Annotated in this window: 51 protein-coding genes and 4 pseudogenes (1 of these 55 cut by a window edge); 30 read left to right on the top strand and 25 right to left on the bottom strand. The window is 59.7% G+C overall.

Features of this window, described 5'->3' with window-relative positions; genetic code table 11:
• The first annotated feature begins 106 nt into the window (after positions 1-106).
• The 3 genes from AAE029_RS18095 to AAE029_RS18105 all read left to right on the top strand — a co-directional run bounded on the left by AAE029_RS18095 (position 107) and on the right by AAE029_RS18105 (position 2,893).
• Positions 107-1,663 (top strand): Ppx/GppA phosphatase family protein, encoded by a 1,557-nt coding sequence (locus AAE029_RS18095; RefSeq protein WP_371074260.1) that lies wholly within the window; start codon positions 107-109, stop codon positions 1,661-1,663.
• Positions 1,660-2,379 (top strand): RlmE family RNA methyltransferase, encoded by a 720-nt coding sequence (locus AAE029_RS18100; RefSeq protein ID WP_371074261.1) that lies wholly within the window; start codon positions 1,660-1,662, stop codon positions 2,377-2,379. The genes AAE029_RS18095 and AAE029_RS18100 overlap by 4 nt, the downstream gene beginning before the upstream one ends.
• 130 nt (positions 2,380-2,509) lie before the next feature.
• Entirely contained in the window at positions 2,510-2,893 is a 384-nt protein-coding gene (locus AAE029_RS18105) for a VOC family protein (protein ID WP_371074262.1), read from the top strand.
• A gap of 21 nt (positions 2,894-2,914) precedes the next feature.
• On the opposite strand, the gene AAE029_RS18110 is transcribed toward AAE029_RS18105, so the two are convergent.
• Positions 2,915-4,360 carry a DHA2 family efflux MFS transporter permease subunit gene (locus tag AAE029_RS18110; RefSeq protein ID WP_371074263.1) on the bottom strand — a complete coding sequence of 482 codons (1,446 nt, stop codon included), beginning with the start codon at positions 4,358-4,360 and terminating at the stop codon, positions 2,915-2,917.
• A 315-nt stretch (positions 4,361-4,675) separates the two neighbouring features.
• Here AAE029_RS18110 and AAE029_RS18115 point away from each other — a divergent pair, with 315 nt between their 5' ends.
• From AAE029_RS18115 to AAE029_RS18135, 5 genes are all read left to right on the top strand, one after another.
• Entirely contained in the window at positions 4,676-5,596 is a 921-nt protein-coding gene (locus AAE029_RS18115) for an MBL fold metallo-hydrolase (RefSeq protein ID WP_371074455.1), read from the top strand.
• A gap of 175 nt (positions 5,597-5,771) precedes the next feature.
• Positions 5,772-7,277: an IMP dehydrogenase gene (gene guaB / locus AAE029_RS18120; protein ID WP_371074264.1), complete on the top strand. Its 1,506-nt coding sequence runs from the start codon at positions 5,772-5,774 to the stop codon at positions 7,275-7,277.
• Between the two features lie 3 nt (positions 7,278-7,280).
• Positions 7,281-7,859 (top strand): hypothetical protein, encoded by a 579-nt coding sequence (locus AAE029_RS18125; protein ID WP_371074265.1) that lies wholly within the window; start codon positions 7,281-7,283, stop codon positions 7,857-7,859.
• A gap of 85 nt (positions 7,860-7,944) precedes the next feature.
• Positions 7,945-8,361 carry an MAPEG family protein gene (locus AAE029_RS18130; protein ID WP_371074266.1) on the top strand — a complete coding sequence of 139 codons (417 nt, stop codon included), beginning with the start codon at positions 7,945-7,947 and terminating at the stop codon, positions 8,359-8,361.
• 104 nt (positions 8,362-8,465) lie between these two features.
• Entirely contained in the window at positions 8,466-9,341 is an 876-nt protein-coding gene (locus AAE029_RS18135; protein WP_371074267.1) for a dienelactone hydrolase family protein, read from the top strand.
• Between the two features lie 46 nt (positions 9,342-9,387).
• Here the strand turns inward: AAE029_RS18135 and AAE029_RS18140 are convergent, their stop codons facing one another.
• Positions 9,388-10,293 (bottom strand): LysR substrate-binding domain-containing protein, encoded by a 906-nt coding sequence (locus AAE029_RS18140; protein ID WP_371074268.1) that lies wholly within the window; start codon positions 10,291-10,293, stop codon positions 9,388-9,390.
• A 335-nt stretch (positions 10,294-10,628) separates the two neighbouring features.
• Between AAE029_RS18140 and AAE029_RS18145 the strand changes: the two genes are divergently transcribed.
• Positions 10,629-11,270, top strand: a complete 642-nt coding sequence (locus AAE029_RS18145) for a TetR/AcrR family transcriptional regulator (protein ID WP_371074269.1) — start codon at positions 10,629-10,631, stop codon at positions 11,268-11,270.
• A gap of 117 nt (positions 11,271-11,387) precedes the next feature.
• On the opposite strand, the gene AAE029_RS18150 is transcribed toward AAE029_RS18145, so the two are convergent.
• Complete coding sequence (locus AAE029_RS18150; protein ID WP_371074270.1) at positions 11,388-12,341, bottom strand: LysR substrate-binding domain-containing protein; 954 nt, start codon at positions 12,339-12,341, stop codon at positions 11,388-11,390.
• Between the two features lie 203 nt (positions 12,342-12,544).
• Here AAE029_RS18150 and AAE029_RS18155 point away from each other — a divergent pair, with 203 nt between their 5' ends.
• On the top strand, positions 12,545-12,850 hold the full coding sequence (locus tag AAE029_RS18155) for a DUF1127 domain-containing protein (RefSeq protein ID WP_371074271.1): 306 nt from the start codon (positions 12,545-12,547) through the stop codon (positions 12,848-12,850).
• A gap of 404 nt (positions 12,851-13,254) precedes the next feature.
• On the opposite strand, the pseudogene AAE029_RS18160 reads toward AAE029_RS18155, so the two are convergent.
• The 3 genes and pseudogenes from AAE029_RS18160 to AAE029_RS18170 form a co-directional block, all read right to left on the bottom strand.
• A pseudogene (locus tag AAE029_RS18160) lies at positions 13,255-13,697 on the bottom strand (DoxX family protein).
• A gap of 62 nt (positions 13,698-13,759) precedes the next feature.
• Positions 13,760-14,224, bottom strand: coding sequence for a tetratricopeptide repeat protein (locus AAE029_RS18165; RefSeq protein WP_371074456.1), 465 nt, complete (start codon positions 14,222-14,224; stop codon positions 13,760-13,762).
• A 29-nt stretch (positions 14,225-14,253) separates the two neighbouring features.
• Entirely contained in the window at positions 14,254-15,228 is a 975-nt protein-coding gene (locus tag AAE029_RS18170; protein WP_371074272.1) for an MBL fold metallo-hydrolase, read from the bottom strand.
• A 265-nt stretch (positions 15,229-15,493) separates the two neighbouring features.
• On the opposite strand from AAE029_RS18170, the pseudogene AAE029_RS18175 reads away from it, so the two are divergent.
• Positions 15,494-15,963 (top strand): annotated as a pseudogene (locus AAE029_RS18175) (anti-sigma factor); the annotation flags it as partial.
• Between the two features lie 285 nt (positions 15,964-16,248).
• Here the strand turns inward: AAE029_RS18175 and AAE029_RS18180 are convergent.
• From AAE029_RS18180 to AAE029_RS18205, 6 genes are all read right to left on the bottom strand, one after another.
• The gene (locus AAE029_RS18180; RefSeq protein ID WP_371074273.1) at positions 16,249-17,118 is read right to left on the bottom strand and encodes a DUF937 domain-containing protein; all 870 of its coding nucleotides are present in this window, start codon (positions 17,116-17,118) and stop codon (positions 16,249-16,251) included.
• A 212-nt stretch (positions 17,119-17,330) separates the two neighbouring features.
• Positions 17,331-18,704, bottom strand: coding sequence for a glutamate--cysteine ligase (locus tag AAE029_RS18185; RefSeq protein WP_371074274.1), 1,374 nt, complete (start codon positions 18,702-18,704; stop codon positions 17,331-17,333).
• 140 nt (positions 18,705-18,844) lie between these two features.
• Positions 18,845-19,588: a 16S rRNA (uracil(1498)-N(3))-methyltransferase gene (locus AAE029_RS18190; RefSeq protein WP_371074275.1), complete on the bottom strand. Its 744-nt coding sequence runs from the start codon at positions 19,586-19,588 to the stop codon at positions 18,845-18,847.
• Between the two features lie 172 nt (positions 19,589-19,760).
• Positions 19,761-21,269 (bottom strand): inorganic phosphate transporter, encoded by a 1,509-nt coding sequence (locus tag AAE029_RS18195; protein ID WP_371074276.1) that lies wholly within the window; start codon positions 21,267-21,269, stop codon positions 19,761-19,763.
• Positions 21,270-21,545: 276 nt separating this feature from the next.
• A complete protein-coding gene (locus AAE029_RS18200) occupies positions 21,546-22,058 on the bottom strand; it encodes an NUDIX hydrolase (protein ID WP_371074277.1) in 513 nt (170 codons plus the stop codon).
• A gap of 461 nt (positions 22,059-22,519) precedes the next feature.
• Positions 22,520-23,416 (bottom strand): LysR family transcriptional regulator, encoded by an 897-nt coding sequence (locus AAE029_RS18205; protein ID WP_371074278.1) that lies wholly within the window; start codon positions 23,414-23,416, stop codon positions 22,520-22,522.
• Between the two features lie 131 nt (positions 23,417-23,547).
• Between AAE029_RS18205 and AAE029_RS18210 the strand changes: the two genes are divergently transcribed.
• From AAE029_RS18210 to AAE029_RS18225, 4 genes are read left to right on the top strand one after another with little or no spacing between them, the layout of a single operon-like run.
• Positions 23,548-24,987 (top strand): FAD-linked oxidase C-terminal domain-containing protein, encoded by a 1,440-nt coding sequence (locus tag AAE029_RS18210; protein ID WP_371074279.1) that lies wholly within the window; start codon positions 23,548-23,550, stop codon positions 24,985-24,987.
• Positions 24,984-26,189, top strand: a complete 1,206-nt coding sequence (locus tag AAE029_RS18215; RefSeq protein WP_371074280.1) for an FAD-binding protein — start codon at positions 24,984-24,986, stop codon at positions 26,187-26,189. Before AAE029_RS18210 ends, AAE029_RS18215 begins: the two co-directional genes overlap by 4 nt.
• Positions 26,190-26,192: 3 nt before the next feature.
• Positions 26,193-27,500 carry a glycolate oxidase subunit GlcF gene (glcF, locus tag AAE029_RS18220; protein WP_371074281.1) on the top strand — a complete coding sequence of 436 codons (1,308 nt, stop codon included), beginning with the start codon at positions 26,193-26,195 and terminating at the stop codon, positions 27,498-27,500.
• A gap of 43 nt (positions 27,501-27,543) precedes the next feature.
• Complete coding sequence (locus AAE029_RS18225) at positions 27,544-27,987, top strand: hypothetical protein (RefSeq protein WP_371074457.1); 444 nt, start codon at positions 27,544-27,546, stop codon at positions 27,985-27,987.
• A 14-nt stretch (positions 27,988-28,001) separates the two neighbouring features.
• Here AAE029_RS18225 and AAE029_RS18230 read toward each other — a convergent pair whose 3' ends face one another.
• From AAE029_RS18230 to AAE029_RS18240, 3 genes are all read right to left on the bottom strand, one after another.
• Positions 28,002-28,676, bottom strand: a complete 675-nt coding sequence (locus tag AAE029_RS18230; RefSeq protein ID WP_371074282.1) for an outer membrane protein — start codon at positions 28,674-28,676, stop codon at positions 28,002-28,004.
• A gap of 157 nt (positions 28,677-28,833) precedes the next feature.
• Positions 28,834-29,532, bottom strand: coding sequence for a L,D-transpeptidase family protein (locus tag AAE029_RS18235; protein WP_371074283.1), 699 nt, complete (start codon positions 29,530-29,532; stop codon positions 28,834-28,836).
• Positions 29,533-29,756: 224 nt separating this feature from the next.
• Complete coding sequence (locus AAE029_RS18240) at positions 29,757-30,500, bottom strand: L,D-transpeptidase (protein ID WP_371074284.1); 744 nt, start codon at positions 30,498-30,500, stop codon at positions 29,757-29,759.
• A gap of 211 nt (positions 30,501-30,711) precedes the next feature.
• Here AAE029_RS18240 and AAE029_RS18245 point away from each other — a divergent pair, with 211 nt between their 5' ends.
• On the top strand, positions 30,712-31,341 hold the full coding sequence (locus AAE029_RS18245; RefSeq protein ID WP_371074285.1) for a DNA-3-methyladenine glycosylase I: 630 nt from the start codon (positions 30,712-30,714) through the stop codon (positions 31,339-31,341).
• Positions 31,338-31,841 (top strand): hypothetical protein, encoded by a 504-nt coding sequence (locus tag AAE029_RS18250; RefSeq protein WP_371074286.1) that lies wholly within the window; start codon positions 31,338-31,340, stop codon positions 31,839-31,841. The genes AAE029_RS18245 and AAE029_RS18250 overlap by 4 nt, the downstream gene beginning before the upstream one ends.
• Before the next feature lie 18 nt (positions 31,842-31,859).
• Here the strand turns inward: AAE029_RS18250 and AAE029_RS18255 are convergent, their stop codons facing one another.
• Positions 31,860-32,564, bottom strand: coding sequence for an HAD family hydrolase (locus AAE029_RS18255; RefSeq protein WP_371074287.1), 705 nt, complete (start codon positions 32,562-32,564; stop codon positions 31,860-31,862).
• A gap of 138 nt (positions 32,565-32,702) precedes the next feature.
• Here AAE029_RS18255 and AAE029_RS18260 point away from each other — a divergent pair.
• Positions 32,703-32,987: pseudogene (locus tag AAE029_RS18260) on the top strand (aldo/keto reductase); the annotation flags it as partial.
• 47 nt (positions 32,988-33,034) lie between these two features.
• Here the strand turns inward: AAE029_RS18260 and AAE029_RS18265 are convergent.
• Positions 33,035-34,060 (bottom strand): NAD(P)-dependent alcohol dehydrogenase, encoded by a 1,026-nt coding sequence (locus AAE029_RS18265; protein ID WP_371074288.1) that lies wholly within the window; start codon positions 34,058-34,060, stop codon positions 33,035-33,037.
• A 112-nt stretch (positions 34,061-34,172) separates the two neighbouring features.
• On the opposite strand from AAE029_RS18265, the gene AAE029_RS18270 reads away from it, so the two are divergent.
• Entirely contained in the window at positions 34,173-35,075 is a 903-nt protein-coding gene (locus tag AAE029_RS18270; protein WP_371074289.1) for a LysR family transcriptional regulator, read from the top strand.
• Positions 35,076-35,126: 51 nt separating this feature from the next.
• Here AAE029_RS18270 and AAE029_RS18275 read toward each other — a convergent pair whose 3' ends face one another.
• The 3 genes from AAE029_RS18275 to AAE029_RS18285 all read right to left on the bottom strand — a co-directional run bounded on the left by AAE029_RS18275 (position 35,127) and on the right by AAE029_RS18285 (position 36,794).
• Positions 35,127-35,507, bottom strand: a complete 381-nt coding sequence (locus tag AAE029_RS18275; RefSeq protein ID WP_371074290.1) for a DUF305 domain-containing protein — start codon at positions 35,505-35,507, stop codon at positions 35,127-35,129.
• An 80-nt stretch (positions 35,508-35,587) separates the two neighbouring features.
• The gene (locus AAE029_RS18280) at positions 35,588-36,058 is read right to left on the bottom strand and encodes a hypothetical protein (protein ID WP_371074291.1); all 471 of its coding nucleotides are present in this window, start codon (positions 36,056-36,058) and stop codon (positions 35,588-35,590) included.
• Positions 36,039-36,794: a hypothetical protein gene (locus AAE029_RS18285; protein ID WP_371074292.1), complete on the bottom strand. Its 756-nt coding sequence runs from the start codon at positions 36,792-36,794 to the stop codon at positions 36,039-36,041. The genes AAE029_RS18280 and AAE029_RS18285 overlap by 20 nt, the downstream gene beginning before the upstream one ends.
• A 217-nt stretch (positions 36,795-37,011) precedes the next feature.
• Here AAE029_RS18285 and hisS point away from each other — a divergent pair, with 217 nt between their 5' ends.
• The 4 genes from hisS (at position 37,012) to AAE029_RS18305 (ending at position 42,659) form a co-directional block, all read left to right on the top strand.
• Entirely contained in the window at positions 37,012-38,559 is a 1,548-nt protein-coding gene (hisS, locus tag AAE029_RS18290) for a histidine--tRNA ligase (RefSeq protein ID WP_371074293.1), read from the top strand.
• Between the two features lie 154 nt (positions 38,560-38,713).
• Positions 38,714-39,829, top strand: coding sequence for an ATP phosphoribosyltransferase regulatory subunit (locus AAE029_RS18295; RefSeq protein ID WP_371074294.1), 1,116 nt, complete (start codon positions 38,714-38,716; stop codon positions 39,827-39,829).
• On the top strand, positions 39,826-40,533 hold the full coding sequence (hisG, locus tag AAE029_RS18300; protein ID WP_371074295.1) for an ATP phosphoribosyltransferase: 708 nt from the start codon (positions 39,826-39,828) through the stop codon (positions 40,531-40,533). Before AAE029_RS18295 ends, hisG begins: the two co-directional genes overlap by 4 nt.
• Positions 40,534-40,715: 182 nt before the next feature.
• On the top strand, positions 40,716-42,659 hold the full coding sequence (locus AAE029_RS18305; protein WP_371074296.1) for a GTP-binding protein: 1,944 nt from the start codon (positions 40,716-40,718) through the stop codon (positions 42,657-42,659).
• Positions 42,660-42,905: 246 nt separating this feature from the next.
• Here AAE029_RS18305 and AAE029_RS18310 read toward each other — a convergent pair whose 3' ends face one another.
• Positions 42,906-43,349 carry a DoxX family protein gene (locus AAE029_RS18310; RefSeq protein ID WP_371074297.1) on the bottom strand — a complete coding sequence of 148 codons (444 nt, stop codon included), beginning with the start codon at positions 43,347-43,349 and terminating at the stop codon, positions 42,906-42,908.
• A gap of 217 nt (positions 43,350-43,566) precedes the next feature.
• On the opposite strand from AAE029_RS18310, the gene AAE029_RS18315 reads away from it, so the two are divergent.
• A complete protein-coding gene (locus tag AAE029_RS18315; RefSeq protein WP_371074298.1) occupies positions 43,567-44,274 on the top strand; it encodes a glutathione binding-like protein in 708 nt (235 codons plus the stop codon).
• Between the two features lie 144 nt (positions 44,275-44,418).
• Here AAE029_RS18315 and AAE029_RS18320 read toward each other — a convergent pair whose 3' ends face one another.
• The 3 genes from AAE029_RS18320 to groES all read right to left on the bottom strand — a co-directional run bounded on the left by AAE029_RS18320 (position 44,419) and on the right by groES (position 47,581).
• Entirely contained in the window at positions 44,419-44,868 is a 450-nt protein-coding gene (locus tag AAE029_RS18320) for a hypothetical protein (protein ID WP_371074299.1), read from the bottom strand.
• A 705-nt stretch (positions 44,869-45,573) separates the two neighbouring features.
• Positions 45,574-47,211 carry a chaperonin GroEL gene (groL, locus tag AAE029_RS18325; protein ID WP_371074300.1) on the bottom strand — a complete coding sequence of 546 codons (1,638 nt, stop codon included), beginning with the start codon at positions 47,209-47,211 and terminating at the stop codon, positions 45,574-45,576.
• Positions 47,212-47,284: 73 nt separating this feature from the next.
• Positions 47,285-47,581, bottom strand: coding sequence for a co-chaperone GroES (gene groES, locus AAE029_RS18330; RefSeq protein ID WP_097135412.1), 297 nt, complete (start codon positions 47,579-47,581; stop codon positions 47,285-47,287).
• Positions 47,582-48,017: 436 nt separating this feature from the next.
• Here groES and AAE029_RS18335 point away from each other — a divergent pair, with 436 nt between their 5' ends.
• The 6 genes and pseudogenes from AAE029_RS18335 to AAE029_RS18360 all read left to right on the top strand — a co-directional run bounded on the left by AAE029_RS18335 (position 48,018) and on the right by AAE029_RS18360 (position 55,703).
• Positions 48,018-48,866, top strand: coding sequence for a TIGR01459 family HAD-type hydrolase (locus AAE029_RS18335; protein ID WP_371074301.1), 849 nt, complete (start codon positions 48,018-48,020; stop codon positions 48,864-48,866).
• Between the two features lie 20 nt (positions 48,867-48,886).
• Positions 48,887-49,876, top strand: coding sequence for a bifunctional riboflavin kinase/FAD synthetase (locus AAE029_RS18340; protein WP_371074302.1), 990 nt, complete (start codon positions 48,887-48,889; stop codon positions 49,874-49,876).
• A gap of 237 nt (positions 49,877-50,113) precedes the next feature.
• A complete protein-coding gene (locus tag AAE029_RS18345; RefSeq protein ID WP_371074303.1) occupies positions 50,114-50,311 on the top strand; it encodes a DUF3311 domain-containing protein in 198 nt (65 codons plus the stop codon).
• A pseudogene (mctP, locus tag AAE029_RS18350) lies at positions 50,301-51,775 on the top strand (monocarboxylate uptake permease MctP). The gene AAE029_RS18345 and the pseudogene mctP overlap by 11 nt, the downstream one beginning before the upstream one ends.
• 277 nt (positions 51,776-52,052) lie before the next feature.
• On the top strand, positions 52,053-54,941 hold the full coding sequence (gene ileS, locus AAE029_RS18355; protein WP_371074304.1) for an isoleucine--tRNA ligase: 2,889 nt from the start codon (positions 52,053-52,055) through the stop codon (positions 54,939-54,941).
• A gap of 132 nt (positions 54,942-55,073) precedes the next feature.
• A complete protein-coding gene (locus tag AAE029_RS18360; protein WP_371074305.1) occupies positions 55,074-55,703 on the top strand; it encodes a hypothetical protein in 630 nt (209 codons plus the stop codon).
• A gap of 327 nt (positions 55,704-56,030) precedes the next feature.
• On the opposite strand, the gene gcvA is transcribed toward AAE029_RS18360, so the two are convergent.
• Positions 56,031-56,366: the final stretch of a transcriptional regulator GcvA gene (gcvA, locus tag AAE029_RS18365; RefSeq protein ID WP_371074306.1), read on the bottom strand. The gene runs 567 nt beyond the window's last position; 336 of the gene's 903 nt are visible here — the last part of the coding sequence; its start codon lies beyond the right edge, outside the window; the stop codon is at positions 56,031-56,033.

Consider the following 56,366-nt stretch of genomic DNA (forward strand, 5'->3'; position numbering starts at 1 on the left):
AGAATTTGGCGAAAACCGCTCCGGCTGATATTCTCGCGCCAACGAAAATCAAGCGAGCGCCAGCTGCATCCCGTTTGGGTTTTGCGCGGTGCGATGGAAAAGACAAGTGGAAGACCCCGAAAGCGGCGAAAAGCCGTCATTTGGCGGGGCGTCGGCGGCGGAGCGCAGGGACAGGAAGAAGTCCCGGCGTCGGAAAGGCAAGCGTGGCGGATCGCTCCGTGGCGCGGCCGGTTCTGCCCGCGAAAGCCAGACCGGCGAGCCCGGCGAGGCTGCGCTCCCAGCAGAGAACGAGCCCGGATCCCAGGGCCGCAAGCGTAAGCGTCGTCGTCATAACGGCGCTTCGCACGAGGAATCATTGCATGCGGGCCAGGCTCCGGCCGCGCGTCCGCCTCGCGAACATGATGCCGGCGCGGCAAGCGCCTTTCCCAACAGCCGAAAGAATCGACGCAAGCACCGCGGCAAGCGTGGCCTGCAGGGTCGTCCGCTTGCGCAGGCGAAGTCGCCGAATGTAACCACTCCGTCGCCTACGATTTCGAGCAGGGCGCAGCAAAGTCAGGCGGTCAGGGAGCGCAGTGCGAACTCCTCCGCCGGGCGCGGCAATGGGGCCGCGGCGTCAGCCGGCGAGAGAGAGCAGAATAATGATTTCTATGCCGCGCTCGACCTCGGTACGAACAATTGCCGCCTGCTGATCGCGCAGCCGACGCGCCCGGGCCAGTTTCGCGTGGTCGATGCCTTTTCGCGTATCGTCCGCCTGGGCGAGGGGCTTGGCGTCAGTGGCCGGCTCTCCGCTGATGCGATGGATCGAGCTGTCGATGCTCTGCGCGTCTGTGCGGCCAAGCTCAAAAGTCGCGAGATCCGCCGCATGCGGCTGATTGCGACGGAGGCCTGCCGCGCGGCGGAGAACGGCGAGGAATTCCTGTCCCGTGTCGTCACTGAGACCGGCCTCGAGCTCGAGATCATCGATCGGGAGACGGAGGCGCGTCTTGCCGTTTCGGGATGCTCGTCGCTGGTCGGCCGCGAAACGCGATCGGTCGTCCTTTTCGATATCGGCGGCGGCTCTTCGGAAATCGCCGTTATCCGCATCGGTGAAAACCGCTCCAGTCGTCTGGCCAATCATATCACTCACTGGACATCGCTTCCCGTCGGCGTCGTTACCCTCTCCGAGCGCTATGGCGGCCACCATGTTACGCCGGCGGTGTTCGCTGCCATGGTGGCTGAAGTTGAAAAGATGCTCGATAGTTTCGACTGCCCGCCGGTCCATAAGGAGGGTAGCGCCGGCCAGTCTGGCGATTTCCATCTGATCGGCACTTCGGGCACGGTCACGACCCTTGCCGGAGTGCATCTCGACCTGCCGCGTTATGACCGGCGCAAGGTCGATGGCATCTGGCTTTCGGATGACGAGGTCTCCGCCATGCAGGCGAAGCTGCTTTCGTGGAATTTTGCCGACCGGGCGGCCAATCCCTGCATCGGGCCGGATCGCGCCGATCTCGTGCTTGCCGGTTGCGCCATCCTGGAGGCTATCCGCCGCCGCTGGCCGAGCCCGCGCATGCGCGTTGCCGACCGAGGTCTGAGAGAGGGCCTTCTTACCGACATGATGGCTGCCGACGGCGTCTGGCGGCGTGGCCAGCGCCGCAGCAAGCCGGGCAAGGAAAGGGACCAATGACCAAGCCACCGATCGGCGGAAACCGCACCGGCCGCAAGCTTGGTCAGCGGGTAAAGAAGACCAAACTCAAGGCCTCGTCAAAGCGCTGGTTGGAGCGCCATATCAACGATCCCTATGTGCAGCGGGCGCAACTCGAGGGTTATCGCGCGCGCGCCGCCTTCAAGCTGCTGGAGATAGACGAGAAGCATCACATTCTGAAGGGTGCCCGCCGCATCATCGATCTCGGTGCGGCCCCCGGGAGCTGGTCGCAGATCGCCGCGAAAGTGACCGATTCGACGGATGACAACGTTCGCGTTGCCGCCATCGATTTCCTGGAGATGGCGCCTTTGCCGGGCGTAAAAGTTCTTCAGCTTGACTTTCTCGATCCTGAGGCGCCACAAAAGCTGATGGAGGCGGTCGGCGGCACGCCGGACCTCGTCCTTTCGGACATGGCGGCGCCGACCACCGGCCACCAGCGGACCGATCATCTGCGCACCATGCATCTCTGCGAGGTCGCGGCGCATTTCGCGGTCGACGTGCTGGCCGAAGGCGGCCATTTCCTCGCTAAGACTTTTCAGGGCGGGACGGAGCGCGATCTGCTCACCATGCTGAAGCAGAATTTCCGTCAGGTCATCCATGTGAAGCCCGCCTCGTCACGAGCAGAATCGGTGGAGATGTTCCTGCTGGCAAAGGGCTTCAAGGGCCGCAATCGGGACGTTGATTCAGTGGACGCTTGATCCCGGTGCCGATTTTGCACGATGATGGCTCTAAATAAAAAGCGAGAGCGGGATGTTGCCCGAAAACCGCGCACACTTTTTGGCATCCCGATCTTGCGTCCGCGGTCATTGAAATCAGTAGGAGCAGGCCATGCTTCTCTACGTCACTCTCGGAACCAACGATATCGATCGGGCACAAAGCTTCTATGACGCGGTGCTGCCTGTTCTCGGTTACAGGCGCCAGCGTTCCTCGCAGGAGGAAATTGGCTATTCGGCGGAGAGTGACAGCCGCTGCCGCCTCTGGATCGTGACACCGTTCAACCGGCGCAGGGCCACAGGCGGCAACGGATCAATGGTCGCGCTGGTCGCCGAAAGCCGCGCGGACGTCGATCGGTTTCATGCCGCAGCGCTTGCGGCTGGCGGCAACGACGAAGGTAAGCCGGGCCTTCGTTCCTATCATGCGCATTTTTATGCAGCCTATATTCGGGACCCCGACGGCAACAAGCTTTCGGCTGTCTGCGAACGGTCGGAGTGATCTTCCGATAGAGCCGGACGTTTATTTGGTCGCGTGCTGCTTCGCCTTGACGGTGGCGGGTTCAGCGGTTGCGGGCGCTTTTGCCGCATATCTTGCCCTATGGCCCGAGACGTTGGCGCCGGCATTGGCCTCCATCCGGATGAAGGGAATGGTCGCAACGAGAGTAAGCCCGGCAATGATATAGAAGGCGAGGTGGAAATCGAAGATCTGAAGCTTCTCACCATGGAAGAACATGGAGGTTTCCAGGATCGCCGCCGCGAGCGCCACGCCGAGCGCAAGACTGATCTGCTGCATGACCGAGCTTATCGACGTCGCCTGGCTAGCCTGAGCGTCGTCGATATCGGCAAAGGCGAGCGCATTCACGCCCGTAAACATGAACGAGCGCGAGAACCCGCCGATCAGCAATACCGTTATGATCACGAGGTGGGATGATTGGGGCGTGAACAGACCGGTTATCACCGTGACGATGGTTGTCACGACCGCGGCCGAAAGAAGCGTCGTCCGGAAGCCCAGTGCAGCGAAGACCCGCCGCGCCATGAACTTGGTCGTGATTGCGCCGACCGCGCCCGCAAAGGTGATCAGGCCGGACTGGAACGGCGTCAGTCCGAAGCCGAGCTGCAGCATCAGCGGCGTCAGGAAAGGCATGGCGCCGACGCAGATTCGGAACAGGTTGCCGCCCGTTGTCGAAGCGCGGAACGTCGGATTGCGGAAAAGGGTGAGATTGAGAATCGGTGCCGGATGCCGCCGCGCATGGCCGACATAAAGAATGCCGCAAAGAACGCCAATCGCAGTCGCGACGATGCCGATGATGGGGGGAAGGGCGGGAAGGCTGACGACCGAAAGACCGAAAACGACGCCTGCGGCGGAAAAGGACGTCAGCAGGAATCCCGTGAAGTCGAGCGGCGGCGGCGATATTGCCTCCACCTCCGGCAGGAAGATCGTCGCCAGCCATATGCCGATGACGCCGACCGGCACGTTGATGAGAAAGATCCAGTGCCAGCTGAAATAGGTGGTGATGAAACCGCCGAGCGGCGGGCCGGCAAGTGGACCGACAAGGGCGGGGATCGTCAGAAGCGCCATGGCGGAGACCAGCTCGCTGCGCTGCGTCGTTCTCAAAAGCACCAGGCGCCCGACGGGTGTCATCATGGCACCGCCCATGCCCTGGAGGAAGCGGGCGAACACGAACTCGATGAGATTGGACGAGAAGGCACAGAAGATCGAACCGACGATGAAGACGGAGATCGCAAGCCGGAAAACGCGCTTGGCGCCATATCGATCCGCCATCCAGCCGCTGACCGGGATGAAGACCGCCAGCGCCACCATGTAAGACGTCAGTGCAAGCTTCAGCGTGATAGGTCCGACATTCAGGTCCGTGGCGATCGCCGGCAGCGCAGTCGAGATCACGGTGGAGTCCATCTGTTCCATGAAAAGGGCAACAGCAAGGATCAAGGGAACAATGCGGTTCATACGCGCGCGCCTTGGGTGGTGCTAGGGGAAGGGGCCATTTGTGCGGACATTTGCTCTGTAGTCCTCTGTTCAGCCTGTGCCAATCCCCGATTCTCCTCTGTGACTTTCGCCCGGTCACGTCTTCGTGAATGCGGCGTCCTCAACAGTGTACTGCACCAGATTTGACATATGCTAAACGCATGGAAATGCTGAATGCATGAAAGCAAATATGCTGTTCGGGAATGAATTTAAAGGGAGGGAGTAGTGATCAATTCACTTATCATCAACCGGCGTAGTTTGTTCATTGCAGCCGGTGCGAGCCTGTTGTCGGCCCCGATGATCATGACGCGCGCCGAAGCCGCTACCACAGGAGCGAATGAAAACATGAGTGCTGCCCCGCTGCCGCAGATCAATCAGTTCAAAGTCGGTTCCTTCAAGTTCACCGTCGTCAAGGACGGCGCGAGCGTTCTGGAGAAACCCTATGAGACCTTCGGTACGAACCAGACGCCGGAAACCGTGCAGGAACTGCTTGCCCGGAATTTCCTGCCGACCGACAAGCTCGTGAACACCTATTGCCCCGTGGTCGTCGATACCGGCTCGGATGTCGTCCTTTTCGACACAGGCTTCGGCGCGCCGATGCGTGCCAAAGGCGCCGGCATGCTGCTGGATGGCCTCAAGGCGGCGGGCTACACGCCGGACCGGATTACGGTGGTGGCATTGACGCATATGCATGGGGACCATATTGGCGGCCTCATGGAAAACGGTGCTCCGGCTTTCCCGAATGCGCGCTATGCGGCAGGCCGGGTGGAATATGACTTCTGGACGAACACCGCCCGCGTGGGAACACCGGCGGAAGGCGGCCATAAGCTGGTCCTCTCCAATGTCGTTCCGTTCGCCGACAAGATGACCTTCCTCGAGGAAGGAGATGAGGTCGTTTCGGGTATGACGGTGATCCTGGCTCCCGGCCACACGCCGGGACATCTGGTCTATCGGCTCGAGTCCGACGGCAAGACGTTCTTCATCACCGGCGATACCGCCAACCACTATATCCTGTCGCTCGAGCGCCCCGACTGGGAAGTGCGTTTTGACATGGACAAGGCCCAGGCGGCGGCCTCGCGCCGCAAGATCTTCGACATGATCACCGCCGAAAAGAACGCCTTCCTTGGCTATCACATGCCCTTTCCGGCAGTGGGTTTCGTGGAGAAGGCGGATGGCGGCTACCGCTTCGTGCCGAAGACCTATCAGTTCGATCTCTGAGCAGGACGCATGGCAGATATATCGAACCCGGCGCGATCGCCGGGTTTTTTTCTATTCCCTTCCTGTCATAGACGTGTTACGAGCCCTCGCCAACTTCCAAGCAACCCTTGCAAGATCGCCGGACTGACGATTCGTTCCGGAGTGTTCCTGCTTTTCCAAGACGAGGAAATTGGCCATGGCACGCATTATTGAAACGGCAACCGGGGCTGACGCCCTTACCTTCGACGATGTGCTCCTGCAGCCGGGACACTCCGAGGTCATGCCCGGCCAGACGAATATCGCCACTCGCATCGCCCAGGACATAGACCTTAACCTGCCGATTCTCTCGGCGGCGATGGACACGGTGACGGAAAGCCGTCTTGCCATCGCGATGGCCCAGGCCGGCGGCATCGGCGTCATTCACCGCAATCTGACGCCGGTCCAGCAGGCCGAGGAAGTCCGCCAAGTCAAAAAGTTCGAAAGCGGCATGGTGGTCAATCCGGTGACGATCGGCCCCAACGCGACACTCGCGGAAGCGCTGAGCCTGATGAAGGCGCATGGCATTTCCGGCATTCCGGTGGTCGAGAACGGCGGCGCAGGCGGACATACATCCGGCAAGCTCGTCGGTATCCTGACCAATCGCGACGTGCGCTTCGCCTCCAATCCCGATCAGAAGATCCACGAGCTGATGACGCGCGATAATCTCGTGACCGTCAAGGAGAGCGTCGACCAACAGGAAGCCAAGCGCCTCCTCCACAAGCACCGCATCGAGAAGCTGCTGGTCATCGATGGCGATGGTCGCTGCGTTGGCCTCATCACCGTCAAGGACATCGAAAAGTCGCAGCTCAACCCCAACGCTTCGAAGGATGCGCAGGGCCGGCTTCGCGTTGCTGCCGCAATCAGCGTCGGCGACGATGGCTATGAGCGCGCCGAACGTCTGATCGCAGCCGGCGTCGACCTGCTGGTGGTCGATACGGCGCACGGCCATTCGCAGCGCGTGCTCGAGGCTGTAACTCGTGTCAAGAAGCTCTCCAATTCCGTTCGCGTCATGGCCGGCAATGTCGCGACTTATGACGGCACGAAGGCGCTGATCGATGCTGGCGCCGATGCGGTCAAGGTCGGCATTGGTCCTGGTTCGATCTGCACGACGCGCATTGTGGCGGGCGTCGGTGTGCCGCAGCTTGCTGCCCTTATGTCGGCTGTGGATGCGGCGCGCGACGCCAATATCCCTGTCATTGCCGACGGCGGAATCAAGTTCTCGGGCGATCTTGCCAAGGCGATCGCCGCCGGTGCCTCCGCCTGCATGATCGGATCGCTGCTTGCCGGCACTGACGAGAGCCCGGGCGAGGTCTATCTCTATCAGGGCCGCTCCTTCAAGGCCTATCGCGGCATGGGTTCCGTCGGTGCGATGGCCCGTGGATCGGCCGACCGTTATTTCCAGGCGGAAGTGCGCGACACGCTGAAGCTGGTGCCGGAAGGCATCGAAGGCCAGGTGCCTTACAAGGGATCTGTCTCCGGCGTCCTGCATCAGCTTGCGGGCGGCCTCAAGGCGGCCATGGGTTATGTTGGCGGCAAGGATCTCAAGGAATTCCAGGAGCGTGCCACCTTCGTGCGCATCTCCGGCGCGGGCCTGCGCGAAAGCCACGCCCATGACGTGACGATTACCCGTGAAAGCCCGAACTATCCCGGCGCCGGTGCCTGATCGATGGCAGCGGGCGGGAAGCCCTCGACGGCAGTGATCGCGATTCTCGCGGTCCTCTGCCTGATACTGTTCGCATGGACTTATCTCGGCTTCGTTCTTCCGTTCCGCGCCGCAGCCGCTGGACGCGACATGCTCGACGCCCGCCTGGCCGGTTACAGAAGCGGCGAGGTCTATGAGATGCTGCACTATTTGCGCGGCCATCCCGATGCCGCCGCCATTCAGCATTCGCTCTATCTCGGTCCGGGACTGATCTTTCCGGCAGCGGTGGCAGCCCTGCTTTTCCTGCTCATGCAACGGGTGGAGCCCGGCGGCTTCTTTTTCGGGCGGCCGATTCCGCCGGGCGCCGTTGCCGTCATCTTTCTATTGCCGGTGCTTTACGGGCTGGTGGACTACGCGGAAAACGTGGCGGGACTGCTGCTTTACCCGCCGGCCACCGCGTCCATCGGAACTATCGCGTTCCTCTCGAGTATGCTCCCCATCCTTGTGCGGCTGAAGTTCTTGCTGCTGGTCATCATCGTCATCATGCTGGCCCGTTTCGCAATGTTTCGTCATCTCTCCCGTGGTGGCTCCGACGAGACCTGAAGTGCTTGCGTCCCGGCAACTCACTGGCGGCTCCTGATATTTTCCTCTACTGCTCCCGATCATTACCGCAGCAAGGGAGTGCCCTATGACAGGTTATGAGATGTTCTGGCCAATGATCGCCCATGTGGCGCTGGTCTTCATGCTCTATGGCCTGCTTGGCATCCGTCGTGCCGCCGTCGTGAAGGCGGGCAAGATTGCCCAATCCGCCTTTCGCGAGAACCGTGACGAGCCCACTGAAAGCCTTGTGGTCCGTCACTCTCTTGCCAATCAGACCGAACTGCCGGTTTTCTTCCACATCTGCTGCATTCTTCTCTACATCACCGAGGCCGACAATCTTGCGGCTGTCGTTCTTGCCTGGCTCTTCGTCATCTCGCGCTATCTTCATGCCTATGTGCATGTGACGAACAATCAGCTTCGGTATCGCAGTCCGCTCTTTGCCGCCGGCTATGTTCTTCTCGGCATGATGTGGGCTTGGCTTGTCCTGTGGATGGCAACCAGCTGATCGCTTTCTGGTTGTCGGTAACGCACTTGTGTTCCTGCGTTACTGCCCGCTGACCTATTCTGTGATTCCGATCTTGATTGGCAGGACGGACAGGGAGGTTCGCCATGGATAAGCCCGTAATTACGCAGGCTATGATCAATGCCTATGACGAATACACGCATTTGACGCTGGACCGGCGCAGCTTCATGGACAAACTGACGAAACTTGCAGGCTCGGCGAGTGCTGCCGCTGTCATTGTCCCGATGCTTGCTGCCAACAAGGCGGCAGCCCAGATGGTTGCTGAGGACGACAACAGGCTCACTGCGCAGGATGTCACCTATCCGGGCAGCAGCGGCGAGATGAAAGGCTATCTCGTTCAGCCGAAAGATGCCTCCGGCAAGCTCGGCGGCGTCATCGTGATCCATGAAAATCGCGGTCTCAATCCGCATATCCGCGACGTCGCTCGCCGCATGGCGCTCGAAGGGTTTGTCGCGCTCGCGCCTGACTTCCTCTCGCCGCAGGGCGGCACGCCGGAGAACGACGATCAGGCGCGCGACATGTTCGCCAAGCTCGATCCAGCCGTTACCGTGGCCAATGCGGAAGCGAGTGTTGTCTATCTCTCGAAGGTAGAAGCCACAAACGGCAATGTCGGCGCCATCGGCTTCTGCTGGGGCGGCGGCCTGGTCAACAGCCTCGCAACCAAGTCGCCGGAACTGAAAGCGGCCGTGGCCTATTATGGCGCGCAGCCGCCGGCCTCGGATGTGCCGAACATCAAGGCGGCGTTGATGCTGCACTATGCCGGCCTGGATGACCGCATCAATGCGGGGATCGATGCGTACAAGAAGGCCCTGCAGGATAACGGCAAGAGTTTCGAGATCTTCGTCTATGAGGGCGCCAACCACGCCTTCAATAACGATACCTCCGCGGCACGCTACGACAAGAAAGCTGCCGATCTCGCCTGGCAGCGGACGGTCGAGTTCCTGAAGAAAAATCTCGCCTGATATCAGGCCAAAGCAATAGTCTGAAGCCTGTCGCTTGAATCTCTTTTCATGCCACAGGCTTTGACTCATGCGGTGCGACGGCGATGATCGCCTTTGCCAACGCATCCATATCCTTGCTGCGGTGATGGCTACGCCGCCATGCGAGCCCGATTTGGCGCGACGGCTGCGGTTCGGCGAAAGGCAGGATCCGGATGGCATTCCGGCTGGTTTCAGTGGGAATGGCCATTTCCGGGATCAGAGTCATCCCCATGTCGTGGGAGACCATCTGTAAAAGCGTCGCCATCGACGTTGCGCCGAAATTGACAAGGCTGCGCTTGCCCGCACTGCAGACGGCAAGCGCCTGATCGCGCAGGCAGTGTCCCTCCTCGAGGAGAAGCAGCCGATCGACATTGACCTCGTTTTCCGTCAGCGGCGACATCAGCACCTCATCACCGTTCTCGGCGACTGCCATAAAGAAGCGGTCGGTCATAAGCGGACGGGTCTCAATGCCTTCTGCTTCGAGCGGCAGCGCGGCGATGACGGCATCGAGCCTGCCATCGGAGAGATCGGCAATCAGCCGATCGGTCACGGCTTCCCTCAGTTCGATTTCCACGGACGGATAATGAACCCTGAGGTATGGGATGAATTGCGGCACGAGATAGGGCGCGACCGTGGGGATAATCCCGATCCGCACAAGCCCTTCGAGGGGGCCGCCATCCTTGCGTGCCGCCTGTTCCAGCCGGTCGACCTCTTGCAGGATAGCGCGGATATGCGTGAGCACCTTCTCGCCCGTCCGTGTCAGGATCGTCTGCGCACGGGCGCGCTCGACGAGTTTGGCGCCGAGATAGTCCTCCATCTCCATGATCTGCGCGGAAAGGGCGGGCTGGCTGATGTGAACGAGTTCGGCGGCGCGACCGAAATGGCGGGTTGTGGCGAGCGCTTCGAAATAGCGCATCTGGCGGAGCGTAAGCATGATAAGTTTTTCCAATCGGACAGCAAGAAATATACGGTTGGAAATTATCGCCGGTCAATGGAAAAGGCTGCGTACCATTCAGATCGCGATCACCTATAGTCCCTTCCAAGGCAGCCTTCGGTTACGAACCGGATAAGATCAGCGCTGCTGCCGAATAGTTCGAGCGCAAGGTTTCGGCAATTTGGAATCCTACGGCCCCCGATTGCTTGTCGTGCCAGTCCGTTAAAATGCCACATGTTGTCTTTACGCGGGATGAACTCGCTCATGTCATATCGGGTCCGTTCCGGTTTGAAACATGTCCGGTTCGCTCAGCATTAAAGACAATTGGGAACACTATGGGCGCCGATAGTTTGAGCCGCATCAAGCTTCGTAGAGAGCCGAAGCAGGAACGCAGCATTCAGCGGCTCGACACGATCCTGTCGACCGCCGCGAAATTGATTGCCAGCAAAGGCGTCGGCGGCATGAAGATGACGGAGCTCGCGATGGCGGCGGGTGTGCCGATCGGTTCGGTCTATCAATACTTCCCTGAAAAGGCTGCCATCATCAAAGCCCTCTTTGATCGCCATGCCTCCGCCATCCAGTCCAAAACCGCACAGACATTCGCCGCCGTCGAATCGCTCGAGGAAGCGCTCGATCTGACATGCGCGATGATCGACTGGTATTATGAAGCCTATCGCGGCGATCCGACCTACCTCGGCGTCTGGATGGGCACCGAAACGGACCAGGATCTGCTGCGCCTCAATATCCAGCATAGCAATCGGGTCGCTGAGATATTCCAGCACGCCATCAAGCATCTCTGGCCGGAACGGGGCACCGTGGATCTGGAAGCCAGGACGCACCTCTTCAGCCATTTGATCGGAGCCTCGATCCGGCTGGCTGTCCTGAGTGACGACGATCTTGCCCGGCGTATGCTGGCGGAATGGAAGAGAGTCATCCGCAAGACCCTGTTCGCTCCCGTCATTCTGCCGGTGGCGTAAGCGGCGTCCTACGCCCGGAGCGCCGCGTGCCTATGAGAGCGCAAAGGACGGTTGCTCTTTAATTCCAGAGCATTCTGCATCCAAGTGGAGCCCACCTGGACACAGATTGCTTTAGGCTTACCAGCCCGGCAGCATATGTCCGGCCCGCAACCGAGGGTAATAGCGTGGATAGGTCTTCACATCCGCGTCGAGATCGTCGTCAACCGCTGCCGGCGTGATGTTGTCCAGACATGCGGTAATATGCGCGGTGATTGCGTTCATCAGCGATATCGAGACGCCGGGACGTTTCATGATGCCGATCTGAACCGGGGGCAGGGCCGGGAACCCGTCGGCCTGAGTGAGCACTTTCATTCCTGTGCGCAGGGCCGATTCGGGCATGACGGAGACGGCCATGCCCGCCAGGACCGCAGCCGCCACCACGGTGCACGACCAACTGGTGAACAGGATCTGATACTCTCTTCCGACGGCGTCGAGCGCCGAACAGGCGAGCTGCCGCCACTGGCAATCCCTTCGGCCGACCGCAAGCGGAACCGGGGCATCGTCCCTGAGCGGATGGTTCGCGGAGCTTACCCAGCACAGCGGCTCCGTCCGCACCACGTCGGACATGCGCTCACGCGGATTGTGCGTCACAAGCGCGATGTCGAGCTCGCCGCGCTGTATGCGTTCGGCCAGATCCACCGAAGGCTCGCAGACGATATAGAGCTCGACGTTCGGATGCGTCTTGGCGAAGCGACCGATGATCTCCGGCATGTAGCGGTCGGCATAGTCGTCCGGCGTGCCGATGCGCAACGTGCCTTCCAGCCGGTTGTCATCGAAAGCGGCGATTGCCTCGTTGTTGAGGCGGATGATGCGGCGCGCGTAGTTCAGGAGCTTTTCACCCTCGACCGTCAGCCGGTTGCCGCGTCCATCCTTGATGAAAAGCTGTTTGCCGATGCGCTCTTCCAGCCGTCGCATCTGCATGGAGACCGCCGATTGCGTCTTGAACACACGGTCGGCCGCCTTGGTGAAGCTGCCGGAATCAACGATGGCGATAAAGGTCTGCAACTGGTCAATATCGAGAGGCGTCGACATGGATCACCTATGAAAAGTGTTGATGATAATCATTAGAAACATTCGTTGGACTGATCAATAGGGCTTTGGCATCCTCCCAATGTAAATCAGCACAATCAACCGGACAGAACACTTTCTGTCCACTCCGGTTCGGCCTTGCTCCTCTCCAGAAGACCTCCTGGGAGGAGAGGGGCTGTTGCGCGCCTGAACGAAAGGAAACGCCAATGCGCACGACAGAACGGATTATCGAACTCGATCTCGCTCGCTCCGCGCCGACGCTGACAATGCGTCTCGTGCAGGGCCTGATGAAGGTTGCATCCGTCTGGCGCGTGTTCCGCAACCGCTCGGAACTCAATCGGCTGCACGAGCTTGACGATAATCAACTGAAGGACATCGGGCTGACGCGTACGGATCTCGTTTCCGCACTGCTTGAGTCGACGTTTTTCGAAGACCCGTCGTCCTATCTGACGAAGTCGGCGCGTGACCGCTCGCGCCTTGTCCACTTCCATTCGATCAAACGTGATCGATGACCACTTTTCCCCGCAGGGTGATAGCCAATAGCCCTGCCGCTTGCCCGACGACCGGCCCTGCCGTCGCCGGGCTTTTTTATGCGTTTCGATCAAAAGCCGGAATGGGATGTTCCCCGAAAACCGGGCACATTTTTCGGCATCATTTGAGCTAGGCCGTGATGCTGGCGATCTTGGCGAAACCGAGAAAGTGTGCGGCGAGTTTGTCGTATCGCGTTGTTATGCGACGCCACTGGTTCAGCCTGGTGAAGAAGCCCTCGAGCGACAGTCTTCCGACGTCAGTCAGGCTGATAGGTCGCAGCTGCCGGGCAGGGACGATCCATCCAAAAGCTCCGCCGCACGCTGCCTTCTTCCGAGCCGCCTCCTCGATGCTTTGTGGGCCTCGATAATTTCATGAAGGTTGCTGCTTAAAGCAGCACGGTGAGCCAGCCAGGCAAGGCTTTCGAACGGCTGGAGATCAAGCGGCCGATCGACAGCGAACCAGCACTTGAACTGGCGAGAACGATCATGCCGCCGGCGATTGCCAGATCCTTCTCGAAATGCAGCAATTCGTTCTGGTTGGAAAGGTTGGTGTGGAAAAACAGGGCGGTCGCCAGGCAGAAGAGAGCCAGGGCGATGGCGCCGAGCCGGGCAAATAGGCCTGCCGCAATCGACAGGGCAGCGCCGAGCTGAAGCGCGATGACGGCGAGCGTCACCGGCGCAGGCAGTCCGAGTTTTGCAAACTCGCCATGGCTACAGAAAGGTCGGCCGCGAGCGACAGGCCCTCATGCAGAAAGACCAGAGACAGCAGCACCCTGCCGAGGAGAAGAGCGAGATCGGCGGGGTGCGGTCGGCCCGCTATCTTGTCCATCATATCCTCCTTTTGGTAGGGAGCGGGCGTTCTCGTCGCCCGCTCCCTTGCACCGCCTGTCCTCAGTTGCCGGTCCTGGCGGCGATCGCCTTCTGCAGGTCTTGCAGCTCCTCACAGCCAGCAGGGCAAAGCTGCTTCAGTGTGGCCACCTGCTCCTCGGCCTTGGCCATATCGCCGGTTTCGACATAGAGTTCGCCAAGATATTCACGCGCCGCCTTGTGATCGGGTTGCAGTTCCAGCGCCTTGGTGTAGTAGGTCAGTGACGTGCGGTAGTCGCCGGTCTTGCGTAGCGTGAAGCCCATCAGATTATAGACGTCCGCCTGCTGGTTATCCTCGGCGAGATCGCGGAGTTCGGCCAGCGCGCCGGCATAGTCCTTGGCGTCGATCTTCGCTCGAACCGAAGTCAGGTCTGGTGCATCGGTCGATTCCATATTGTCGACGGCAAAGGCCGGCAGCGTGGAGATCGCGGTAAAGCCGGCGGATGCAGCGCAAAGACCGATGAAGCCTAGAATGGCGTATTTCTTGATTGTGATCATGATCGTCTCCTTGGAAGTTCTCAGGCCTGGCTTGTCGGAGTGAAGGCATAGGCATTCCCGTCCTTGACGAAGGTACCCGAGCCGGGGAAGGGGAAGTGCGAGCCGCAGATCGCGATATTGTCGGCGATGACACGGTCGATCAGGCGCCGGCGCGTGCCGACGGCCATCGGCCCGTCCTGGTCGTAGCTGCCTTGCCATTCGGGATGCGGTGCGAGCAACGCCGGCACATACATGATGTCGGCGGAGACGAGCAGCTGCTTGCTGCCTGACGTGACCAGATAGGTCGAATGGCCAGGTGTATGGCCGGGCGCGGCGAGAAGCTGCATGCCAGGGGCGACTTCCGCGCCATCGTCGACCATCCTCCAGTTCTTCCATTTCGGAAAGACTTCGGCGATGCGCTTGCCGGCCGCCTTTCGGCCTTCCGCGAGCTTGTCAACACGGCCGGGCGCGGTCCACCAGTTATATTCATCCGCATTGACGATGAGCTCGGCATCCGGAAAAACAGGGTTGTTGGTGCCCTTTTCCGTCAGCCCCCAGACATGGTCGGGATGGAAATGCGAGATCATGATTGTATTGATCTTCTTGTAGTCAATGCCGGCGGCGGCCATGTTGGCTGGCAGATGCGTCGCGTTTTCCTGCCATTGGCCGACGCCGGAGCCGGCATCCATCATGATCAGGCGGTTGCCGAGCTTCAGCACGACGACGGTCAGCGGGATCGGCATGAACTCGGCGGTGAGGCCGGCCTTCGATAGCGCCTCCTTGGTATCCTCGATCGAGGCATTCTTGATGAAGGCCGGATCGTGCGGCTTCTTCCAGATGCCGTCGTAGATTGCGGTGACCTCGATATCGCCGACCTTGTATCTGTAGAAGCCGACCGTCGGTTCCAGCGGCGTTGCCGCGAGCGCCGGCATGACGAATTCGAGCTTCGATGACAGGCCGAATGCGGCAGCAGCGGTGGCCGAACCCAGAACCGCGCGGCGTGACATGGTGAACATGAATATGCCTCCTCTTATTGATGGCATTTCCTGAAAGCGAGGGCGCCGTTTGGCTGATTGCCCCCACTGACGAACTAGATCGAAGGCGGATAGCGCTTATTCCCAAGGTCATGCGTCATTTTTCTAAGGAATTGGAATAGATCGCTTATTTCGGTTGACTTGTTGCCGCGGACTTGGCGACGCAAGTAAATCTGCTGCGTTCCGGAATGAAAGGCGACGCCGATCGGTCTGGATGGAAGGAGGCCGTATTCCGCATTTCAATGAGCCGGTCTCATGTCCGCTCGCGGCAAGCCTATTCCTGTTTGCGATACGCCGTCGCAGACGCTCGTTCTGCAGGACGAGATACTGGCGAGCCACATCCGCTCGATGATGGCCAATCACCTGACCGACGTGCTGACCTCCGACCAGCATACGGTCAAGCCGTGGTTCAACTGCAAGATCGATTTCTCTCCGCCGGTGGCGGATCTCGCGAAGGATGATTTCCCGCTGGTGGGCGGGCGTGTCGACTATCTCGGCGGACGCGCAGTCGCAGCGCTTGTCTATCGCCGCAACGGCCATATCATCAACCTCTTCATCTGGCCGTCGAGCTCGGCGGCGCAGACAGCGGCAGTGCACGACGGTTACAACATGGAGCAATGGTCCAATGACGGGCTGGTCTTCTGGGCGATCTCGGACGTCGCGCCCAGCGAGCTCGTCAGGTTTAAGGAAGTCTTTCGCGGCGCGGCAAATGGCTGACGGGACCGCTGCCGCAAAAGAAAGGGCTGGCGCGAGCGTTCGTGGGCCGGCCTTCGGTTTTTCAGCGGGGAAGGCTCAAGGTGAGAACTTCTTCCGAGACTTCGAAGTTCGAATAGCCGTCCTGGACGTCATCCAGCGAGGCGAAGCGTATCCGGCCTCGGTGATTAGTGATTGGGTTGCAGATGCTGGATTACGTCCGCATTTGCTGTCTACGTCTGCATTCCTCATCTAAAGCCTGTCGCATAAACGTAGGTTCACGCGACAGGCTTTGGTCGTCACTACAGTCTAGCTAGAAGCAGGTGGCTGGGGTGGCTGCTTTGTGGCGCTCTTCAGATAGCTGTCGAGGATCGCCTCCATGCTTTTCTGGTAGCTCCTCTGCACTTCTAGGCCACTGTCGAACATCGAGTTTAGCATGGCGGTATAGTTTGCCATGTCCAGGCCGGCCTGCGGCTTGAGCGGCTCCTTCGGCGCGGGCTGGGCCGCAAAATTCCCCATCATGTCCTGAAAGGCCTTCACGAAAGGATTGTCCATGAATGGATTTGTGGCGGAGGCCTGCGTCTGCTCGGGCTTTTGCGAACCGAACATGAGCTGCATTGCCTGCGTGAAGGGATTATCGAAGATGCTCGGCTCGGGTGCGGCCTTCGGCTTTGGCGCAAAACCGGTGCTCTCGAGCCATTTCTGGATTGTTTCGCCCATTGCCGTATTGACGAAGGGATTGACCGGAGTTGTCATCTGCCCCGTCGTCTGTTTGAAGAGCCCGCCCATCAGCGTGTCGGCAATGACCGGCAGCATCCTCTTGTAGGTTTCCTGAGCGATCCCAGTTATCTGAGCGGCTTGTGCGGCGACCGCCTTCGAGACTTCCTTAGAGCCGAAAAGCTGCGCCAGGATGGCATTGCCGTCGGCGATGCCTTCCGGCGTGAAAGCCTTGCCCATGTCCTCGAAATATTTGGCGTAGTTACCGGAGGCAACGGATTGCATCAGGCCCATGAAATCATAAGGGTTGCTCGTGCTGCGCTTCAGGCCCGACGAGAACGCCGGCATGAGCGCGGCCATGGCCTTGGTCGCCTGCTCCTGGGCGAGGTTGAACTGCTTCGCCATGGCATCCATGGCAGCGCCGTTCTGCGCCTGCATCATCATGTCGAAAAGTGGCAGCATCAAAGTCCCTTTCCCCAGAGCATCGGACGTTTCACTGGACCCGCAAAGGACGCTCTAACACTTTGAATGGGCGCACAATCCTGTTCGTGATTTCGGATTATACGCTAGAATCGCAAGGCGATGAATCCATTGCCACTATAGCTGGAAATAGGAATGCGCAAACCGGTTTTTGCCGCTAACGACGGCACGGACACTGCCGTCGTTCGAGGAATTCAATACTGATATTCTTCGAAGACGGGCTCGACCGAGCCGTTCCATCTGCCGTGATAGAGCATCAGCAGATCGTCGGCGAGCGTCGCCTTCTTGGCGAGCACTTCCTCGAGCGGCGCGAGAAAGACTGTTTCGTCCTGCCCTTCACCATTCAGCCTTGCCCGAGCCTTCAAGCCACGGCGGGAAATATCGACCACCTCCCGAGCGATATTGTGGAGGCTCTGTCCCTTGAATTCGGCCTTCAGCCCTCGGGCGGGCACGGCATCGCGCAATGCGTTGACCTCGGCGAAGGTCCAGGCTTTCGTCAGATCGTCGGCCGCTTCCAGTGCCGCATCGTCGTAAAGCAGGCCGACCCAGAAGGCCGGCAAGGCGCAGATGCGCCGCCACGGCCCGCCATCGGCGCCGCGCATTTCGAGGAAGCGCTTCAGCCGAACATCGGGAAAGAGCGTCGAGAGATGGTTGGTCCAGTCGCCCATGGTCGGTTCCCAGGCGGCGATCTCTCCCTTCAGCGCGCCGTTCAAGAACTGGCGGAAGGTGATATGCGTACAGTCGTGGTAGCGGTTGTCGCGAACGATGAAGTACATCGGCACGTCAAGCGCCCACTGGGTGTAGTCGGCAAAACTGAAATCGTTCCTGAAAGTGAAATCGAGCAATCCTGCGCGCCGGTTGTCCGTATCGCGCCAGATATCGCCGCGCCAGGAGACGAGGCCGTTCGGCTTGCCTTCGGTGAAGGGCGACGAGGCGAAGAGAGCGGTCGCCAGCGACTGCAGCTTCATCGAAACCCGCATCTTGCGGCGCATGTCTTCTTCGGAGGAGAAATCGAGGTTTACCTGAATCGTACAGGTCCGGTACATCATGTCCAGACCCTTGCTGCCGACCTTAGGCATGTAGCGCGTCATGATGTCATAGCGCGATTTCGGCATGTGCGGCGTTTCGGCATAGCTCCACTTCGGACTGCCTCCGATACCGAGGAAACGGATGCCGAGAGGCTCTGCGATTTCTCGCAGTGTCGCCAGATGCTGGTTCGATTCTTTGCAGGTCTCATGGATCGTTTCGAGCGGTGCGCCGGAAAGTTCGAATTGACCGCCGGGCTCGATCGAGATCGCTCCCATGCCACTGGGTTCGGCAAGGCCGATGATATTGCCGGCATCGACGATCGGATCCCAGCCGAGTTTCGCGCGCATGCCCTCGAGCAGCGCCGAAATGCTGGCCTCACCGAAATAGGGCACCGGACTGTTATCGGCGCGGAAGAAGGGAAATTTCTCATGCTCCGTCCCGATGCGGAACCGCTCCTTCGGTTTGGCGCCGGCAACGAGATATTCCGTCAGTTCGTTGACCGAAGAGAGCGGCGTCTGGTCGGTGGTGTCGCGTGCCATGCATCTACCTGTATTCGGGAAGGGGCCTGCAGGAACAGGCCGATTGGAAGCGTGATTAGGACCGGAATGATGTCCGGTGCAAGTGAAATTCTTTCAACGACACTTCAAAAAAATAACAGCTATTCTAACGTGCCTGTTCCTCAGAGCGAATTCCAGTCGCCGACCGCTGCCTGGATGACGGCCATGGCTGCGACAGCGGCCGTATCCGCCCGCAGAATCCGGGGTCCGAGCGGAATGGCCGTCACGAAATCGAGGCTGCGCAGACGATTGCGTTCCTCCTCGGAGAAGCCGCCCTCAGGCCCCACCAGCAGGGCAAGGTGCTTCTCTTTGACGCGCGCGAGGAGCGGCAAGGGATTCTGTCCCGCATCGCCTTCGTCGCAATAGATGATGCGGCGATCCTTCGGCCAGCGATCGAGAAGGTCGGAGAGCCTGACCGGCTCGGTAACGGCGGGAATGTCGAGAATGCCGCATTGCTCCGCCGCTTCGATGACATTGGCCTTGAGCCTGTCGAGATTGGCGATCCTGCCCTGTACATGCTGCGTCATCACGGGCTGCAATAGGCCTGCCCCCATTTCGACCGCTTTCTGCACGAGATAATCCATGCGACCGACCTTCAGCGGTGCAAAGAGATAGTGCAGGTCGGAGGGAGCGGGCTGGGGGCGGGTCTGCTCCAACGCCGTCAGGAGGAGGCGCTTGCGGGAAGGAAAGGAAAGACGAGCCTTCCATTCGCCGTCACGGCCGTTGAAGATCAGGATCTCCGACCCGTCTGCCATGCGCAGCACGTTTGCAAGATAGTTGAACTGATCGGCATTGGCCTCGATGCCGCTGCCTTGCCCAATGGCGGCCTCCAGGAAAAGTCGTTGCATGCGGAAATTGGCGCGCATCTCTACTCCCGAGCACGTCCGGTCGGACATGCAATTCCGAAAAATCGTTTCCTGAAGCCGGATGACCTCAGGTCGAATTGACCTGAAATCTGAATCCGCCTCTAAATCAAAAAGACTGTAGTTTCACGCATGTCGTCGCCGCAAACCGCTGCACACTTCGGCGTGATATGCATTAAACGAAGAGCGCGAACATAGCCCAATAGATGATTGCTGCAAGCAGGGCCGACGAAGGCACGGTGATCACCCAGGCGCCGACGATGGTCATGAAGTGCGAACGGCGAACCAGACGGCGTCGGCGCGCCTCGTGTGGATCACGCTCCTCCGGCCCTTCGATGTCCCAGCTTTCGGCCTTCTTGCGCATGTAGTCGATCCGACGCTTCGAATTGCGGGTATACCATTCGCGAAAGAAGCCGACGCCGAAGACGGCGCCGACGGCGATATGAGTCGAACTGACCGGCAGTCCAAGCCACGACGCCATGATCACAGTGAATGCGGCGGAGAGAGCTACGCAATAGGCGCGCATCGGATTGAGCTTGGTGATCTCCTCGCCGACGAGACGGATCAGCCGGGGACCGAAGAGAAGAAGACCGACGGAGATCCCGAATGCGCCGATCAGCATGACCCAGAGAGGCGGTGCTCCCTGAACCGACTTGATGCTTGCGTCGGCCGCACGGACAATTGCCGAGAGCGGGCCGACGGCATTGGAAACGTCGTTTGCGCCATGGGCAAAGGACAGAAGCGCCGCCGAACCGATGAGCGGCAGGTGAAAGAGCTTCCGCAAAGCGCTGTTCTTGTTTTCGAGACCCAATGACTGCCGGGTCACGAGCGGTCGAGTGACGGTCCAGGCGACAAGTCCAGCGGCGAGCCCGATCAGGCAAATGGCGGTCTTGGAAATCGCCAAATGGAATATCAGGGAAAATTGCAGCGCCAGATAGGCGGTGAAGGTGCCAGCCATGACTGCGATCAGGATTGGCACCCAGTATCTCGCGGCCGTGATCTTGTCGTCGCGATAGATGATGAAGGTCTTGATGAAGAAGAGAACCGCGGCAGCGATCAGGGCTCCGAGCAGCGGCGAGATCATCCAGCTTGCGGAAATCTCCAGGATAACCCGCCAGTTGACCGATGCCGGCCCGGCTGTTGCAATACCCGCACCGATGACTGCGCCGACTATGGTATGCGTGGTGGAAATCGGTGCCTTCAGCCAGGTCGCCAGATTGATCCACAACGCGGCCGCCGTCAGGGCCGCCATCATGATCCAGCCGATTGTGGCGGCATTGGCGACATCAACACTGTCGATGAGGCCGGTCGAGATGGTCTCGACCACCTGGCCGCCACCGATCGTCGCTCCGAGGATTTCGAAGATGGCTGCGATGATGAGCGCCTGCGTCATCGTCATGGCGCGAGCTCCGACGGCAGCGCCAACGTTGTTGGTCACGTCGTTGGCGCCGATGTTCATGGCCATATAGGCGGCAAGTGCCGCAGCGGCGATCACGAGAACGGCGCTTGGCCTGTCGAAGACGTAGACGCCGGCAAACAGCATCGCGAGACCGAGGAAGACGAGACCGAGACCCGGCGCGACGAGCCGGCGAGCAACATGTCGTGTCGCGTCCTCGACGTAGTTCAGTTTGTCGAGGTCCTTGTCCAGCGTTCGCTTCATCAATACCGCCGGTCGGTCGGGCATTCCATTCTTCCTGTCGAATTCGTCATCTGCATACACTCTGCGCGACATGCACTACAGCGCCGTGCGTCTTATCAGACGCACAAAGGTCGCTGTGGCACTTTGAATCAAAGCGGGATGTCGCCCGAAAGCCGCGCACACTTTTCGGCATCCCGCTTTAGGCATTAACGCAGAAACCGGCTTGGCGGATTACGTGAAATTTTATGTGATGACGCGTATCTTCTCGCGCGCGCCTCAGTTCGACGCTCATGGGAGGAGAAGGTATCTGGGCCGCGGCAGTTATTCCGCCGCCGGCAGATCTGGCTTCTTCGGCTGCAGTCGCTCGGCCATGCACCTTTGAAAGGTGAGGATCAGCTCCTTGAGCTCGGGCTCGTTCACGCGCTTGGCTGCTTCCTCGCACGAGACCCATTCGAGCGTGCGCTCGCCCTTTTCCTTGAAGTGCTTTACCATTTCAAGGACTTCGAGAGGATAGACCTGGACTTTGCATGGCACGGAAAGGCCATCCCTCAGCATCTTCCGGTAGCTGTAGGAGCCGAGTAACTCCGCTTCTGCGACACCGCGCACGCCGGCCTCCTCGAAGGCCTCGCGAGCGGCGACCTCATGGGCCAATTTGCCCGACATCGGCCAGCCCTTCGGAATGACCCATCGGCCGGTATCACGGCTGGTCATGAGCAACAATTCGATCTCCGACGTCTTCTTTTTCACCCGGTAACAGAGCGCGGCATATTGCTGTCGCGGCGGACGCCGAAACATGAGCTGCACATCGGAAGCCAGGCGGGCAAGAACTGTCAATTGTTGTTTCACCTTCGGAATCTTGATTAGAATCGCTTGTATATAAGTATTCTAAGCGGAAACTACGACCTGCGCGAAAAAATAGTGTAGCGCGAGATCGAAAAACTTCTCTTAAGGTAATCTGCCGTGACCGGTGTCTGGAATTCCGTCAGCCATTGTTCCAAAAACGGCGTTCCACAGAGGATTTATGTCGCAGGTGGCGCCGTCGTTGCGGCTTCTTCCACCAGAAGAAGAAGACTGGCAACAATACAAGAATCTTTCCGAAAGTCGCTGCCGCTTTCGGAAAGGCTCACGCTCAGATTGAAACGAACAGTCCTGCCTTTTGCTCGAGACCTTGCTTGGCACGGATTTGCGCCCTCCTCGATCCGGTCTCAATCAAAAAGTCAGTAGCGGGATGTCGCCCGAAAACCGCGCACACTTTTCGGCATCCCGCACGAGAGCCGGATGATGCTTGGCCGAGTTCATTTTTCCCAATAGGGCAGCGGCCCATATAGCTCCGCCAGGTAATCGATGAAGAGCCGCACTTTGGCAGGCAGAAACTGCCTGCTCGGATAGACCGCGGAAAGGGCGACGTTCCGCGAGCCTTCATAGGCAGGCAGCACCTGCACGAGCCGTCCTTCCCTTAGCTCCGATCCGATGTCCCAGGTCGAGCGCAATGCGATTCCGAGCCCGGCAATGACCGCCTCGCGGATCACCTCGCTCGAATTGGTGATGAGTGTGCCCTCGGGGCGCAGCGTCAATGCTCCGTTCGGTCCCTCGAGCCGCCAGGAATCGTTGTTGTGCGCCGGCAGGCAGGTATGGTGCTTGAGATCGTCGATCTCCTGCGGCATGCCGTGGGTTGCAACGTAGTCCGGCGAGGCGCAGAGGACGCGCCGCACGGATGCGAGCCGTCGCGCGACGAGGCTTGAATCCGTTAGTTCCGCGATGCGGATGGCAAGATCGAAACCGGCGCCGACGATATCGGTGAACTCGTCCGTCAGCATCAGGTTGACGGCGAGATCGGGATGGGAGTCCATGAAGCCTTTGAGATGCGGCGCGATATGCATGCGGCCGAAGGATGTCGGCGCCGATATTTTCAGCGTGCCGTGCATCTGCGCCGAGCGCCCGGAGATATAGGCCTCCGCTTCCTCAAGCCCAGCAAGGATGGCGAGCACGCGATCGTAGAAGCCCTGTCCGGCCTCCGTCAGCGAGATCTGCCGGGTCGTGCGTTGCAGCAGCCGTGTGCCGAGCCTGTCCTCAAGTCGCTTGATCCGCTTGGAGACGACGGCAGGCGAAAGGCCGAGTGCGCGTCCCGCCATCGACATGCTGCCCGCGGAAACGACTCTCGCGAAAATTTCGAGATCACCGAGATTGGTCATGGATGAAATACACTTTTTCCCCTTTAGGCATAAGTGTTTAACATTTGCGCCAAATTCGGGAAAGTGCTAAACAGGCCGCAGATGGGAGGGCGCGGTTTCGCAATGCGGCAATTGCGCTGACGGAGAATATCATGGCAGACAGCATTTCATTTTTGGCCCCGCGCGCTGATGTCCTGGCGCGGCGGCGAGAGATCATAGCTGATCTCGCCGATCTGCTGCCGCCGGACTGCCTGATCCATGAACAGCGCGAACTGGTGCCGTTCGAAACCGACGGCTTCATTTCCTATCATCGCGTACCGCTCGCGGTCGTCCTCCCGCAGACCACGGCGCAGGTTTCGGCGGTGATGCGATATTGTCGCAGATATGGTATTCCGGTCGTACCTCGCGGGGCCGGCACGTCGCTTTCCGGCGGCGCTATCCCCCAGGAGGATGCGATCGTTCTCGGCCTTTCAAAGATGAATCGTATCATCGAGGTCGATCTCGCCAACCGCACCGCAACGGTTCAGGCGGGTGTCACCAATCTGAACATTTCCGATACCGTCTCTTCGGACGGCTTTTTCTATGCGCCTGATCCGAGCTCGCAGCTCGCCTGCACCATCGGCGGCAATATCGCCATGAATTCGGGCGGTGCGCACTGTCTGAAATATGGCGTCACCACCAACAATCTTCTCGGCGTCAAGATGGTGCTGACCGACGGCTCCATCATCGAACTCGGCGGCAAGGCGCTCGATGCGGCCGGTTACGATCTGCTTGGACTCGTCTGTGGGTCGGAGGGGCAGCTCGGCATCGTGACCGAAGCGACGGTGCGGCTGGTCGCCAAGCCGGAAGGAGCAAGACCCGTTCTCTTCGGTTTCGATACGTCCGAAGAGGCCGGCTCCTGCGTTGCCGATATCATCGCTGCCGGCATCATCCCCGTTGCGATCGAATTCATGGACAAGCCGGCGATCGAGATCTGCGAAGCATTTGCCCATGCGGGCTACCCTTTGGATGTCGGCGCGCTCCTCATCGTCGAGGTCGAGGGCTCAGAGGCCGAAATGGATGCGACGCTTGCGAGCATCGTCGCCATTGCCCGCACGCATGGCGTCAAGACGGTACGCGAATGCCAGTCTGCAACCGAGGCGGCACAGATCTGGAAAGGGCGGAAATCTGCCTTCGGCGCCACCGGTCGCATTGCCGATTATATCTGCATGGACGGCACCGTGCCGCTCAGCCAGCTCTCCCATGTCCTGAAGAAGACATCGGAAATCGTCGAGCACTACGGTCTGCGCGTCGCCAACGTATTCCATGCCGGCGACGGCAACATGCACCCGCTGATCCTTTTTAACGCCAACGATCCTGATGATGCCGCCCGCGCCGAAGCGGCGGGCATGGACATTCTGAGGCTCTGCGTCGATGCCGGCGGCTGCCTGACGGGCGAACACGGCGTCGGCATCGAAAAACGCGACCTGATGCGCCATCAATATTCCGATGCCGACCTCGCCCAGCAGATGGCGGCGCGCGCCGCCTTCGATCCCGAGTGGATCCTCAACCCTTCCAAGGTCTTCCCGCTCGAGGGACGAAGCGCCGCATGAACGAGCTCATCCCTGCAACCGAGGCGGAGGCCGCGGACATCATCCGCGCGCACGCGGAGAGCAGCACGGCACTCGCCATTTCAGGCGGCAACACGCGTGCTGGCTTTGGCAATGCCGTTGCGGCCGATGCGCGACTGCGGTCGACCGGGCTTACCGGCATCGTCTCGTACAATCCCGGCGAGATGGTGATGACGGTGCGTGCCGGCACGACGGTGACCGATGTCGAAGAAGCGCTGGCGGCGAACGGCCAGATGATGACCTTCGAGCCCATGGATCACCGCCCATTGATGGGAACCTCGGGCGAGCCGACGATCGGCGGTGTCTTCGCTGCCAATGTCTCCGGACCGCGTCGCCTTATTGCCGGTGCGGCGCGTGATAGCCTGCTCGGTGTGCGATTTGTCAACGGCAGAGGCGATATCATCAAGGCCGGTGGCCGGGTGATGAAGAATGTCACTGGCCTAGACCTGGTGAAACTGATGGCCGGCTCCCACGGTACGCTTGGTTTCATCACCGAGGTGACCTTCCGCGTACCGCCCGCGCCGAAGACGGAGGAGACGGTCGTCCTCTCCGGATTGAACGATCAGGAAGCCGCGAAAGCCATGGCATCCGCGATGGCTCTTTCGGTTGAGGTGTCCGGCGCGGCGCATCTGCCGCTGACCGTCGCCTGGAAATTCCTGGCGGGGAAATTGCCCGCGGGCGAGGCTACGGTGCTGAGGATCGAGGGCCTGGAAAGTTCGGTGCCGCATCGCGCTGAGAAGCTGGCGAGCGCCATGGCTGCGCTTGGCCGCGTGTCGCGCCTAGACAAGCAGGAAAGCCGGCAGCTTTGGCGGGAAATCCGTGACATCGTTCCCTATGCCGATGGAAGCGAAAGGCCCATCTGGCGCGTATCGGTGGCACCAAGCATCGGCCATCAGCTCGTGGCCACACTTCGCCTCGAAGCCGGCGTTGACGCCTTTTACGACTGGCAGGGAGGCCTCGTCTGGATGCGGATGGAAGCGGAGCCGGAAGCGGTGCTCCTGCGCCGCTACATCCAGGCGCTCGGGGGAGGACATGCGACGTTGCTGAGGGCGTCGGCGGCGGCAAAGGCACAGACGCCGGCCTTCGAACCGCAGCCGGAAGCAATCGCCCTGCTGTCGCGGCGGATGAAAGAAAAGTTCGATCCCAAAGGCATATTCAACCCAGGCAAGATGGCTGGAAACTGATAGATGCAGACCAACTTCACCGCCGAACAGCTTGCCGATCCTCATGTCGCTGAATCCGAGAGGATCCTGCGTAAATGCGTGCATTGCGGCTTCTGCACCGCCACCTGTCCGACCTATGTGACGCTCGGCAACGAGCTAGACAGCCCGCGCGGCCGCATCTATCTCATCAAGGATATGCTGGAGAACGGCCGCCCGGCGGATGCCGAGGTCGTGACCCATATCGACCGCTGCCTTTCCTGTCTTGCCTGCGTCACTACCTGTCCGTCCGGTGTGGACTACATGCATCTCGTCGATCATGCCCGCGCGCATATCGAAAAGACCTACAGGCGTCCCTTCATGAACCGGCTGACGCGCAATATTCTCGCAGCCGTCCTGCCCTATCCCGGCCGGTTCCGTCTGGCGCTCCGCCTTGCCCGCTTCGGTCGGCCATTTGCCGGTATGATGAGACGCGTGCCGTCGCTTGCACCCTTCGCGGCGATGCTGGCGCTTGCTCCAAGCAATGTCCCGCCGCCATCCGCAATCGCCGCCTCTCACGCGCCCGCGGCAGAACGACGGGGCCGTGTCGCGATCTTGACCGGGTGCGCCCAGCCCGTGTTGGACCCCGCCATCAATGAAGCGACGATCCGGCTGCTGACGCGTCTCGGCATCGAGGTCGTCGTGCCGGAGGGCGAGGGCTGCTGCGGCTCGCTGGTCCATCATATGGGGCGTGAGGAGCAGGCGCTTGCGAGCGCTCGCGCCAATGTCGACGTCTGGACGCGGGAGATTGAGAAGGGCGGCCTCGACGCCATCATCGTCACGGCGTCCGGCTGCGGCACGACGATCAAGGATTACGGTCATATGCTGCGGCTCGACCCGGCCTATGCGGAAAAGGCGGCGCGCATCTCCGCACTTGCCAAGGACATTACCGAATTCCTCGCAGGTATCGATCTGCCGGCGCAGGCGCCGAAAGGCATTGCTGTCGCCTATCACTCGGCCTGTTCGATGCAGCACGGGCAGAGGATCACGGTGGCGCCGAAGCAGCTTTTGAAGGCGGCGGGCTTCACGGTCCGCGATCCTGCCGAGGGGCATCTCTGCTGCGGCTCGGCCGGAACCTACAATATCCTGCAGCCGGAAATTTCGGCCATGCTCAAGACTCGCAAGGTAAAGAACCTGGAGGCTACCAGGGCTGATGTGATCGCCACCGGCAATATCGGCTGCATCACACAGATCGCCACAGGTACGGACACGCCGATCCTTCACACCGTAGAACTGCTCGATTGGGCCTACGGCGGGGATATGCCCGAAAAATTAAGCAGTCTGCGGCTAAGCTGACGTTACAGCCGGCTTGCCGGCGATCGGCAAGAGGTGCGTGATGATGCGGCATGCAAGACTGTTAATGGTCGCCTGTCTGGTAAGTGCGGCGGGCCCCGCTTATTCTGACAGCAGATTCTACTGTTCTGCCGACGACAAGGCTGTGAGCTTTACGGTGGAGAGCGGGTTTGCGGAAGGTGATGGTCACAAGCTCAACCATTTTCGCGGCGCGATCCTGATTAAGGACGGTTCTGTCGCTGCCGGTTTCAGGAAGCGCATGCTCGATTCGAACCTGCTGGTCCATCACTGGCTCCATGACGGTGAATTGCGCCTGGAGGTCTACGACGCCGCGGGTGACGAAGCCCCCGGCAGCGAGCTTGATCTCGTCGTCATTGCAGGACAGCGGGGTAAGAAAGCGGATACCTTCACCGGAACCTACGATTTGGCCGTATCGGGCGGCAGCAAACCGGTCGCCGCCGAAGGAAAGGTGAGCTGCGGGCTGAAGTGACGCCCGCTTCCTTCTTACCAGTGGAACGAAAGGCCGACGTTCACCGCGTTGGTGAAGATCTTGGTCTTCAGGTAATCGCCGCTATCGATCGGCACGTCGACGAAGGAATAATTGCCCTTGTATTCGGTAAAGGCCGACCAGTGCTCGCTGATCTTGAAGCTGATGCCTGCCTGCGCCTGCAGCGTCACGCCGCCGACCTCATAGTCGAAGGTCGTGCCCGAGGCACGTGTGACCTCGACATGCGGAATATTGACGCCGACACCGGCGCCGACATAGGGGGTCCATCTACGGCCGTCCTGCTGGAAACGGTAGAGCGCGTTCGCCGTTACCAGGTTGAGACCGTCGGTGAATTCGAAATGCGACCAGCCGGATCTGTTTAACGTGGCGTCATCGGCATAGACCTTGGCATGGGTGTAGTCGAGTGAGAAGCCAAGATTGGGATGGTTGAAATCAGTCAGCCACCAGGTGACGCGTCCGCCGTAATAGGGTGGTGAAGAAAAAGACTTGCCTTCCCATCCGGCGTCGAACGAACTGCCATCCGAAAGGTCGACGGTGCTGTCGGTAGCGCCCTGGACACCGCCGTAAATGGAAAACTGCATTTCCGCTGAGGCATTCTGGGCGGTCAAAATGGCACATGAAAAAACCAGCGCGGCGAAAGCGGGCGCCGCCATACGAATTGCAGAATACATATGAAGTCCCCGATAGTGCGATCGGGCGGCATACTATGTGGGATTCTGTGACAGCCTTATTGCAGGCGCGAGAGAGTCCGCAAACATTCGGTAAGGTGCGCAGATACGAAAAGGACGGCCGCAGCCGTCCCCTCACAAGCTGAAAATCGGAGACAGTTCAGCCGCCGAATATCGTGCGCAGGATATCGATGCCTCTGTCTTCGAAGCTCACTTCGCCCTGCTTGTTTCCAGGGCCGACAACGATCACCTTGGTGCCGACCGGCACACGATCATAAAGATGCTGCACATCATAATTCATCATGCGGATGCAGCCGGAAGACATGTTGAGGCCGATCGACCAGGGCTGGTTGGTGCCGTGAATGCGGAAGGCCGTGTCATGGCCGCCCTGGTAGAGATAGAGCGCGCGGGCGCCAAGAGGATTGTTGATGCCGCCCTTCTGAAAGGCAGGGATGATGCGGCCGTTGGCTGCTTCACGCCGGCGCATTTCCTCCGGCGGCGTCCAGCTCGGCCATTCCGCCTTGCGGCCGACCTTGACGACGCCGGACCAGCCGAATCCATCACGGCCGACACCGATGCCGTAACGCGTCGCGCGGTCGCTGCTCTCGATGAAATAGAGATATTTGTTGTTGGTATCGACGATGATGGTGCCGGGAGCCTCATTCGTCACCAGCCGCACCACCCGGCGTCGAAACTGCGGCTTCACCTGCTTCGGATCCTGCGCAACTTGCACGACGTGCGAAGGGATCTTCTGCGCGACGGTTGGCGCGGTACTGGTCTGCGGCTGAGCAAACGCCGGCGTTGCCAGATCGGACACGGCAATAGCGACAACGGCCAGCGCCGAGGCAAATTTCATCATCTATGGACTCCCCTCTCAATGAAATTGGATCGAAAATTACCGAAACTTCGATCCAATTCAAGTTCAAGGATCATTGATGAAGCAATTTTGAACGCTGACGGGTGCAATTGTCAGTCTGAATAAGACTGTTTTTGCCGTTACAGCAGTTCAGCTTACACAAATGCGCGGAGCTGCTCTAACATTTTGTTTTTACGAAGTTTATGGCGAAAGCGGCTCCTTATTTTCTAGATTACGATAACGCGCGTTCCGACATTCACGCGATCGTAGAGATCCACGACGTCCTCGTTGCGCATGCGGATACAGCCCGAGGAGACAGCATTGCCGATCGTCCAAGGGGCATTGGTTCCGTGGATACGGTAAAGAGTGGAGCCGAGATACATGGCGCGTGCGCCGAGCGGATTTTCCGGGCCGCCGTCCATGCGCGCCGGCAGATAGTGTCCCTTGGCAGCCTCGCGCGCAAGCATTTCAGAGGGCGGCGTCCAATCCGGCCATTCGGCCTTGCGGGTGATCTTGTGGACGCCGGCCCATTCGAAGCCCGGCTTGCCGACGCCGACGCCGTAACGGCGAGCCTTTCCGCCGTCCATCACGAGATAGAGGAAACGATTGTTGGTATCGATGACGACGGTGCCAGGCTTTTCGGGTGTCTGGTAATCGACGATCCGTGGCAGGAACCGCGGCTCCAGCGTATGGCGGATCGCCGGCGGCGCGCCGACCATGCCTGCCGGCTGGACGACCGCCGGCGGGGTGCGGCGCTCGACGCGGCGCTGGAAAAGCCCGAATCGCCGGGTCGCGGGCGGGGTGGCATAGACGACCGGACGTACGTTGCCGCCGCCGAGCTGCATGACCCAGGGAGCGGTGAGATCGGGGCTGAGAACGACCGGCGGGCGTGAGGCGTAGCGGTCGTCGGCCAGGGCTGTTCCAGAAAGGATGGTTGATATGCAAGCGGCAAGCAAAATGGACTTCTTCATCGTCGGACGGACTCTCTACAATTGACCGAGGAACCGGCGCGGATATCTATCCGCCTGACGCCATCGTGCCAGCCCGCCGCCAGCGAATGGTAAATGGGTGTTCGTGAAAATGCCGCGAAGGCGATAAACTTTTCGATAGGGTTATCGTTCGGTTTGGAAAGACGGTTTGCAAATGGTAAAGCCGGATTCGACCGATCAGATGAGGCAGAGAATGGACGAGACAGGCATCATTACCGGCCAAGACGGCAGGAGCCGCTGCTTCTGGCATGCAAATCTGCCGGATTATCTGCGCTACCACGACGAAGAATGGGGGCGCCCCGTCATCGACGACATCCGCTTGTTCGAGAAGATCTGCCTTGAGGGCTTCCAGTCCGGCCTGTCCTGGCTGACAATCCTGCGCAAGCGCGAGAACTTCCGTGCCGCTTTCGCGGGGTTCGATTTCGAGAAAGTGGCTGTTTTCGATGATGCCGATATTGCGCGCTGCCTCGCCGATCCGGGTATCATCCGCCACCGTGGCAAGATCGTCTCGACGATCAACAATGCCCGTCGCGCCATTGAGATGAGGGCGGAATTCGGCTCTCTCGCCCGCTATTTCTGGAGCCATGAGCCGAAAGCGGAGGAGCGTCCCGCCGTCGTCGATTATCCGACATTGAGGGCAAATCCCACGACGCCGATTTCTGTGCGCATTTCCAAGGACTTGCGCAAGCGCGGCTGGACCTTCGTCGGTCCGACGACAGTTTACGCCTTTATGCAGGCTATGGGTCTTGTCAACGACCACATCGAAGGCTGCTTCTGCCGCAACGATGTCGAGGCGATGCGGCGCGCATTGGTGCGGCCATGAAAAAGGCGGTTGTTACCATTTGCTTCGTGAGCGCGCTTTTATCAGCGGCGCCCGCTCTCGCAGAACCCGCAGCACCGCAGCTCGATGAAGGCGAAAAGCTGGAAGCGCTCCAATTCCCTGCCGTCACCATGCGGCTCGCCGGCTGGACGAAATTCGGCAAGGGAAAGGTCTATACCCTGCCGGTGAAGGCAGGCCAGCACGTGAAGGTCAGCTTCTCTTCAAAGAGCCGGTTCGCCTTCATGGCGATCTTCGATCTCGCTTCGTCGGAGGATGAATCCTTCTTCGGCACCGACGAGGACGGAATGACCGCCGACGTCACGGTAAAGGACGATACAACCTGGCTCATTCGGCCCTATTATTCACGCGTATCCCGGCGGCGCGGATTGGGCGCGCCCTATACCATATTGATTGAACCGCAGCCTGCGACGCAGCCCCAGCAGCAACAACCTCCGCCTGAGAAGCCCTCCTTGTTTCCAAAGGCGCCGCCAAAGCCGCAATAAGCTTGCGCCCGGTCTGTCTCACGACAGACTGTCGACAAGGCCGCCGAGCTCGCCCAGATCGCTGATTTTGCGAAAGCGCGGTGCCTCCTTCGGCTCCTGGACATGTTCGAGAACCCAAGTCAGCTCGTGAGGAACGAAGACGCCGTAGCTCCCCGCCGCGAGTGCCGGGACGATGTCCGATTTCAGCGAATTGCCGACCATCATGGCACGTTCCGGCCCGTCACCCACCTTGGAGAAGATGCGACGGTAGGTCACAGCCGTCTTGTCGGATACGATTTCGACGGCATCGAAGAAATCGCCGAGGCCGGATTGCGCCAGCTTCCGTTCCTGATCGAAGAGGTCGCCCTTGGTGATGAGGACAAGAAGATAGTTGCCGGCCAGGGCCTCGAGCGCATCTCGGACATGCGGCAACGTCTCGACTGGATGGGACAGGAGCTCGCGGCCGATATCGAGGATCTCGGCGATCGTGCGGGCTGGGACCTTGCCTTCCGTGACCTCGATCGCCGTTTCGATCATCGAGAGGGTAAAGCCCTTTATCCCGAATCCGTACTGCCCGAGATTGCGCTTTTCGGCTTCCAACAGCCGCTCGGTAATGTGCGGGCCATCGGCATGTTCTGCAAGCAGCGAAGCGAAGTGTCGTTCGGTCAGCCGATAATATTGCTCGTTCTGCCAGAGCGTATCGTCGGCATCGAAGCCAATGGTCGTCAGCGCACGGGTCGCCATATTCTCTGCCTCGCGTTTTTTGCGCAATCAGCAAATCTATCCCCGTGATGCGCCGAAGCAAGAGCGCCGGATCGATTGTCACGCTTCGTTGAAATCGGCCGCATACGCGTTATGTCAAAATCGCCTCACCTGCAGCCAGCCTCGGCTTGTGTGGCGGTCTGCATGACGTCAGAGCAAAGCACGGCGCCAATGTGGCCGAAGTGGCGCTTGCCTATATCCTTGCCAAGCTCTTCGTCACCGGCGTCATCATCGGAGCCAAGCGTGTCGAGCAGCTCGAGCAAAACCTCGCCGCCGTCAAGCTGAAGCTCGACGCCGACGATCTGGCGAGGCTCGACGAGGCAAGCAAGCTTGCTCCGAATATTCGGGTTGGATGCTCGAACGGCGGGCAGCGCTCGCCGGCCAGTTTCGTTCGAACTAGCCTGAGGCAAAGACGAAGCGCAGGCGGCTCAAAGCCTGAGCCGCCTGCTTTTTCAGATTTCGATGACGATCTTGCCGAAAGGGCCGCTCTCGAGATGAGCGAAGGCGGACGGAGCCTCCGAAAATGCAAAGCGTTTGCCGATGACCGGCTTCAACCTGATCTGATCGATCGCGTGGACGAAATCCTCGAGCGCGCGCCGGTGCCCGACCGAGATCCCCTGAATGACCGGAGATTTCAGCAGCAACGGAGCTGCGGGACCGGAGATGTCGAAGCCTTCGAGAACGCCGATCAGGGAAATGCGACCGTGGATCGCGACCGCTTTCAGGGCTTGGGCGAGATGGGGGCCGCCAACGATTTCCAGAATATGGTCAACGCCGCGATCCCCGGTCAGTTTATAAACCGTTTCCACCCAATCTTCGGCCTTGCGATTGATCAGGTGTGAGGCGCCGAGGGCCCCGGTGCGCTCGAGTTTGTCCGGATCGCCGGATGTGACGATGACCTTGGCGCCCTGGGCGACCGCAATCTGCAGGCCGAAGAGTGCCACCCCGCCGGTGCCCTGTACCAACACAGTATCTCCCGGCCTGATCTTGCCGCGCTCGACAAGCGCAAACCAGGCAGTGAGCCCGGCACAGGGCAGTGTGCTTGCCTCCGCATCGTCAAGGCTTGACGGCGCGGCTGTGAACCAGTCTTCGGGGAAAGCCACATATTCGGAGAGCACGCCCGGATAAAATCCACCGAGCGTTCGATAGGGCGGCTGGCGCGCCGATCCGATCGGCCTGTCGTCGATCCAGCCTGGGGCGAAGGTCGAGATGACTCGGTCGCCTGGGCGGAAACGCGCAACACCTTCACCGACGGCCTCGACGACGCCAGCCATATCCGATGCCGGTACGAACGGAAACTTGAGCGGCAGGCCCATGCCGGTTTCCATCACCAGCTTGTCGCGGTAATTGAGGGAAACGGCGGTAGTTCGCACCAGAACCTCTCCACGCGCAGGTGTCGGAATTTCGGCCTCGGCAAGCTTGAGGACGGCGTCTGGACCGACAGCATCGAGTGTCCAGTGTTTCATCATGTGGGACATGATCATCTCCTTTTGAGAGTGAAGTGGATGACCAGCGCGTTATATCGTTGATCTGATGTCACCAGTGGCGATATGATGTCCACCAACTGGTTCCCAAAAGGAAACAATTGCCATGAACTCAACGCTTAGCGGTATCTCTGAATTCGTGGAGGCGGTGGAGGCGGGAGGATTTTCAGCTGCCGCCCAGCGTATGAACCTGTCGCGCTCGGCCATCGGTAAAACCATCGCGCGACTGGAGCGGCGTCTTGGCGTGCGGCTTTTCCATCGGACCACACGCACGCAGAGCCTGACCGATGAGGGGCAGGCTTTCTATGAACGGTGCCGCCGCGCACTCGATGAGATAGGCTGGGGCGAGGCCATGCTGGAATCCGGCAAGCGGGAAGTGACCGGCCGGCTGCGCATCTCCATGCCGGTCCTTTTCGGCCGGCGCTGCGTGGCCCCGGTTCTGATGGAGCTTGCCCGTCTTCATCCGGGCCTGGAGCTTGATCTCTCCTTCAACGATCGTGTCGTGGATATTCTTGACGATGGTTTCGACCTGGCGATCCGCAATGGCTCGCTCAAGGACAGCACCGGGCTGGTGGCACGCAGGCTCGCGCGCCATAAGATGGTCATCTGTGCTTCACCAGCCTATCTCGAAATGCGCGGTATGCCGCGAACGATTGCCGAACTCGCTGGACATGACTTCATCAGCTATGTTCGGGTCGGAATGGTGCGGACATGGTTGTTCCCGCAGGATGACGGAACGACGTTGGAATTCGCGCCCGAAACGCGGCTGCGCTTTGACGACCTGGAAGCCATGGCCGACTATGCGGCCGCCGGCATGGGGCTTACGTGGCTGCCATGCTGGCTCGTGCGCGAGCAACTGGCCCAAGGCACGCTCGCGGGCATCATGAGGGACGTGCCAAGCGTGGCTTTCGACGTCCATGCGGTATGGCCGCAGACGCCTCATCTGCCGCTCAAGATGCGATCCGTCATCGATCTTCTAGCTGCCCGACTGCCGAAGATGATGGAATGATCTTCAATGGAACGCCGGAGTACCTGCTCCGGCATTCCCTGTCCTTTACATTTACTTGCCGTGGGTCTTCAGCCAGTCCTGCATCATCCGGATCTCGGCCTCCTGGGCCTGGATGATGTTCTCGGCGAGCTTTCGGAGTTCCGGGTTCTTGCCGTATTGCAACTCGACTTTCGCCATGTTGATCGCGCCCTGATGATGCGGGATCATGCTGCGCACGAAGTCGGTGTCGGTGTCGCCGCTATATTCGATCGCCATGTTCTTGTGCATTTCGGCATTGGCCTTGGCGAAAGCCTGGCTCGATGGCCCCTGATCGCCCTTGGGGTGACCCATGTCCATGGACATGTTGTGCCCCGACATATCCTGTGCCGAGACGATGGGGGAGCCAAGGACAAGAGCAAAAGCACTTGCGGTGACGATGGATCTGACAGACATGGATTTCCTTCCTCTGTCTCATGATTAGGAAGCCGCGCGCAGCCTTGCTGCGGCGGTGAGCATGTTGACGTGGCAGGCTGTCAGAGGAGACGGGGAGGGGGCGCTGTGGGGGCGGGTACGCTGTCCGGCAATGGCCGCATGGACTCCGGCGCCGGATAGGAGAATGCAAGAACTTTGGCGTCACCGATGGCAATAGCCGGAGGGACTATCAGGCAGATCGCGCAGGAAGGCAGATGCGCCATTCCATTCTTGCAAGGGTTTTGGTCACGATCGGCCGCATGGAGCGTCATGCTCTCATCATCCGACATTGCCGCCATATGGCGCATGTGGGTCGCAGCCGTCGTCGTCTCGATCACTGCCCGGATCGTTGCCGATGAATCGCACATCGGACAAGCGGCGAGCGCCGGCATCACGCCGTAAACCAGCCATCCCAGAAACATGATGAGGGTCGAAATCCTGCGCATGAAACGAACATAGGCAAGGACACGCCACGTGCCAAGAGCGCAGACACCTGCTGCCGCATCCGCGCAGTCACACCGTAATGACCTCATGCACGATCTGATAATCCCGGCTTTCCTCGCCAAGCGGCGCGACCGGCCATGCCCAGCGATCTCTGACCGCAGCAGGGGTCTTGCCGTGCAGGAGATCGGTCTCCTCGTGGATCTTGCCGTTCCGGTCGATCACCTTGTAGGCAATATCCGTAACGAGGCAGCTCTTGCAGGGCAATGCGGCAAGCCCATCCAGATGCGCATCGATGAGGCGTGCGATCGCATCATCGGGCATCTTACCCGGCGGCTCGACTTCGAGGCGGCGGCTTGCGCCCCTGCCGATCTGCGAGAGCAGATTGGCCGAAACGACGAAATCGAGATAGGGAACGTTGCGAAGGAAGCGGAGCGGTTCCGGCGTTTCTCCCGCGCTGAGTTCAGCGTAGCCGGAAAGATCGCGTTCAACCAGGCGGACATTGCTGAGGCCTTTTGTCCTGAGCCACAGGCGTACCCAGGCGAGATGCACGAGGTCGACGAGCACGACGGTATCGAAGTTTCTGGCCAACATCTCGATCGGCACGTCGCCCAACAGTCCGGAGCCGAGCACGACCGCGGTGCGCCGTTGCTTCAGATCGGCCATGCCATAGACAATCGCCGCCTTGCTTTTCGACTCGTGCTCTGCCCAGGCCTTGCGGCAGCGTCCGGCGCGGGACCAGAGGTCGACCGAATATCGGATGAATCGCCGATGCGCTCTGGTCGTGACCGGCACAGTGGCAAGATAGAGGAGGGCTTCTGCGATCATGGGATGACACGGGTGGACGGCATGGCGGTGGCCGATCGTCAGTGGATCGCTGGCTTGCTCGCTCCACCGGCTTTGATCGGGATGGAGTTTCCGTCTAACATCTCTCCGCCCGGCACTCCAGTCTCGGTGGTGTCTGTTTTGTCGGCCGACACCTTGCCGCATTGCACCCAATCCGCTAGGAAACCGGCACATTTACCGTGACCGGAATGCGCCAGAAATGAACGACAAGCAAAAGAAACCGCAAAAGCTCAAGGCCCGCCTGCCGCGCGGCTTCGTCGACCGTTCGGCCGTCGAACTCCGCGCTGCCAACGAGATGATCGCCAAGATCCGCGAAGTCTATGAGCATTATGGTTTCGATCCGGTCGAAACGCCGCTCCTCGAATATACCGATGCGCTCGGCAAGTTTCTGCCCGACAGCGACCGGCCGAATGAGGGCGTCTTCTCGCTGCAGGATGAAGACGAGCAGTGGATGTCGCTGCGCTACGACTTGACGGCGCCGCTCGCCCGCCACGTCGCCGAAAACTTCAACGAGATCCAGCTTCCCTATCGCACCTATCGTGCCGGCTACGTGTTCCGTAACGAGAAACCGGGTCCGGGCCGCTTCCGTCAGTTCATGCAGTTCGACGCCGACACGGTCGGCGCGCCCGGCGTCCAGGCCGATGCCGAGATGTGCATGATGATGGCCGATACGCTGGAAGCGCTCGGCATCCGGCGCGGCGATTACGTGATCCGCGTCAACAATCGCAAGGTCCTGGATGGCGTGCTGGAAGCGATCGGCCTTGGCGGCGATGACAAGGCCGGCCAACGGCTGGCGGTACTGCGCGCCATCGACAAGCTCGACAAGTTCGGACCCGAGGGCGTTGCGCTCCTGCTTGGCGAAGGCCGCAAGGATGAGTCCGGCGACTTCACCAAGGGGGCCGGGCTCAACCGGGAACAGATAGACAAGGTGCTCTTTTTCGTCGGTATCAAGGACTATGCAGAAAGCGCGGTGCAGCTTGCCGAACTCGTTGCCGGCACGGAGAAAGGCGGCGAGGGTGTTGATGAGCTGAACTTCATCGCAGCTCTCGTGACCAGCGCAGGCTACCAGTCCGACCGCATCAAGATCGATCCCTCCGTCGTGCGCGGCCTCGAATATTACACCGGCCCCGTTTATGAAGCCGAGCTTCTCTTCGACGTGCCGAATGAGAAGGGTGAAAAGGTCGTTTTCGGCTCGGTCGGCGGCGGCGGGCGTTACGACGGTCTTGTCTCCCGCTTCATGGGCCAGCCGGTTCCGGCGACCGGTTTCTCGATCGGCGTCTCGCGCCTGATGGCGGCGCTGAAGAATCTCGGCAAGCTTGGCCAGGAGGCGGTGATCGAGCCTGTTCTCGTCACCGTCATGGACGGGAACGTCGAGGCAATGGGCCGTTACCAGCGCTTCACGCAGGAGCTGCGCGCGGCCGGCATCCGCGCCGAGATGTTCCAGGGCAACTGGAAGAAGTTCGGCAATCAGCTGAAATATGCCGACCGCCGCGGTTGCCCTCTCGCCATCATTCAGGGCGGCGACGAGCGGGCCGGCGGTGTCGTCCAGATCAAGGACCTGATCGAAGGCAAGCGCCTCTCCGGCGAGATCGAGGACAACGCGACCTGGCGCGAAGCGCGTGTGGCTCAGGAAATGGTCGCCGAAGGCGAACTCGTCGTGAAGGTTAAGGAGATGCTGGCTGCCCAGGCCGAGGATCGCAGAAGACAGGCGGATATCTCCTCTTCAAATAGGAGAGATGGGAGATGATATCTGAGCGGCGATTGCCCCTCACCCTGGCCCTCTCCCCGCTGACGGGGAGAAGGGACGAGTGTGCTGGCCGCTTGTCCCTTCTATGCCCGCAGATGGGGAACGCGTGCCCGGCGGAGCGGCGGCGGGCCATACTGGCTCGGAGCGGCGTACCATGCCTCTGATCGACCTTCCCGATTTTGCCGGCGACCTTCTCGACGAATTCGCTCGCCGAAAAGCCGATCGCGTGGACACGCCCGTCATTCAGCCAGCCGAACCGTTCCTGGACATGGCGGGGGAGGATCTGCGCCGGCGCATCTTCATGACGGAGAACGAGACCGGCGCCAGTCTCTGCCTGCGCCCGGAATTCACGATTCCGGTTTGTCTGCGCCATATCGAGACGGCGACGGGTACCCCAAAGCGCTATTCCTATCTTGGCGAAGTGTTTCGTCAGCGCCGCGACGGCGGCAATGAGTTCTATCAGGCCGGTATTGAGGATCTCGGCGATCGGGATATATCCAGCGCCGATGCCCGCGCCATCAGCGATGCGGTCGGCATCCTCTCGCGTCTTCTCCCGGGTCGCGCCTTGATTGTGACGCTGGGCGATCAGGCGGTCTTCGAGGCCGTCGTCCAGGCGCTCGGCCTGCCGCTTGGCTGGCAGAAGCGATTGATCCATGCTTTCGGCAACATGACGCAGCTCGAAACACTGCTGGGCCGGCTTGCACATCCGGAAACGGTGACCGGCCTCGATGCGGACGTGGCTGCGCTCGCCGGCGATGAGGCTGCCCTCGTGGGCCATATCGAAGAGACGATGCGGGCGACGGGCTATTCCGCCAATGTCAGCCGCTCGCCGCTGGAGATTGCGCGCCGGCTGAACGAAAAGCTGATTCTTTCCGAGACGCGGCTCGATGACGCCGCCTTCCGGATCCTGGAGGAGTTCCTTTCGCTCAATGTGCCGCTATCGGAAGCATCCGGTGCGCTTGCCGGCTTTGCCGATGCGGCGGGCCTGAAACTCAATTCGGCGCTGTCGCGCTTCGACGGGCGCATCGCCGCGCTCGAAAATATGGGCGCCGATATCACGACCATGGAATATCGCGCCGCTTTCGGCCGACCGCTCGACTATTACACCGGCCTGGTTTTCGAGGTAACGGTCGCCGGGTCCGCAGCGGTTCTCGCGGGCGGCGGCCGCTTCGATCGGCTGCTGACCTTCCTTGGCGCCCGGGATCATATTCCATCCGTCGGATTTTCGTTCTGGCTCGATAGGATCGAAGCGGCGAGGGCAGAGGCATGACCATCACGATCGCGCTGCCTTCCAAGGGCCGGATGAAGGATGACGCATCGGCAATATTCGAGCGTGCAGGGATGCGCATTGCTGCTGTCGGTAATGACCGCTCCTATCGCGGCCGTGTCGAAGGCTGGGACGATGTCGAGATTGCCTACCTTTCCGCTTCCGAGATCGCCCGCGAGATCGGCAATGGTACGGTCGATTTTGGTGTTACCGGCGAAGACCTGATCCGCGAAGGCTTGCCGGATGCCGACCGGCGCGTAGAGTTCTGCGCGCGCCTGGGCTTCGGGCATGCCAATGTCGTGGTCGCGGTGCCGGAGGTCTGGCTGGATGTCGATACGATGGCCGATCTTGGCGACGTCGCTGCGGATTTCCGCGCGCGTCACGGACGCCGTCTGGCGATCGCCACGAAATACTGGAGGCTGACGCAGCAGTTCTTCTCCAGCCAGCACGGCATCCAGCTCTATCGCATCGTCGAAAGCCTCGGTGCGACGGAAGGTGCGCCGGCCTCGGGTTCGGCCGATATCATCGTCGACATCACATCGACGGGCTCGACCTTGAAAGCCAACCATCTCAAGATCCTCTCGGACGGAACGATCCTGCGGTCCGAGGCTTGTCTTGTCCGGGCACGCAAGGAAAGTCATCCAGAGAACGGCACGGTGGCTAAAATCATGTCGGCCGTTCGCTCCGCTCTCTCGACAGCTGCTTGAGCCTAAAATAGCGATATGGTTGTGCTTGACGCATCCTCAGAAACACCTGTACGACTCGTCCTGCGTTTCCTTCAGACATAGAACGTTTCGCACCAACCGACAGTAATTGTGCGTGGAGATCCCAATGCGCCGACTGACTTCTCACGAAAATCAAATCCGAAATTCTGAGAAGTTGATGGCACATGCGCACTTTGAATCTGGGCATTCTGGCCCACGTCGATGCAGGCAAGACTAGCCTTACAGAACGACTCCTTTTTGACATTGGCGTAATCGACAAACTTGGCAGCGTCGACGGTGGCAACACCCAGACGGATAGCCTCGACCTGGAACGGCAACGTGGTATCACGATCGCAGCCGCAGTGGTGTCGTTTACCATCGGCGATTTGGTGGTGAACCTCATCGACACGCCCGGTCACCCTGACTTCATCGCCGAGGTCGAGCGGGTGCTTGCATTGCTGGATGCAGCGGTGGTCGTCATCTCAGCGGTTGAGGGTGTGCAATCTCACACCCGCGTGTTGGTTCGGGCGCTGCAGCGCCTTGGCGTTCCATTCTTATTCTTCATCAACAAGCTCGATCGTCTCGGCGCGCGCTATGACCAAGTGCTCGAGGACATTTCAAGCCAATTGTCGGTTCGGCCCATCGCGATGTCGGCCGTCGTCAATGCCGGTGGCAGGCTGGCCGAAGTCAACGCAGTCGATTTCGGACATGAGCCCTATTTCTCCATCCTCTGTGAGGCGCTTGCGGAAAACGACGAAGCCTTGCTTGACGATTATGTGTTGATCCCCGACCGCCTGACCACGGAAAGGCTCGGACATGCGCTTGCCGACCAAGTCGCCAAAGGCTTGGTGCATCCGGCTCTTGCCGGGGTGGCAATGACCGGCCTGGGTGTTCCCGCCTTGATTTCGGCCATCGAGACCTTGCTCCCTACCCGCCGCCCCGATCCGGATGGCTCCGTCATAGGGACAATCTTCAAGATCGAGCGCGGATGGGGCGGCGAAAAGCTCGCCTATATGTACCTGACCTCAGGCACCATCGAGGTGCGAGACGATCTCGATCTGCCAAGAGGGCCGGCAAAGGTAACCAGCATCCAGGTTTTCAATGAGGGTGGGATTGGCAAAGTTGCGCGTTTTAGGGCGGGGCAAATCGCTCGGCTCGGTGGACTGACCAACGCCCGGATCGGCGATGGAGTGGGCATGCGAGGGCCATCGGGCGGTCGCCACCATTTTGCCCCGCCCACTCTTGAGACCCGTGTCCTGCCACTGCGATCCTCGGAGAATACCGCACTCTGGTTGGCGCTCAGTCAACTTTCTGAACAGGATCCGCTGATCAACCTTCGCACCAACGAAGACGCGACCGAGATCTTTGTTTCGCTCTATGGCGAGGTGCAAAAGGAAGTCATTCAGGCGACCCTGTTAAATGACTTCGGTCTCGACGTTGTGTTTGAGGAAAGCACGGTCATCTGTGTGGAGAGGCCGATCGGTATCGGGAGCGGGCTCGAGATCATATTCAAGGATCCCAACCCGTTTCTTGCGACGATCGGGCTGCGTGTCGAGCCGCGACCGGAAGGGGCCGGCAACAGCTTCACCCTTGACGTGGACGTCGGGCAGATGCCCGCCAGCTTTTATCGGGCAGTGGAGGAAACCGTATTCGAAACGCTCAAGGAGGGCATTTTCGGCTGGCAGGTGATCGATTGTCACGTAGCAATGATCGCGGCGCGACATAGTTCGCCGGCGAGCACGGCGGCCGATTTCCGAAAATTGACGCCATTGGTATTGGCGTCAGCGCTGTCAGCGGCACAGACTGTCGTATGCGAGCCGATCGATCGCTTCCGTCTGGAAATTCCGAGCGGCAGTTTGAACGGCATCCTGACTTTGCTTGCGAAGTCGGGTGCGACAACGAAGGAGTCCGTGATTGCCGATAGTGTGGCGCGGCTTGAAGGGACGGTAGCATCCGCAATGGTCCAAAGCCTTCGACAACAATTGCCGGGACTGTCGAGTGGAGCGGGCATACTGGAATGTTCCTTCGATCACTATGCACCAACGGCCAGTCCCTATCGCTCACGCAAGCGCTCGGGTGCCGATCCGTATGATGATGCCGACTATCTGCTACGGATGCGATTTTTATAGTTGCAAACAAATTTCTGTCGCAAAACTCCCTCGTGAAGGCCCGGCCTTTTGCGAGAGGTTTTTGCGACAGTAGCATTCCGCATCTAAAGCCTGTCGCGTGAAAAGAGATTGACGCGAGAGGCTTTAGACTATTGTTTTCATGCATGTCGTTGTCGCAAAAGCGCTGCACACTTCTGCGCGACATGCATTAAGTCAGCGGCCGTGTTCGAAAACGGCGGCCCTCACTCTCAGAACGTTCGATCGAACTCAGGCAGTGGCAAGCGCACCACGGCGAGCGTCAACCGAATAGACACCCGGGCCACTCGTTGCGAGCATGACATAGGCGCCAGCAAGCGTGATGTTCTTCAGGAAGTTGACGAAGTTCAGCCCGTTGATCCAGCCGTTGGCTGCAGCCGGGAAATCCGGAACGTTGACCGTAGGCAGGTGGAAGACGACGCCGGTGAAGACGCAGAAGAGAGCAAGGGTCCAGCCGATGATACGGGTCTGAAAGCCGACGAGGACGGCAAGGCCGGAGACAAGTTCAAAGAGACCGGCGAGATAGGTGAGCGCGGTCGATGCCGGAAGCCCAGCGCCGGCGATCATGCCAGCGGTACCAGCGGGATCGGTGAGCTTGCCGAAGCCGGCAAAGATGAACATGAAGGATAGAAGGATACGGGCGACAAGAATGATGATGTTGTTCGTGTTGGACATTGTGGACTCCCCATAGGTGGATGCTGAACCATTTTGAAGCGGCTACTGGAGAGATCTTTTGTACGGTTTTTCGTTTCGTGGAAAGCTAAACGATTGCAGACAAATTGTTCAATAATCGGAAACGGTGAGACTGAAATAGCCCTCATCGCCGGACACTTTCAGCTTGTTCTTCGGTGGGTTGGTCTCCTAAATGCGGAACCTAGATACGGAGAAACCCATGGCAGACCTTTCCTCATTTCCCATCACCAAGCGTTGGCCCGCAAAGAATCCCGACGTCATTCAACTTTATTCGCTGCCCACACCGAATGGCGTGAAAATCTCCGTGGCGCTCGAGGAGCTTCAACTGCCCTATGAGGCGCATAGGGTTTCTTTCGACAACAATGAACAAAAGTCTCCCGAATTCGTGGCGCTCAATCCGAACGGCCGCATTCCCGCGATCATCGATCCGAACGGTCCGGATGGCAGGCCGATCGGCCTTTTCGAATCCGGCGCAATCCTGATCTATCTTGCCGAGAAGACCGGCAAGCTCATGCCAACGGACGCCGCGGGGCGTTACGAGACCATGCAATGGGTCTTCTTCCAGATGGCCGGCATCGGCCCGATGTTCGGCCAATTCGGTCACTTCTTCAAATTCGCCGCGGAGAAGGTTGCCAACAATTCTTATCCGATGGAGCGCTATCGTGACGAGACGAAGCGTCTGCTGGGCGTCCTCGAGGCACGACTGAAGGGGCGGAACTGGATCATGGGCGATCAATACACGATCGCCGACATTGCCTCTTTCCCCTGGGTTCGTGGCGTCGACATCTTCTACGGCGGCAGAGACGTGCTGGAACTGGCCAGCTTCCCGGCCGTCATGGACTGGCTGGCCCGCGCAGTCGCGCGTCCGGCAAGCGAAAGAGGTCTGAATATTCCGCAAAGGAATTGAATTTACCCGTCGGCCGAAGACAAGAGCGGGACGCCGAAACATGTGCGCGGTTTTCGGGCGACGTCCCGCTCTGGCTTTTTGATTTGGAGCCGGATTCAGATTTCAGGTCGATTCGACCTGGGGGGACTGATCTCTTCGGGAAAGCTATGCACTTCGGTTTGCCAGATGCGCGCCCGCTTCGAGCTTGAAGCGTGGGAAGACGAACACGCCGATCATGCTGCCGGCATATTTCTCTTCCAGCCCGGTCGATTCTCCCATGCAGAACAGCGGCTGACGCTGCCCGCCGGATGTGGTGATTGTGGTGGAAAAGCAGAAGGATGAGCAAAGGGCGGCTGCCTGCTCGAACAGTTCCAGGATGCGGGAACGGTCCAGGGGATCGTAGCAGCGCATGAGGCTCAGAAGGCCGCAGTCTTCCGACTTCAATCCATGAAGCATCCTGCTTCGCTCGCCGAGTTTGATCACGCCGCTCGCCATGTCCCCGATCCAGCCTTCCGACATCGAAAATTGAGTCAGCAGTTCATGGTCATGATTGTTCAGACCGAATGATCCCGGGGCGAATGGCTCGGCGGCGTTGGCTTTGGCGATCTTAAACAAGCTCTTCCCCGGTCAGGCACGGCTTCCCCGCTACACGCTTGGCAAGCACAGAAACATGATATCGCGCGAGCATCATGCTCATGCTGAAGCTTAATGTAGCCGCATGGGCCCGTCCGATGTTCCTCAGAACTGGACCGGGCTGCACCACCCGGTTGCCCGGAAGGCTCGCTCTCAAATGTCGCGGTGGCTTTTGCACCCGAACGTTCACGCCTGACGCCGTTGCTTCCGCTGCGGCTTAGCATGCAGAAATATTATCTCGGAACGAGCATTAACTGCAGGGCGGATTTATAGGAGCTTTTGGGCAAACGGCAATGACTTTTTAAGGGAAAATGCCGGCGAAAGCTGCACAGCAGCAAGCGCAAAACAGAAATTTTCGCAAAAATGTGTCAAAAAAGATCGCGATATAGGCGATTTGGAGAAAATTTGATCGCAAGAACCGGCTGAAACGACACAAAATGTGAAGAAAGTTCACAAACTGGTCCGCTCAGGAAAAATGACGATGACGCAAGCTTCACGACAGTTTCGTGCGTCCGGCTCCCGTCAAAGGCTTCCACTTTCGGTTGTTGGAAACCGCAGGAAGGGCGGCCTGAAGAAGACCGCCCTCCCTGATAGTTCGCTGTCCTGTCTTTCGTCCAGCGCGCTGACGCGCTGAACTCTGTCAAGGCAAAGCGTGATGAATATTCACGTGATAAGGCCTAAGCCCTATCACATCATGTCCATTCCGCCCATTCCGCCCATGCCGCCGGGCATTGCCGGAGCGTCCTTCTTCGGCAGTTCGGCGATCATGGCTTCGGTGGTGATCAGCAGCGAAGCAACCGAAGCTGCGTCCTGCAGAGCGGTGCGAACAACCTTGACCGGGTCGACGATGCCCATGGCGATCATGTCGCCGTATACGCCGGTCTGAGCGTTGTAGCCGTAGTTGTCTTCGCCCTTTTCAAGGATCTTGCCGACAACGATGGAAGCTTCATCACCGGCGTTTTCAGCGATCTGACGGGCCGGAGCCTGCAGAGCGCGGCGGATGATGTTGATGCCGGCTTCCTGGTCGTCGTTTTCGCCCTTGGACGAGATCTTGGCCGAAGAGCGCAGCAGAGCCGTACCGCCGCCCGGTACGATGCCTTCCTGAACGGCAGCGCGCGTCGCGTTGAGAGCGTCGTCGATGCGGTCCTTCTTTTCCTTCACTTCGACTTCCGTCGAACCGCCGACGCGGATGACGGCGACGCCGCCGGCGAGCTTGGCAAGGCGCTCCTGCAGCTTTTCGCGGTCGTAGTCGGAGGTGGTTTCCTCGATCTGTGCCTTGATCTGGCCAACACGACCTTCGATGTCGGACTTGGCGCCAGCGCCGTCGACGATCGTCGTGTTTTCCTTGGAGATCGAGACCTTCTTGGCGCGGCCGAGCATGTCGAGGGTAACATTCTCAAGCTTGATGCCGAGATCTTCGGAGATGACGGTACCGCCGGTCAGGATGGCGATGTCTTCGAGCATGGCCTTGCGGCGATCGCCGAAGCCCGGAGCCTTGACAGCAGCAATCTTCAGGCCGCCGCGCAGCTTGTTGACGACGAGCGTTGCAAGAGCTTCGCCTTCGACGTCTTCAGCAATGATGAGGAGCGGCTTGCCAGTCTGAACGACAGCTTCCAGGACCGGAAGCATTGCCTGCAGGTTGGAGAGCTTCTTTTCATGCAGGAGGATGAAGGCGTCTTCGAGGTCGGCCACCATCTTTTCCGGATTGGTCACGAAGTAGGGCGAGAGATAGCCGCGGTCGAACTGCATGCCTTCGACGACTTCGAGTTCGGTTTCGGCGGTCTTGGCCTCTTCAACCGTGATGACGCCTTCGTTGCCGACCTTCTGCATGGCTTCGGCAATATCGAGACCGATCTGCTTTTCGCCGTTTGCCGAGATCGTGCCGACCTGAGCGACTTCTTCCGACGTGTTGATCTTCTTGGCCTTGGCCTGGAGATCCTTGACGACTTCTGCAACGGCGAGGTCGATGCCGCGCTTCAGGTCCATCGGGTTCATGCCGGCAGCAACAGCCTTGGCGCCTTCGCGAACGATCGCCTGGGCAAGAACGGTTGCCGTCGTGGTGCCGTCACCGGCAACGTCGTTGGTCTTCGAAGCGACTTCGCGGACCATCTGCGCGCCCATGTTCTCGAACTTGTCTTCCAGTTCGATTTCCTTAGCGACGGTGACGCCGTCCTTGGTGATGCGCGGCGCGCCGAAGGACTTGTCGATAACGACGTTGCGGCCCTTCGGACCGAGCGTGACCTTGACCGCATCAGCAAGGATATCGACGCCGCGCAGCATCTTTTCGCGGGCGGAGCGGCCGAATTTTACGTCTTTAGCTGCCATGTTTTGAAACTCCTGAATTTGAGTTGTTCCGGGCGAGGCCCGTCAGCTATTTCGGGAAAATGGGTCGGCCGGATCAGCCGATAATGCCCATGATGTCGGCTTCCTTCATGATCAGAAGGTCTTCGCCATTGAGCTTGACTTCGGTGCCGGACCACTTGCCGAAGAGGACGCGGTCGCCGACCTTGACATCGAGAGCGACGATCTTGCCGGATTCATCGCGAGCGCCGGAACCGACGGCGACGATTTCGCCTTCCTGCGGCTTTTCCTTTGCGGTGTCGGGAATGATGATGCCGCCCTTGGTCTTTTCTTCGGACTCAACGCGGCGCACGACGACGCGGTCATGGAGCGGACGGAAATTGGTGCTTGCCATTGTCTAATCCCTCGATCAAATGACATTCGCGGATCGGAGACGATCCACATGGAGGATGTTAGCACTCGTCTCTCTCGAGTGCTAACGGCCGAGCATTTAGGGATGGCTTTCTTTTGAGTCAAGAAGATCAGTCACGAAATTTGCGCCGAAAATAAGGAGAACGGCGATCTTTGGTTAATGCGGCGCATCAAAATGGCGGTGTTTTTCAAGAGCGGAGAGCGGAGACGCCCCTCACTAGGTGACCTTCCTGAGGCATGAACATTCAGCGCAGCTCCGCGATATGCGAACGTATCAGGTTATCGACATTGTAGATGGTGCAATGCGCAAAAGCACAGTTGCAATGCGGCAAGAAAGGCGTGCCGGGTAGCCTTTCCCCCTTGTAATCTCGGCGTCGGTTTGCAATGTCAGCGGCATGAAATCACGAGACGAGGTAGGAATGGCCAGGCAGATTGAGAACCTCGCTGAAATCAGCGACCGGTACGATGTGGTTCTCTGCGATGTGTGGGGCGTATTGCACAACGGTGTCGATGCCTTTCCGAAAGCGGACGAAGCGCTGCAACGGGCGCGGGCCAAAGGTGTCACGGTCGTGCTCATCACCAATTCGCCGCGCGTGGCGCCGCATGTCGTGACGCAATTGCGCCAGATCGGCATCTCGGACGGCGCCTATGATCGTATTGTCACGTCGGGCGATGTCACCCGCGGGCTCATCGCCGTCGGACCGAGGAAGGTCTTCCTGCTCGGCCCGACCCGCGATCTCGGGATCCTTGAAGGGCTGGATGTCGAACGCGTCGAGGCGGACGAGGCCGATAGTCTCGTCTGTACGGGCTTCTACGATGACGAGACCGACACGCCGGAAGACTATACGGACATGCTGAAGGCCTTTCAGGCGCGGCATATCCCGATGATCTGTGCCAATCCCGATCTGGTCGTCGAGCGCGGGCATCGCATCATTCCCTGCGCCGGAGCCATGGCTGCCTATTACCATCAGCTCGGCGGCGAGACGCGCATTGCCGGCAAGCCCCATACGCCGATCTACGAGGCGGCGCTCTCGGCCGCCCAGGAAGTGCGCGGCGAATTTCCGCTCTCGCGCGTTCTTGCCATCGGTGACGGCATGCCGACCGATGTGCGCGGTGCGCTCGGTTATGGTCTCGATCTTCTCTATGTCAGCGGTGGCATTCACGCGAAGGAATATACGCTTGACGGCAAGACCGACGAGGCGATCCTGCATGCTTATCTGGAACGGGAAGGGGCAACCCCGAAGTGGTGGCTGACACGCCTTGCCTGATCTGAACGGAAAATGATCGCATGACCGTCTTTCATCGCAATGAAACCCGCGATCCGCTGCCGGAGACCCTCAAGGGCGGCGTCATAGCCATCGGCAATTTCGACGGCGTGCATCGCGGTCATCAGTCGGTGCTGAACCGGGCGCTGGAGATCGCAAAGGATCGGGGCATACCCGCCCTCGTTCTGACTTTCGAGCCGCATCCGCGCACCGTCTTTCGGCCGGACCAGCCGGTGTTCCGGTTGACGCCCGCTCCGCTCAAGGCCCGCATCCTTGAAGCCATGGGCTTCAACGCGGTGATCGAATATCCCTTCGACCGCGAATTCTCGCAGCGTTCCGCCGACGAATTCGTGCATTCCATCCTGATCGACTGGCTCGGAGCATCCGAGGTGGTTACCGGTTTCGATTTTCATTTCGGCCGCGGACGCGAGGGCGGACCTGCTTTCCTCATGGATGCCGGACATAGATACGGTTTCGGGGTGACGTTGATCGACGCCTTTCGCGACGAAAATACCGATGTCATCTCGTCGAGCCATATCCGCACGCTTCTTGCCGACGGCGAGGTGGCGGAGGCTGCCGGCCTGCTCGGCTATCGCTATACGATCGAGGCCGAGGTGATCGGCGGCGAGAAGCTCGGCCGCACGCTCGGATTCCCGACGGCCAACATGCGGCTTCCACCAGAAGCGGAGTTGAAATCCGGCATCTATGCCGTGCGGTTTCGTCTCGCGGACGGAAGTCTTTATGACGGGGTCGCGAGCTACGGACGGCGCCCCACCGTGATGGAGAATGGCGCGCCGCTGCTCGAAACCTATGTGTTCGATTTCGATGGCGATCTCTACGGCCAGATCTGCGCGGTCTCCCTCTTCGGCTATCTTCGCCCCGAGTTGAAATTTGACGGGCTGGAGGCTCTCGTCGAGCAGATCAGGCGTGACGAGGAGGAGGCGAGGGCACTGCTTTCCGGTGTCCGGCCGCTCAGCGAGATCGACATGCTGATCGCCTTTAGAGCCGGATGATTTCAGGTTGAATCGACCTGAAATCTGATCCGCCTCTAAAATAAGGAGTTGGAGCGGCATGTCCCGAAAACCGCGCACACTTTGCGGCACTCGTTTTAGCTGAGAAACGACGGGCTGCCAAATTCGGGAAAATTCAGGCACCGGCCTTGAGCCGAGACTCAAGTGCCCTATTCCTTGCGGATGATAAGACGCGGAACCGCCGCGCCCGGTCGCCAATCTCGCAAAGGCAAACTCAAGATGGATGGACGTTTTGGAACGGCAGCCTGCTGGCTGCTCATCATTCCCTATATCGGCCTGCTTTGGGTCCCCTTCTACAACAGCCACGATCCTGTGTTCCTCGGGTTCCCCTTCTTCTACTGGTACCAGCTTGCCTGGGTGCCGATCACATCTTTCCTGACCTGGATCGCCTACCGGAGCATGCGCCATGACGACTGACATGAACGTAACGGCGCTTTCCGTCTTCATCTTTTTTTTCGCGCTCGTCACCGTCATGGGCTTCATCGCAGCGCGCTGGCGCAAGCCGGCGACGCTTGCCCACATCGACGAATGGGGCCTCGGCGGACGCAGCTTCGGCACCTGGATCACCTGGTTTCTCGTCGGCGGCGACTTTTACACCGCCTATACCGTGATCGCCGTTCCGGCGCTGGTCTACGCGGTTGGCGCCTACGGCTTTTTCGCTCTTCCATACACGATCATCGTTTATCCCTTCGTCTTCATGGTCATGCCTCTTCTCTGGCAGCGTGCCAGGGATCACGGTTACGTGACGGCAGGCGACGTGGTGCATGGTCAGTATGGTTCGCGCGCGCTGGAGCTGGCCGTGGCGATCACCGGGGTCATCGCGACCATGCCCTATATCGCGCTGCAGCTTGTTGGGATGGCAGCGGCGTTCAAGGCTCTCGGGCTTCACGGAGAATTGCCGCTGGCGCTCGCCTTCATCATCCTGGCGCTCTACACCTACTCGGCAGGTCTCCGTGCGCCAGCGCTCATTGCCTTCGTCAAGGACATCATGATCTATATCGTGGTGATTGCGGCTGTGGCTTTGATCCCCTCAAAGCTCGGTGGCTATGCCAACGTCTTCGCCTCTGCCGATGCGGCGTTCCAGGCGAAGGGTTCGGGTAGCCTGCTTCTGGCCGGTAACCAGTATGTCGCCTATGCGACGCTTGCGCTCGGCTCAGCGTTGGCGGCTTTCATGTATCCGCATACGCTGACCGGCATCTTTGCCTCCAACAGCGGCAAAACCATTCGCAAGAATGCCGTGCTGCTGCCGGCCTACACGCTGCTGCTCGGCCTGCTGGCACTTCTCGGCTATATGGGACATGCCGCGAACCTGACGCTGGAAAGCCCAAATGACGTGGTGCCTGCGCTCTTCCAGACATTGTTCTCAAGCTGGTTTGCCGGCTTCGCCTTCGCTGCGATCGCCATCGGGCGCTTGTCCCCGCGGCGGTGATGAGCATCGGTGCGGCCAACCTCTTTACCCGCAATTTCTGGAAGGCCTATGTCAATCCGCAGGTGACGACCGAAGGTGAGGCAAAGGTCGCCAAGGTGACGTCGCTCATCGTCAAGATCGGCGCACTGCTCGTCATCATCTTCCTGCCGACGCAGTTCGCGCTCGACCTGCAGCTTCTGGGAGGCATCTGGATCCTGCAAACGCTGCCGGCACTGGTCTTCGGCCTCTACTCCAACTGGTTCCGCGCGCCCGGGCTGCTTGCAGGCTGGGTCGTCGGCTTCTTCGGCGGCACTTTACTGGTATGGATCAATGAGCTTAAGCCGCTGCAACCGGTCAGTATCAGCGACATACATTTCACGGTCTACATCGGTTTGCTGGCGCTCGTCGCCAATATTGTTGTCGCGGTGGTCGTGAACATGCTGGTGCCGGCGCGGGAAACGGCGCGAGCGTAAGCCGACACGGCTCCCACCGGCCGCGGGCGGAGCGTCCGCGGCTTTTCCATGATCGACGATGGCTGATCCCTCTTCCTTTTCCTGTCAAAAACGCCTATGTAGCGCGGCTATGACCCGTTTTCGGCTGACAATGGCAATACGAATTATTGGCCCGGCCTTCCGCGCGCGCTGAGCGGCCGGAAGGTCCGGGTTTTTGCGCTTGTCCCGCAAGCGCTTTCCGCCACCGAAAATTACAAGCTGGATGCGCCCTTCGTGGTGCCAGAGACGATTGCCGACCATGACCGATACCGCCGAAAAGATCGACTATTCGAAAACCCTTTACCTGCCCGAGACCGATTTCCCGATGCGTGCCGGCCTGCCGCAGAAGGAGCCGGAGCTCGTCAAGCGCTGGCAGGATATGGACCTTTACAAGAAGCTGCGGACTTCCGCTGCCGGCCGCACGAAATTCGTGCTGCATGACGGTCCGCCCTATGCCAATGGCAATATCCATATCGGCCATGCGCTGAACAAGATCCTGAAGGACGTCATCACCCGTTCCTTTCAGATGCGCGGCTACGATTCCAACTACGTCCCGGGCTGGGACTGCCACGGCCTTCCGATCGAATGGAAGATCGAGGAAAAGTACCGCGAGAAGGGCAAGAACAAGGACGAGGTGCCAGTCAACGAATTCCGTCAGGAATGCCGGGACTTTGCCGCCGGCTGGATCAAGGTCCAGTCCGAAGAGTTCAAGCGGCTCGGGATCGTGGGCGATTTCGACAATCCCTATCTGACGATGAACTTCCATGCGGAAGCGCGCATCGCCGGCGAGCTCCTGAAGATCGCAAAAAGCGGCCAGCTCTACCGCGGCTCCAAGCCGATCATGTGGTCGGTGGTCGAGCGCACGGCGCTGGCTGAAGCCGAAGTCGAGTATCAGGACTACGAAAGCGACACCATCTGGGTGAAGTTTCCGGTTGCCGAGGCGCGTGAGGAATTGCAGGGAGCCTTCGTCGTCATCTGGACCACGACGCCCTGGACGATCCCCGGCAACCGGGCGATCTCCTATTCGTCGCGCATCTGCTATGGCCTCTATGAAGTCACCGCGGCCGAAAATGATTTCGGTCCGCGTCCCGGCGAAAAGCTGATCTTTGCCGATCGGCTGGCGGAAGAATCCTTTGCCAAGGCAAAGCTGCAATACCGGCGCCTGCAGGACGTTTCCGCCAAGGATTTCGCCGCGATGATCTGCGCCCATCCCTTCAAGGGACTCGGCGGCGGTTACGAATTCCCGGTACCGATGCTCGACGGCGATCATGTCACCGATGATGCCGGCACCGGTTTCGTGCACACCTCTCCCAGCCACGGTCGCGAGGACTTCGATATCTGGACGAGCGAAGCGCGCAACCTGCACGCGCGGGGCATCTCGACGGATATCCCCTTCACGGTGAATGATGGCGGCTTCTTCACCGCGGATGCTCCCGGTCTCGAAGGTGCGCGCGTCATCGACGACAACGGCAAGAAGGGCGATGCCAACGATCGCGTCATCAAGGAGCTGATTGCCCGCGATGCATTGTTCGCCCGCGGCAGGCTGAAGCATTCCTATCCGCATTCGTGGCGCTCAAAGAAGCCGGTCATCTTCCGCAACACGCCGCAATGGTTCGTCTATATGGACAAGGAGCTTGGCGACGGTACGACGCTGCGTTCGCGTGCGCTGAAGGCGATCGACGACACGCGCTTCGTGCCCGCTGCCGGTCAGAATCGCTTGCGCGCGATGATCGAAACCCGCCCGGATTGGGTTCTTTCCCGCCAGCGCGCCTGGGGTGTACCGATCTGCGTCTTCGTCAGTGAGCGGGGCGAGATCCTGCAGGATGATGCCGTCGATGCGCGCATCCTCGAAGCCTTCGAGAAGGAGGGCGCCGACGCATGGTTTGCCGAAGGCGCGCGCGAGCGTTTCCTAGGCAGCCGCGCCAATGAGCCGTGGACGCAGGTCATGGATATCCTCGATGTCTGGTTTGACTCGGGTTCCACCCACACCTTCACGCTCGAGGACCGTCCTGACCTGAAATGGCCGGCCGACGTCTATCTCGAAGGTTCGGACCAGCATCGCGGCTGGTTCCATTCCTCGCTGCTGGAGTCGGCCGCTACCCGGGGTCGCGCGCCTTACAACGCCGTCATCACCCATGGCTTCACCATGGACGAGAAGGGCGAAAAGATGTCGAAGTCCAAGGGCAACGTCGTCTCCCCCCAGGAAGTGATGAAGGATGCCGGCGCCGACATCCTGCGCCTCTGGGTCATGACGACGGATTACTGGGAAGACCAGCGCCTCGGCAAGACCATCATCCAGACGAATGTCGACGCCTATCGCAAGCTGCGCAACACCATCCGCTGGATGCTCGGCACGCTCGCCCACGACAAGGGCGAGGTCATCGCGCTGGCAGACCTGCCTGAACTCGAACAGCTGATGCTGCATCGCCTGTCGGAGCTCGATCAGCTCGTGCGTGAAGGGTATGAGGCTTTCGACTTCAAGCGCATCGCTCGGGCCCTTATCGATTTCTCGAATGTCGAGCTCTCGGCCTTCTATTTCGATATCCGCAAGGATGCGCTCTATTGTGATGCGCCGTCGAGTCTGAGACGCCGCTCAAGCCTGCATGTCATCCGTACGATCTTCGATTGCATGGTGACCTGGCTGGCGCCGATGCTTCCCTTTACGATGGAGGAGGCTTGGCTGTCGCGCAATCCGTCAGCGGTCTCCGTTCATCTCGAACAGTTTGCACCCGTTGCGAAGGAATGGCGCAACGATGCTCTTGCCGAGAAATGGCGCAAGATCCGCTCTGTCCGCACGGTCGTCACCGGCGCACTGGAAATCGAACGCAAGGACAAGCGCATCGGGTCTTCGCTTGAGGCTGCGCCCGTCGTCCATGTTGCCGATCCGGAGCTCTTGAAGGCGCTGGAGGGCCAGGACTTCTCCGAAGTGTGCATCACCTCGGGAATCACGATCGAAGGTTCCGAGGGCCCGGCCGATGCCTTCCGCCTGCCTGAAGTGCCGCGTGTCAGCGTGGTTCCGAAGCTTGCCGAAGGCATCAAATGCGCGCGCTCCTGGCGCATCACCAAGGACGTCGGCTCCGATCCGGATTATCCGGACGTATCGGCGCGCGATGCTGCTGCTTTGCGCGAACTTGCCGCAATGAAGTGAAGAATATTACCGGATGAATTGCACTAAATGCGTTCATCCGGTAATAGATGCCTGAAATTGGCCGGATTTTTGCGTCAGGGGGACGATAGTCCGGGTGAGAATGGGTGCACCGGCACTGCTGGAAGGGATCTGATGATAGCGACACATAGGTTTCGTGTAGGCGCCTGCCTGGCCGCGCTGGTCGCAGGCTGTGGGATGCTATCCGGCTGCCTGAGCAGCCCGACCTATGGGACCGACAAGACCGCGCTGGAACAGCTTACGGACGATCTTGGTTCGGCGGTTTCCATCGGCTCGACAAATCAGAAGAACAAGGGCGTCAAATATTCGCCTCGTCCGGGACTCGTCATGCCGGCCGCTGCGGAGAAAGAACAGCTGATCGCGCCCCAGCAGTCGATTGCCGGCAAGGACAATCCGCAATGGGTCGAGTCTCCCGAGGAGACGCGCCAGCGCCTCGTCGCGGAAGCCGACGACAATGCCAATAATCCGAATTATCGCTCGCCGCTCGCCGGGCCAAATGGCGCGAGCAATCACATGACCGCCAAGCAGCAGCAGGAGGCCTATCGCGAGGCTCGCAAGCTGCAGCAGGGCGCATACATCGATCAGCGTCGATCCCTGACCGATCCGCCGGCGCAGTATCGCAGCGTGCCGGACGAAACCGCTCTGAACGATCTCGGCACGCCGGAGCTGAAGAAGGAAAAGCAGCGCAAAAAGGAAGCTGCCGTTGCCAAGAGCGGCTCCAGCTGGTGGAGCTTCTTCCAATAACGATAGGCTGATCTGAGGACGGCTCACTACAGGCTGTGCGTCTTATCAGACGCACAGAGGTTGCTGTAGCACTTTGAATTGCTGCATGTTTCCTTAAATCGGCTCCGATTTAAGGAAACATGCAGCAGACGTTCTGTTGCATAAGTCCCTCTATTGCTGCATAAAAATCAGACGAAAAATTGTCGCTTAATCGGCAGTTTTGCGACCCGTGCGTGATGCAGGTCATTCCGTTGAGGACCTGCTGGTGTCGCCGCCGGCACGAAAGCCGTAATTCGCCTCGTGGCGGCCAGCATTAAAAAGTGATGTTCTGATTTGGACAGCAGGCTGCTACTTTTTGTTCTCGATATCCCCCGCCATTTCCTTGAACAACCAATCACGAAATGCCTTGACCTTTTTCTGTCTCAACGCGCTGGCAAGATAGACAACATAGTATTTCGACGCGGACTTCATCCTGAGATCAAAGGGACATACCAGCCGACCGGCCGCCATGTCCGCAGAAACGAGCGCGCTCCTGCCCAAGAGTACGCCCTCGCCGTGAACCGCAGCCTCGACAGCGTAAGTCGCTGAATCGAACTTCACGCCACTCCTCGGACTAATTTCATCCAGGCCGGCGCGCTGCAGCCACATAGCCCAGTCGATGCGAAAGTTGTCGTGAATGAGCGT

It is taken from the genome of Sinorhizobium sp. CB7, assembly GCF_041357635.1.
Classification (GTDB): Bacteria; Pseudomonadota; Alphaproteobacteria; order Rhizobiales; family Rhizobiaceae; genus Rhizobium.

What these genes read in the sequence shown, in the direction of transcription:
- AAE029_RS18280 (WP_371074291.1), bottom strand. Translation starts at nt 36,058, where the DNA reads ATGAGGTCATTACGGTGTGACTGCGCGGATGCGGCAGCAGGTGTCTGC.
- groES (WP_097135412.1), bottom strand. Translation starts at nt 47,581, where the DNA reads ATGGCAAGCACCAATTTCCGTCCGCTCCATGACCGCGTCGTCGTGCGC.
- AAE029_RS18135 (WP_371074267.1), top strand. Translation starts at nt 8,466, where the DNA reads ATGGATAAGCCCGTAATTACGCAGGCTATGATCAATGCCTATGACGAA.
- AAE029_RS18235 (WP_371074283.1), bottom strand. Translation starts at nt 29,532, where the DNA reads ATGATGAAATTTGCCTCGGCGCTGGCCGTTGTCGCTATTGCCGTGTCC.
- AAE029_RS18310 (WP_371074297.1), bottom strand. Translation starts at nt 43,349, where the DNA reads ATGTCCAACACGAACAACATCATCATTCTTGTCGCCCGTATCCTTCTA.
- AAE029_RS18225 (WP_371074457.1), top strand. Translation starts at nt 27,544, where the DNA reads ATGCGGCATGCAAGACTGTTAATGGTCGCCTGTCTGGTAAGTGCGGCG.
- hisS (WP_371074293.1), top strand. Translation starts at nt 37,012, where the DNA reads ATGAACGACAAGCAAAAGAAACCGCAAAAGCTCAAGGCCCGCCTGCCG.
- AAE029_RS18130 (WP_371074266.1), top strand. Translation starts at nt 7,945, where the DNA reads ATGACAGGTTATGAGATGTTCTGGCCAATGATCGCCCATGTGGCGCTG.
- AAE029_RS18315 (WP_371074298.1), top strand. Translation starts at nt 43,567, where the DNA reads ATGGCAGACCTTTCCTCATTTCCCATCACCAAGCGTTGGCCCGCAAAG.
- AAE029_RS18180 (WP_371074273.1), bottom strand. Translation starts at nt 17,118, where the DNA reads ATGCTGCCACTTTTCGACATGATGATGCAGGCGCAGAACGGCGCTGCC.
- AAE029_RS18240 (WP_371074284.1), bottom strand. Translation starts at nt 30,500, where the DNA reads ATGAAGAAGTCCATTTTGCTTGCCGCTTGCATATCAACCATCCTTTCT.
- AAE029_RS18205 (WP_371074278.1), bottom strand. Translation starts at nt 23,416, where the DNA reads ATGACCAATCTCGGTGATCTCGAAATTTTCGCGAGAGTCGTTTCCGCG.
- AAE029_RS18345 (WP_371074303.1), top strand. Translation starts at nt 50,114, where the DNA reads ATGGATGGACGTTTTGGAACGGCAGCCTGCTGGCTGCTCATCATTCCC.
- AAE029_RS18250 (WP_371074286.1), top strand. Translation starts at nt 31,338, where the DNA reads ATGAAAAAGGCGGTTGTTACCATTTGCTTCGTGAGCGCGCTTTTATCA.
- AAE029_RS18125 (WP_371074265.1), top strand. Translation starts at nt 7,281, where the DNA reads ATGGCAGCGGGCGGGAAGCCCTCGACGGCAGTGATCGCGATTCTCGCG.
- ileS (WP_371074304.1), top strand. Translation starts at nt 52,053, where the DNA reads ATGACCGATACCGCCGAAAAGATCGACTATTCGAAAACCCTTTACCTG.
- AAE029_RS18245 (WP_371074285.1), top strand. Translation starts at nt 30,712, where the DNA reads ATGGACGAGACAGGCATCATTACCGGCCAAGACGGCAGGAGCCGCTGC.
- AAE029_RS18305 (WP_371074296.1), top strand. Translation starts at nt 40,716, where the DNA reads ATGCGCACTTTGAATCTGGGCATTCTGGCCCACGTCGATGCAGGCAAG.
- AAE029_RS18285 (WP_371074292.1), bottom strand. Translation starts at nt 36,794, where the DNA reads ATGATCGCAGAAGCCCTCCTCTATCTTGCCACTGTGCCGGTCACGACC.
- AAE029_RS18340 (WP_371074302.1), top strand. Translation starts at nt 48,887, where the DNA reads ATGACCGTCTTTCATCGCAATGAAACCCGCGATCCGCTGCCGGAGACC.
- AAE029_RS18275 (WP_371074290.1), bottom strand. Translation starts at nt 35,507, where the DNA reads ATGTCTGTCAGATCCATCGTCACCGCAAGTGCTTTTGCTCTTGTCCTT.
- AAE029_RS18110 (WP_371074263.1), bottom strand. Translation starts at nt 4,360, where the DNA reads ATGAACCGCATTGTTCCCTTGATCCTTGCTGTTGCCCTTTTCATGGAA.
- AAE029_RS18215 (WP_371074280.1), top strand. Translation starts at nt 24,984, where the DNA reads ATGAACGAGCTCATCCCTGCAACCGAGGCGGAGGCCGCGGACATCATC.
- AAE029_RS18335 (WP_371074301.1), top strand. Translation starts at nt 48,018, where the DNA reads ATGGCCAGGCAGATTGAGAACCTCGCTGAAATCAGCGACCGGTACGAT.
- AAE029_RS18155 (WP_371074271.1), top strand. Translation starts at nt 12,545, where the DNA reads ATGCGCACGACAGAACGGATTATCGAACTCGATCTCGCTCGCTCCGCG.
- hisG (WP_371074295.1), top strand. Translation starts at nt 39,826, where the DNA reads ATGACCATCACGATCGCGCTGCCTTCCAAGGGCCGGATGAAGGATGAC.
- AAE029_RS18190 (WP_371074275.1), bottom strand. Translation starts at nt 19,588, where the DNA reads ATGCGCGCCAATTTCCGCATGCAACGACTTTTCCTGGAGGCCGCCATT.
- AAE029_RS18210 (WP_371074279.1), top strand. Translation starts at nt 23,548, where the DNA reads ATGGCAGACAGCATTTCATTTTTGGCCCCGCGCGCTGATGTCCTGGCG.
- AAE029_RS18195 (WP_371074276.1), bottom strand. Translation starts at nt 21,269, where the DNA reads ATGCCCGACCGACCGGCGGTATTGATGAAGCGAACGCTGGACAAGGAC.
- AAE029_RS18265 (WP_371074288.1), bottom strand. Translation starts at nt 34,060, where the DNA reads ATGTCCCACATGATGAAACACTGGACACTCGATGCTGTCGGTCCAGAC.
- groL (WP_371074300.1), bottom strand. Translation starts at nt 47,211, where the DNA reads ATGGCAGCTAAAGACGTAAAATTCGGCCGCTCCGCCCGCGAAAAGATG.
- guaB (WP_371074264.1), top strand. Translation starts at nt 5,772, where the DNA reads ATGGCACGCATTATTGAAACGGCAACCGGGGCTGACGCCCTTACCTTC.
- AAE029_RS18230 (WP_371074282.1), bottom strand. Translation starts at nt 28,676, where the DNA reads ATGTATTCTGCAATTCGTATGGCGGCGCCCGCTTTCGCCGCGCTGGTT.
- AAE029_RS18145 (WP_371074269.1), top strand. Translation starts at nt 10,629, where the DNA reads ATGGGCGCCGATAGTTTGAGCCGCATCAAGCTTCGTAGAGAGCCGAAG.
- AAE029_RS18100 (WP_371074261.1), top strand. Translation starts at nt 1,660, where the DNA reads ATGACCAAGCCACCGATCGGCGGAAACCGCACCGGCCGCAAGCTTGGT.
- AAE029_RS18295 (WP_371074294.1), top strand. Translation starts at nt 38,714, where the DNA reads ATGCCTCTGATCGACCTTCCCGATTTTGCCGGCGACCTTCTCGACGAA.
- AAE029_RS18105 (WP_371074262.1), top strand. Translation starts at nt 2,510, where the DNA reads ATGCTTCTCTACGTCACTCTCGGAACCAACGATATCGATCGGGCACAA.
- AAE029_RS18115 (WP_371074455.1), top strand. Translation starts at nt 4,676, where the DNA reads ATGATCATGACGCGCGCCGAAGCCGCTACCACAGGAGCGAATGAAAAC.
- AAE029_RS18255 (WP_371074287.1), bottom strand. Translation starts at nt 32,564, where the DNA reads ATGGCGACCCGTGCGCTGACGACCATTGGCTTCGATGCCGACGATACG.
- AAE029_RS18360 (WP_371074305.1), top strand. Translation starts at nt 55,074, where the DNA reads ATGATAGCGACACATAGGTTTCGTGTAGGCGCCTGCCTGGCCGCGCTG.
- AAE029_RS18270 (WP_371074289.1), top strand. Translation starts at nt 34,173, where the DNA reads ATGAACTCAACGCTTAGCGGTATCTCTGAATTCGTGGAGGCGGTGGAG.
- AAE029_RS18140 (WP_371074268.1), bottom strand. Translation starts at nt 10,293, where the DNA reads ATGCTTACGCTCCGCCAGATGCGCTATTTCGAAGCGCTCGCCACAACC.
- AAE029_RS18170 (WP_371074272.1), bottom strand. Translation starts at nt 15,228, where the DNA reads ATGTTCACCATGTCACGCCGCGCGGTTCTGGGTTCGGCCACCGCTGCT.
- glcF (WP_371074281.1), top strand. Translation starts at nt 26,193, where the DNA reads ATGCAGACCAACTTCACCGCCGAACAGCTTGCCGATCCTCATGTCGCT.
- AAE029_RS18185 (WP_371074274.1), bottom strand. Translation starts at nt 18,704, where the DNA reads ATGGCACGCGACACCACCGACCAGACGCCGCTCTCTTCGGTCAACGAA.
- AAE029_RS18150 (WP_371074270.1), bottom strand. Translation starts at nt 12,341, where the DNA reads ATGTCGACGCCTCTCGATATTGACCAGTTGCAGACCTTTATCGCCATC.